This window comes from Moraxella sp. CTOTU47618, assembly GCF_032017425.1.
Lineage (GTDB): Bacteria > Pseudomonadota > Gammaproteobacteria > Pseudomonadales > Moraxellaceae > Faucicola > Faucicola tetraodonis.
Genome location: NZ_DALZPW010000001.1, coordinates 1 through 57,671, shown reverse-complemented (window position 1 = coordinate 57,671; position 57,671 = coordinate 1). Strand labels below are relative to the sequence as shown.

The 57,671-nt window shown below is 44.3% G+C and carries 50 protein-coding genes and 5 tRNA genes (1 of these 55 running past the window's edge); 28 read left to right on the top strand and 27 right to left on the bottom strand.

Translation table 11 applies throughout. The features are described 5' to 3' along the window. Positions 1-597: the final stretch of an OmpP1/FadL family transporter gene (locus tag RTS09_RS00275; protein ID WP_312533128.1), read on the top strand. 918 nt of this gene lie to the left of the window's left edge; the window shows 597 of its 1,515 coding nt (coding positions 919-1,515); its start codon lies off the left edge, out of view; its stop codon occupies positions 595-597. Positions 598-731: 134 nt separating this feature from the next. On the opposite strand, the gene RTS09_RS00270 is transcribed toward RTS09_RS00275, so the two are convergent. Together RTS09_RS00270 and RTS09_RS10560 are read right to left on the bottom strand one after the other, a co-directional pair. After that, entirely contained in the window at positions 732-1,871 is a 1,140-nt protein-coding gene (locus RTS09_RS00270) for a hypothetical protein (RefSeq protein WP_312533126.1), read from the bottom strand. 90 nt (positions 1,872-1,961) lie between these two features. Then, positions 1,962-2,174, bottom strand: a complete 213-nt coding sequence (locus RTS09_RS10560) for a DUF2256 domain-containing protein (protein ID WP_135889276.1) — start codon at positions 2,172-2,174, stop codon at positions 1,962-1,964. Positions 2,175-2,429: 255 nt separating this feature from the next. On the opposite strand from RTS09_RS10560, the gene RTS09_RS00260 reads away from it, so the two are divergent. Continuing rightward, a complete protein-coding gene (locus RTS09_RS00260; RefSeq protein WP_312533121.1) occupies positions 2,430-3,983 on the top strand; it encodes a cryptochrome/photolyase family protein in 1,554 nt (517 codons plus the stop codon). A gap of 197 nt (positions 3,984-4,180) precedes the next feature. Here RTS09_RS00260 and RTS09_RS00255 read toward each other — a convergent pair whose 3' ends face one another. Then, positions 4,181-6,670: a glucose/quinate/shikimate family membrane-bound PQQ-dependent dehydrogenase gene (locus RTS09_RS00255; protein WP_409418358.1), complete on the bottom strand. Its 2,490-nt coding sequence runs from the start codon at positions 6,668-6,670 to the stop codon at positions 4,181-4,183. 508 nt (positions 6,671-7,178) lie between these two features. On the opposite strand from RTS09_RS00255, the gene RTS09_RS00250 reads away from it, so the two are divergent. From RTS09_RS00250 to pncB, 4 genes are all read left to right on the top strand, one after another. Further along, entirely contained in the window at positions 7,179-8,156 is a 978-nt protein-coding gene (locus RTS09_RS00250) for a DUF1852 domain-containing protein (protein ID WP_312533118.1), read from the top strand. 62 nt (positions 8,157-8,218) lie between these two features. Then, positions 8,219-9,274, top strand: coding sequence for a methionine synthase (locus RTS09_RS00245; RefSeq protein WP_312533116.1), 1,056 nt, complete (start codon positions 8,219-8,221; stop codon positions 9,272-9,274). A gap of 20 nt (positions 9,275-9,294) precedes the next feature. Continuing rightward, entirely contained in the window at positions 9,295-9,801 is a 507-nt protein-coding gene (locus RTS09_RS00240) for a flavin reductase (protein WP_007116291.1), read from the top strand. 91 nt (positions 9,802-9,892) lie between these two features. Next, a complete protein-coding gene (pncB, locus tag RTS09_RS00235; RefSeq protein ID WP_312533114.1) occupies positions 9,893-11,086 on the top strand; it encodes a nicotinate phosphoribosyltransferase in 1,194 nt (397 codons plus the stop codon). A gap of 104 nt (positions 11,087-11,190) precedes the next feature. Here the strand turns inward: pncB and RTS09_RS00230 are convergent, their stop codons facing one another. Both RTS09_RS00230 and RTS09_RS00225 read right to left on the bottom strand, forming a co-directional pair. After that, complete coding sequence (locus RTS09_RS00230; RefSeq protein ID WP_312533111.1) at positions 11,191-12,645, bottom strand: NAD-dependent succinate-semialdehyde dehydrogenase; 1,455 nt, start codon at positions 12,643-12,645, stop codon at positions 11,191-11,193. 325 nt (positions 12,646-12,970) lie between these two features. Then, positions 12,971-13,915 carry an alpha/beta hydrolase gene (locus RTS09_RS00225; protein ID WP_312533106.1) on the bottom strand — a complete coding sequence of 315 codons (945 nt, stop codon included), beginning with the start codon at positions 13,913-13,915 and terminating at the stop codon, positions 12,971-12,973. 190 nt (positions 13,916-14,105) lie between these two features. Between RTS09_RS00225 and RTS09_RS00220 the strand changes: the two genes are divergently transcribed. Together RTS09_RS00220 and RTS09_RS00215 are read left to right on the top strand one after the other, a co-directional pair. Then, entirely contained in the window at positions 14,106-14,552 is a 447-nt protein-coding gene (locus RTS09_RS00220) for a BLUF domain-containing protein (protein WP_312533104.1), read from the top strand. Between the two features lie 159 nt (positions 14,553-14,711). After that, positions 14,712-15,287 (top strand): BLUF domain-containing protein, encoded by a 576-nt coding sequence (locus tag RTS09_RS00215; protein WP_312533101.1) that lies wholly within the window; start codon positions 14,712-14,714, stop codon positions 15,285-15,287. A 154-nt stretch (positions 15,288-15,441) separates the two neighbouring features. Here the strand turns inward: RTS09_RS00215 and RTS09_RS00210 are convergent, their stop codons facing one another. The 6 genes from RTS09_RS00210 to RTS09_RS00185 form a co-directional block, all read right to left on the bottom strand. Further along, complete coding sequence (locus RTS09_RS00210; RefSeq protein ID WP_159676097.1) at positions 15,442-16,014, bottom strand: BLUF domain-containing protein; 573 nt, start codon at positions 16,012-16,014, stop codon at positions 15,442-15,444. A 252-nt stretch (positions 16,015-16,266) separates the two neighbouring features. After that, positions 16,267-17,019, bottom strand: a complete 753-nt coding sequence (locus tag RTS09_RS00205; protein ID WP_312533098.1) for a hypothetical protein — start codon at positions 17,017-17,019, stop codon at positions 16,267-16,269. Between the two features lie 107 nt (positions 17,020-17,126). Further along, the gene (locus RTS09_RS00200; protein ID WP_409418363.1) at positions 17,127-18,413 is read right to left on the bottom strand and encodes an ammonium transporter; all 1,287 of its coding nucleotides are present in this window, start codon (positions 18,411-18,413) and stop codon (positions 17,127-17,129) included. A gap of 270 nt (positions 18,414-18,683) precedes the next feature. Next, positions 18,684-18,896, bottom strand: coding sequence for a cytochrome bd-I oxidase subunit CydX (gene cydX / locus RTS09_RS10530; protein WP_409418357.1), 213 nt, complete (start codon positions 18,894-18,896; stop codon positions 18,684-18,686). Between the two features lie 32 nt (positions 18,897-18,928). After that, positions 18,929-20,065 carry a cytochrome d ubiquinol oxidase subunit II gene (gene cydB / locus RTS09_RS00190; RefSeq protein ID WP_312533887.1) on the bottom strand — a complete coding sequence of 379 codons (1,137 nt, stop codon included), beginning with the start codon at positions 20,063-20,065 and terminating at the stop codon, positions 18,929-18,931. After that, positions 20,058-21,686 carry a cytochrome ubiquinol oxidase subunit I gene (locus tag RTS09_RS00185; protein ID WP_312533093.1) on the bottom strand — a complete coding sequence of 543 codons (1,629 nt, stop codon included), beginning with the start codon at positions 21,684-21,686 and terminating at the stop codon, positions 20,058-20,060. Before RTS09_RS00185 ends, cydB begins: the two co-directional genes overlap by 8 nt. Positions 21,687-22,142: 456 nt before the next feature. On the opposite strand from RTS09_RS00185, the gene cydD reads away from it, so the two are divergent. The 7 genes from cydD to RTS09_RS00150 all read left to right on the top strand — a co-directional run bounded on the left by cydD (position 22,143) and on the right by RTS09_RS00150 (position 32,170). Then, entirely contained in the window at positions 22,143-23,840 is a 1,698-nt protein-coding gene (gene cydD, locus RTS09_RS00180; RefSeq protein ID WP_312533091.1) for a thiol reductant ABC exporter subunit CydD, read from the top strand. 4 nt (positions 23,841-23,844) lie between these two features. After that, positions 23,845-25,632: an amino acid ABC transporter ATP-binding/permease protein gene (locus RTS09_RS00175; RefSeq protein ID WP_312533089.1), complete on the top strand. Its 1,788-nt coding sequence runs from the start codon at positions 23,845-23,847 to the stop codon at positions 25,630-25,632. A gap of 223 nt (positions 25,633-25,855) precedes the next feature. Then, entirely contained in the window at positions 25,856-26,782 is a 927-nt protein-coding gene (locus tag RTS09_RS00170) for a PepSY domain-containing protein (RefSeq protein WP_312533087.1), read from the top strand. Between the two features lie 111 nt (positions 26,783-26,893). Then, positions 26,894-27,562, top strand: coding sequence for a response regulator (locus RTS09_RS00165; RefSeq protein WP_312533084.1), 669 nt, complete (start codon positions 26,894-26,896; stop codon positions 27,560-27,562). Between the two features lie 68 nt (positions 27,563-27,630). Then, entirely contained in the window at positions 27,631-29,508 is a 1,878-nt protein-coding gene (locus RTS09_RS00160) for a sensor histidine kinase (RefSeq protein ID WP_312533081.1), read from the top strand. Between the two features lie 152 nt (positions 29,509-29,660). Further along, positions 29,661-31,442 carry a TrkH family potassium uptake protein gene (locus tag RTS09_RS00155; protein ID WP_312533079.1) on the top strand — a complete coding sequence of 594 codons (1,782 nt, stop codon included), beginning with the start codon at positions 29,661-29,663 and terminating at the stop codon, positions 31,440-31,442. 23 nt (positions 31,443-31,465) lie between these two features. Continuing rightward, positions 31,466-32,170, top strand: coding sequence for a potassium channel family protein (locus RTS09_RS00150; RefSeq protein WP_312533075.1), 705 nt, complete (start codon positions 31,466-31,468; stop codon positions 32,168-32,170). A gap of 377 nt (positions 32,171-32,547) precedes the next feature. Here RTS09_RS00150 and RTS09_RS00145 read toward each other — a convergent pair. The 4 genes from RTS09_RS00145 to RTS09_RS00130 all read right to left on the bottom strand — a co-directional run bounded on the left by RTS09_RS00145 (position 32,548) and on the right by RTS09_RS00130 (position 33,956). After that, positions 32,548-32,624, bottom strand: a tRNA-Asp gene (locus tag RTS09_RS00145). Between the two features lie 36 nt (positions 32,625-32,660). Then, positions 32,661-32,736: transfer RNA gene (locus RTS09_RS00140), tRNA-Val, on the bottom strand. An 87-nt stretch (positions 32,737-32,823) separates the two neighbouring features. Beyond that, positions 32,824-33,498, bottom strand: a complete 675-nt coding sequence (locus tag RTS09_RS00135; RefSeq protein ID WP_312533072.1) for a DUF2059 domain-containing protein — start codon at positions 33,496-33,498, stop codon at positions 32,824-32,826. Positions 33,499-33,506: 8 nt separating this feature from the next. Then, positions 33,507-33,956 (bottom strand): acyl-CoA thioesterase, encoded by a 450-nt coding sequence (locus tag RTS09_RS00130; RefSeq protein ID WP_050324512.1) that lies wholly within the window; start codon positions 33,954-33,956, stop codon positions 33,507-33,509. A gap of 394 nt (positions 33,957-34,350) precedes the next feature. Here RTS09_RS00130 and RTS09_RS00125 point away from each other — a divergent pair. The 4 genes from RTS09_RS00125 (at position 34,351) to RTS09_RS00110 (ending at position 35,891) form a co-directional block, all read left to right on the top strand. Then, positions 34,351-34,426, top strand: a tRNA-Asn gene (locus RTS09_RS00125). A 193-nt stretch (positions 34,427-34,619) separates the two neighbouring features. After that, positions 34,620-34,695: transfer RNA gene (locus tag RTS09_RS00120), tRNA-Asn, on the top strand. Positions 34,696-34,882: 187 nt separating this feature from the next. Then, positions 34,883-35,371 (top strand): hypothetical protein, encoded by a 489-nt coding sequence (locus RTS09_RS00115; protein WP_312533070.1) that lies wholly within the window; start codon positions 34,883-34,885, stop codon positions 35,369-35,371. Positions 35,372-35,585: 214 nt separating this feature from the next. Further along, positions 35,586-35,891, top strand: a complete 306-nt coding sequence (locus tag RTS09_RS00110; protein ID WP_312174964.1) for a CopG family transcriptional regulator — start codon at positions 35,586-35,588, stop codon at positions 35,889-35,891. A 106-nt stretch (positions 35,892-35,997) separates the two neighbouring features. On the opposite strand, the gene RTS09_RS00105 is transcribed toward RTS09_RS00110, so the two are convergent. After that, a complete protein-coding gene (locus RTS09_RS00105; RefSeq protein WP_312533884.1) occupies positions 35,998-37,323 on the bottom strand; it encodes a dicarboxylate/amino acid:cation symporter in 1,326 nt (441 codons plus the stop codon). Between the two features lie 502 nt (positions 37,324-37,825). On the opposite strand from RTS09_RS00105, the gene RTS09_RS00100 reads away from it, so the two are divergent. The 4 genes from RTS09_RS00100 to RTS09_RS00085 all read left to right on the top strand — a co-directional run bounded on the left by RTS09_RS00100 (position 37,826) and on the right by RTS09_RS00085 (position 40,575). Continuing rightward, positions 37,826-37,915 (top strand) — tRNA-Ser (locus tag RTS09_RS00100). Positions 37,916-37,977: 62 nt separating this feature from the next. Further along, a complete protein-coding gene (locus RTS09_RS00095) occupies positions 37,978-38,694 on the top strand; it encodes a 16S rRNA (uracil(1498)-N(3))-methyltransferase (RefSeq protein ID WP_312533068.1) in 717 nt (238 codons plus the stop codon). A 231-nt stretch (positions 38,695-38,925) separates the two neighbouring features. Further along, positions 38,926-39,708 carry an acetoacetate decarboxylase gene (locus RTS09_RS00090; protein WP_312533066.1) on the top strand — a complete coding sequence of 261 codons (783 nt, stop codon included), beginning with the start codon at positions 38,926-38,928 and terminating at the stop codon, positions 39,706-39,708. Positions 39,709-39,774: 66 nt separating this feature from the next. Beyond that, positions 39,775-40,575: a 3-hydroxybutyrate dehydrogenase gene (locus RTS09_RS00085; RefSeq protein WP_036589350.1), complete on the top strand. Its 801-nt coding sequence runs from the start codon at positions 39,775-39,777 to the stop codon at positions 40,573-40,575. A 143-nt stretch (positions 40,576-40,718) separates the two neighbouring features. Here RTS09_RS00085 and RTS09_RS00080 read toward each other — a convergent pair whose 3' ends face one another. From RTS09_RS00080 to dnaQ, 7 genes are all read right to left on the bottom strand, one after another. Beyond that, complete coding sequence (locus RTS09_RS00080; RefSeq protein ID WP_312533064.1) at positions 40,719-42,092, bottom strand: 3-deoxy-D-manno-octulosonic acid transferase; 1,374 nt, start codon at positions 42,090-42,092, stop codon at positions 40,719-40,721. 131 nt (positions 42,093-42,223) lie between these two features. After that, positions 42,224-42,757 (bottom strand): inorganic diphosphatase, encoded by a 534-nt coding sequence (locus RTS09_RS00075; RefSeq protein WP_065252420.1) that lies wholly within the window; start codon positions 42,755-42,757, stop codon positions 42,224-42,226. A 211-nt stretch (positions 42,758-42,968) separates the two neighbouring features. Continuing rightward, positions 42,969-43,613, bottom strand: coding sequence for an endonuclease III (gene nth, locus RTS09_RS00070; RefSeq protein ID WP_050324508.1), 645 nt, complete (start codon positions 43,611-43,613; stop codon positions 42,969-42,971). An 81-nt stretch (positions 43,614-43,694) separates the two neighbouring features. Next, complete coding sequence (locus RTS09_RS00065; protein WP_312533061.1) at positions 43,695-44,504, bottom strand: RnfABCDGE type electron transport complex subunit B; 810 nt, start codon at positions 44,502-44,504, stop codon at positions 43,695-43,697. A 126-nt stretch (positions 44,505-44,630) separates the two neighbouring features. Then, positions 44,631-45,440 carry an NAD(+) diphosphatase gene (nudC, locus tag RTS09_RS00060; protein WP_312533059.1) on the bottom strand — a complete coding sequence of 270 codons (810 nt, stop codon included), beginning with the start codon at positions 45,438-45,440 and terminating at the stop codon, positions 44,631-44,633. An 18-nt stretch (positions 45,441-45,458) separates the two neighbouring features. Then, on the bottom strand, positions 45,459-47,135 hold the full coding sequence (locus tag RTS09_RS00055) for a hypothetical protein (RefSeq protein ID WP_312533057.1): 1,677 nt from the start codon (positions 47,133-47,135) through the stop codon (positions 45,459-45,461). Between the two features lie 193 nt (positions 47,136-47,328). Further along, complete coding sequence (dnaQ, locus tag RTS09_RS00050) at positions 47,329-49,038, bottom strand: DNA polymerase III subunit epsilon (protein ID WP_312533054.1); 1,710 nt, start codon at positions 49,036-49,038, stop codon at positions 47,329-47,331. 137 nt (positions 49,039-49,175) lie between these two features. On the opposite strand from dnaQ, the gene RTS09_RS00045 reads away from it, so the two are divergent. The 3 genes from RTS09_RS00045 (at position 49,176) to RTS09_RS00035 (ending at position 51,505) form a co-directional block, all read left to right on the top strand. Further along, positions 49,176-49,721: a hypothetical protein gene (locus RTS09_RS00045; RefSeq protein ID WP_312533052.1), complete on the top strand. Its 546-nt coding sequence runs from the start codon at positions 49,176-49,178 to the stop codon at positions 49,719-49,721. A gap of 110 nt (positions 49,722-49,831) precedes the next feature. After that, on the top strand, positions 49,832-50,119 hold the full coding sequence (locus tag RTS09_RS00040; RefSeq protein ID WP_312533049.1) for a hypothetical protein: 288 nt from the start codon (positions 49,832-49,834) through the stop codon (positions 50,117-50,119). A 60-nt stretch (positions 50,120-50,179) separates the two neighbouring features. Continuing rightward, positions 50,180-51,505 carry an LD-carboxypeptidase gene (locus RTS09_RS00035; protein ID WP_312533047.1) on the top strand — a complete coding sequence of 442 codons (1,326 nt, stop codon included), beginning with the start codon at positions 50,180-50,182 and terminating at the stop codon, positions 51,503-51,505. Positions 51,506-51,599: 94 nt separating this feature from the next. Here RTS09_RS00035 and apbC read toward each other — a convergent pair whose 3' ends face one another. Further along, the gene (gene apbC / locus RTS09_RS00030; protein WP_312533045.1) at positions 51,600-52,826 is read right to left on the bottom strand and encodes an iron-sulfur cluster carrier protein ApbC; all 1,227 of its coding nucleotides are present in this window, start codon (positions 52,824-52,826) and stop codon (positions 51,600-51,602) included. Positions 52,827-53,038: 212 nt separating this feature from the next. Here apbC and metG point away from each other — a divergent pair, with 212 nt between their 5' ends. Then, complete coding sequence (gene metG / locus RTS09_RS00025) at positions 53,039-55,150, top strand: methionine--tRNA ligase (protein WP_312533042.1); 2,112 nt, start codon at positions 53,039-53,041, stop codon at positions 55,148-55,150. A gap of 158 nt (positions 55,151-55,308) precedes the next feature. Here the strand turns inward: metG and RTS09_RS00020 are convergent, their stop codons facing one another. Further along, complete coding sequence (locus RTS09_RS00020) at positions 55,309-55,470, bottom strand: hypothetical protein (RefSeq protein ID WP_007116336.1); 162 nt, start codon at positions 55,468-55,470, stop codon at positions 55,309-55,311. A gap of 454 nt (positions 55,471-55,924) precedes the next feature. On the opposite strand from RTS09_RS00020, the gene RTS09_RS00015 reads away from it, so the two are divergent. Continuing rightward, positions 55,925-56,986 (top strand): ABC transporter substrate-binding protein, encoded by a 1,062-nt coding sequence (locus RTS09_RS00015; protein WP_312533039.1) that lies wholly within the window; start codon positions 55,925-55,927, stop codon positions 56,984-56,986. Between the two features lie 73 nt (positions 56,987-57,059). On the opposite strand, the gene RTS09_RS00010 is transcribed toward RTS09_RS00015, so the two are convergent. Both RTS09_RS00010 and RTS09_RS00005 read right to left on the bottom strand, forming a co-directional pair. Further along, on the bottom strand, positions 57,060-57,191 hold the full coding sequence (locus RTS09_RS00010; RefSeq protein ID WP_309596737.1) for a hypothetical protein: 132 nt from the start codon (positions 57,189-57,191) through the stop codon (positions 57,060-57,062). 16 nt (positions 57,192-57,207) lie between these two features. Next, complete coding sequence (locus tag RTS09_RS00005; RefSeq protein ID WP_312533036.1) at positions 57,208-57,570, bottom strand: hypothetical protein; 363 nt, start codon at positions 57,568-57,570, stop codon at positions 57,208-57,210. Positions 57,571-57,671: the final 101 nt, after the last annotated feature.

The window sequence follows — 57,671 nt, the reverse complement described above, 5'->3', positions numbered from 1 at the left end:
ATTGCTTATTTAAAACCTGAAATTGCCCTCAAAGCCGCGTTAACTTATCGCTCTGAAATCGACCACGACGTCAATACGACGGAAAATCTTCCTGCACGCGGTGCAGCGGGTGTCGGCACCAATGAAATTACTGTCACCACGCCAAAATCTGTTAACTTAGATTTCCAAACAGGTATCAATCCAACCACCCTTTTAACCGCAAAAGCACGTTGGGTACCTTGGAGCGATTTTGCGATTAAACCAAAAATCTATGGTAGCGCAAGTGGTTTAAATTTAGTTTCTTATGACGATGACGCTTGGACTGCTGAAGTCGGTCTAGGTAAGAAACTATCGCCACAATTAGCTATTTCGGGCGCTGTGGGTTATGACTCAGGCGCAGGTAATCCCATCACTTCTCTAGGACCTGTAGAGGGTAACTGGAATGTGGGTTTGGGAGCAAAATACAATTTGACACCTGAATGGGCTATCTCAGGCGGCGTTAAATACTTGATGTTTGGTGATGCCAAAGCGAAAATACCTGATGGTAGTATTGTTGGCGATTTCCAAGACAATGATGGCTGGGTATACGGTGTACGTTTATCTTACCAAAAGAAATAAGCTAATTTTCAATAACATGAAAGCCAATCTGTTCATCAGGTTGGCTTTTTTTGTGTGTGTAGTTAATCAATGTTGATACAGTAAGCGCTTCATGATTATTACATAGGTGCCGCTTCAACAACATATCGTATGGTTTAATTTGCAAGATTGGTCAGTGCTATGGTGAGATTACCAATGCTTGGTACCGTGATGCCATTGGTTTTTCTTGGGTAAAGTTTAGCTTTTTGCACTTGTTGGCAAATAAATTTATCCACCGCTTGATCACCCGATGTTTGCGCAATCCTGCATCTTTCCACGCCACCTTGGGCATTGACATTGAGTTTTACTTGTAGGCTGGATAGCTGTTTTAGTGTCACAATACGGGATAAATTGGGTGGTAACTGCGTGTTGGGTCTTTTCTGCCAACTTGCATCCGCATTGCCAAAGGTGTTGGGTGTTGCTGGCTTTGGTGACGAATTAATAGCTGGGACATCGGGGATAGCTGAAATAACTGGGCTAACGGGCTGATTTGGCGTTTTTCGTATTTGAGGGCGCATCGAGTCTTCAGATGATTTAGCAGATGATTTAGCACGCTCATCGTGAGTTATAGGTTTTAAAGCATTATCGGCATTGGTATGGCTTTGGTTGATAGTAGCTGATTTAATAGTAGCTGAGTTGGGTTGAGTAAGAGATTGGCTAGTGTTTGAACTTATTTTGCGTTCTATTTGCGCCGCTTGCTGTTGCTCATAGTGGGCGTTATTTTTATGGGCGTTCAGTAATGGCTGGCTAGGAATATCTTGTGATTTTTTTTGGGGTTGAGTTTGGCTTCGACTTTGACTTTGACTTGCTGTAGATAACGCAGTTTTAGGTTGAATGGCTTTTTGTTGGTTAGTCGAATTATCTATCGTTGGTCTGAGTTCGATTGGCTTGTGGTTATTATCTTTTGCTGGGTGATTCACCAGTTTAGCGGGTGTAGGGTTTGGTGTTGGGAACGGTTTTTCCTTAACATCAGCCGCTTGTGTTTTATCGCTAGGATAAGGTTGTTTGGCAGGGTCTGTATGATGGATAACCACAGGCTGCGTTTGTGAATGGTAGGTCTGCGAAGGGTGTTGAGGCTTCAGCTGGATAAAGCTAATTTCGAGCGGCTGTGTGGTTTGCGGTTTGATCTTTAATGGAGTTTGGTACTGAAAAAATAGATATAGCAGCAGCCCATGCAACGCGGTAACGATGCCGACCACCACTACCCTAATATATAGTTTTGACGATTTGTTATCGGATGATAATGTAGATAGCATAACAGGGAAATCGCTTGATACACGCTTGAATGATGGCAGATGATATTGCCATCTTAATATAATTGTGCCATACATCAAATAGTTAGTTTGCTATTTGATTCTGGGTACACCTGGCGTTAATGAGTTTTTAGGGTTATTTTTTAATTTGCTACTACGGCTATTACCTTGACAGCGCTTTGAGCAATAAATGACATTCACCCAATCTTTTTCCCATTTTTTCCGCCAGGTAAATGGACGCTGACACACTGGGCAGATTTTGCTCGGTAAATCAGATTTTTTAACGGTTTTATTAGAATTTTTCATCGTACCTTTCTATAGATTTACTTAATCGCTGGCTATTTAAGGCGCGTACATCTATTAGCTATTATCCATTATCTAGTTTAGTTTAGTTTAGTTTAGTTTAGTTGACTTTTTATGTGGGTCATTGCACATTTTTGCAACGGGATAACTGGCTTTTACCGTTATGATGGCGCAACAAACCTGAAAAAATGTCTTGGGAAGCCAAGCCTTTGTTGACATAATAACCTAACGATAAACTGTTGTATTGGGGTAAAGATAATGAGCAGCACAATGAACTTGATGTGGTTTCGCCAAGATTTGCGCACCTTTGACAATACCGCTTTTGCGGCTTGCTGTGAGCATGCACGGCAAAACCATGCTGGTGTCATAGCCGTGGTTTATTTGACACCCAAGCAATGGCAATCACACCGCAAATCGCTGTGGCAAATTGACTTGATACTGCGGCAAATCCGCGCACTGGAGCAGAGTTTATCTCAGTTAAATATTGGTATCATCATCAGAGTGGTGGATGATTTTGCCTTGCAGGCGACGGATGTGCTTGAGCTTTGCCAGCAGCTTTCTATAAGCCATGTATTTGCCAATTTGGAGTACCCGGTTAATGAAGTTGCCCGCGATCAGTATATCGCCCAGCAGGCGCAGTCATTAGGCATAGTTACCCAATGGTTTGATGATAGTCAAGTGATTGCCCCTCAGCGTATCGTCACGGACAAAAGTATGCCGTACAAAGTCTTTACCCCTTTTTACAAGCGTTGGCTTGCGATGATTGAAACTGGCGGCTTAACCCTATCGCCCACCCCTGCTGCCATGGCCATAAATACCACACAACTTGCCAAAGACAGCCGCAATACCAATACCAACACTAATACCAATGACTATATAACGATTGATGCATTTTATCGCGCTTATCTTAACCCCACCGCTGCGCTTGATAAACAACTCAATCACGTGGTTAAGTTAGCACAATTGTTATACCCTGCCGGTGAAGTGGCAGCCCAATCACGACTGGATGATTTTTTAAAAAACCATATCGCTGATTACAATACCGCCAGAGACGTGCCCGCTTTGAATAATAATTTGGGTGCTACCAGTCGTTTATCGCCCTATTTAGCCATCGGTATGCTATCACCCAGATTATGCTATCTCAAAGCCAGACAAAGGCTGAACAGTCAGCAAGGACTAGGCAGCGAGAAAGACATTATGCGCTGGATTAGCGAACTGGCTTGGCGCGATTTTTATTATGACGTTATGGTTAACCGTCCAGATATCGTTAAAGGCAAGGCATTTTTGACCGCATTGGATGAATCTGTGGCTTGGCGTTATGACCTAGCTGACTTTGAAAGCTGGTATCAAGGTAAGACCGGTGTGCCGCTGGTAGATGCAGCGATGCGCTGTCTCAGCAGCACAGGTTTTATGCACAATCGACTGCGGATGGTGGTGGCGATGTATCTGAGCAAAAACCTATTAATTGATTGGCGTTGGGGTGAGGCGTATTTTATGCAGCATTTGGTAGATGGTGATTTTGCCAGTAATAATGGGGGATGGCAATGGTCAGCTTCCGTTGGTACCGATGCCCAGCCTTATTTTCGGGTGATGAATCCATTTAGTCAGGCGGCAACACATGACCCTGACGCCAGCTATATTCAACACTGGTTACCCGAGCTTGCAACAGTGCCAGCTAACATCATCAACGATGAGCAAAAACTGCAAACTTTCCTCAAACAAAATCCCCACATCGCCTATCCAAAGCTTGATACCCCAACAAAAGTCTCACGGGCGATGGCGATTGAGGCGTTTAAAAAACCAGTTGAGTGAACGATAGCATTAGTATTAATCAATTTATCACATCAAGGTGTTAAAAGCACACTATTTAAAAACTTGTTAAACGCTTGCTAAAAACCGTGTTGTGTAATTGCTGATATAAATTATGACTAAATACACTGCCCACTTACTCTAGGGTCATAAAAAAACCACGTTAAAGTGTTAACGTGGTTTTTTTAAAACATTTATGACTAATCGGGTAACGCATAGGCAACCATGTAGTCACCCATCTTGGTGCCAAACGAGCCATGCCCGCCTGCCATGATGACCACATACTGTTTGCCATTAATCTCATAAGTCATTGGCGTGGCTTGTCCACCAGCCGGCAAACGTGCTTCCCAGAGTTTATCGCCATTACTGACATTAAAGGCACGGATATAATTATCTTGGGTCGCCGCGACAAACATCACATTTCCCGCTGTGGAAATCGAACCACCCAGTCCGGGCACACCGATTTTTAATGGCGGTAACTGCATCAGTTTTGGCAAGCTATCACGGATAGTACCGATACGTTTTTTCCACACGATTTGATGGGTGGTCAAGTCCACCCCTGCCACATAGCCCCAGCCAGGTTGTTTACAAGGTAATCCGACAGGCGATAAGAAAGGTTTGATTTCCACACCATAAGGCGCACCATACATAGGCTGGATGCCTTGTTCAGTGCCTGCGCCTTTTTCTTTTTGTGGACGGTTAGGATCTTCTGGAATCAAAGTACTAACGAAAGGTAACGCTAAGGGGTTCATCACCGCGACTTGGCGATCGGGATTAACTGAAATACCGCCCCATTCAAATACCCCTAAATTGCCTGGGAAAACCAAGGTACCGTTTTCTGACGGTGGCGTATAGATACCCTCATAATTGAGTGATTTAAAATACGCACGGCAATATAATTGGTCAAACATGGTCGCGCCCCACATATCTTTATCCTGTAGCGGATTTGGTGGCGCAAGGTTTAACTCAGAAAATGGCTGAGTGGCAGCGTATTTTTCACCTTTGGTTTGGTTACCGCGTTTAACCGTTTGTGGCACGGCACGTTCTGTCACCGGTACCACAGGTTTACCCGTACGCCGGTCAAGGACAAACACATTGCCCGTTTTGGTGGTGACATAGACCACAGGCGTGGTTTTGCCCGTTTGGTCGGTCAATTCTGCAATGGTTGGCTGCGACGGTACATCCATATCCCACAAGTCGTGATGCGTGGTCTGGAAGCTCCAAAGCACTTTACCGGTAGTGCCATTGAGCGCAACAACCGAGTTAGCAAAACGCTCTTGTAGTCGGTCACGATTACCGCCCCAAATATCTGGCGTACCAACACCAACAGGCACATATACGACATCGGCTTGGCTATCATACGCAAGCGGTGCCCATGCATTTGGCGAGTTGTGTACAAATTTTTGCCCAGGTGCTGGGATGGCATTGGGGTCTTCTGCGCCTGTGTCAAACACCCACATTAATTTACCGGTATTAACATCATAGCCACGGATAACGCCCGAAGGCTCTTTAGTAGAGAGGTTGTCAGTCACAGACCCACCGATAACAATCGTCGTCCCTGTCACTACAGGTGGTGAGGTTGGGTTATAGCCACCGGGATAGGGGTATGGCATATCTTGTTGCAGATTGACTTCACCATTGGTACCAAAATCGCTACAACGTTGACCCGTATCGGCATTGACGGCGACTAAGCGACCATCATTGACCGGCAAAATAATTTTGCGCGGGCAAAGCGCCGATTGGGTTTGGCGCGCTTGTAAACTGGCAGCATTTTTACTGACATTGGCGTCATCGTGATACGATACCCCACGGCAGGTCAAATGTTGGAAGGTTTTATCTGATTTAAGTTTCGGATCAAACCGCCATTTTTGTTTACCTGTGGCAGGGTCAAGCGCAATCAAAAACTGATGCGCGGTACAAAAATATAAGGTATTGTTGACTTTAAGCGGGGTGACTTGGTTGGTGGTTTCCCCAGAATCATTGGCGGTTTTAAAGTCGCCAGTACGAAACGTCCACGCTTCTTTAAGATTTTTGACATTGCTATCATTGATTTGGGTCAAAGGCGAATAGCGTGTACCTTCAGGTGTCCGCCCATAATCGGTCCAATCGCCAGGAGCAATGCCTGCCAGTGGTTTTGGCGTAGGCTGCGCACGGGTGATGGTTCCGTTGATTTCTTGGGGGTCATGAAAAGCGGCATAACCCATCAACGCAAAAATTGATAGAATGACTAAGCCTAAGCCATGTCGAACCGGGGTTAGCCAAGTATGATCAAATAACGTTGCTTGAGGCGTTGATGATGGATCTGCAGGGTTAATTGGCTGATGAGATTTAACATAGCGGGTGATACGTGGCAACCATAGCCAAATCCCCATAAAAGTTAAAATATCCAGCCTAGGTGCGAGTGCCCAAAAATCGCTGCCCACTTCCCATAACGACCATACCGCTGTCACAACCAACAGGGCAGCAAACAGCCACAGCGCCAATGCAGCGCGTTTTTTAAGTAACACTGCCGTGGCTAATATCCAAATACCGGCTACCAAGTAGTACCACGAGCCGCCCAAACTAATGAGATAAATCCCGCCAAACAATAATACAAAACCTATAATGGCAAAAATCGCCATAGTGATATAGGGTGGTTTTACCGTATTGATTGCTGACGAGGGTATATTTTGATGATTGCTTATTGTCATATCACCCTCCTTATTTTCCCGTGATTATAGAGCGGGCTATTCAACCTTTAATGCTACAGACTTGTAGCGTAATGTTGGTAATTAGTAAGTTAACCTTTCTGATGGCGAATTACTTGTTTTATACCTACAAAATTTATTACTTTGTTGCATAAATTATTTTTTAACTATCAACTTTTATTGAATTTGTAAAACTTCTAATAAAATTAATCTTCGTCAACCTCAAAAAATACACAGCATCACTAGCTTCGCTGAATCTATGTTAGGGAATTTTGACATCGCTAATACCAAATCTCAGCGCTGCTAAAAAACGGTTAGACACTCTCTAGCCATTTTTTATTCAAGGAAAAACATAAAATGAATAAAATTCATCATTTTTAAATTTTAATTCGTTTTTATTCATCTTCATTTTAGCGTATAACTGTCTTTGTACTTTTAGCAGTGACGATTTTTATTGGTCGTAGGGTGCTAAAAGAAAATTTTTTGCGCGACTGTTACGGAGATTATAGACATGACTTTACCGATTAATTGTCATATCAAAACCATTGCATTTGATGAAAACTACCAACCTGCCAAAGATACTAGGCTGACTACCAACTTCGCCAATCTAGCACGGGGTGAACACCGCGAGCAAAACTTACGCAATACCCTGCAAATGATTAACCGTCGATTTAATGATTTGGCACATTGGGACAATGGGACTGGCGACCGCTATCAGGTCGAGCTTGAGATTGTATCTGCCAATCTTGAGATAGCGGGTACGAAAGACAGCTTCCCGGCTATTGAGATTTTAAAAACCGTTATCTTTGACACCCAGACCCAGCAGCGAATCGATGGCATTGTGGGTAACAGTTTTTCTTCCTATGTGCGCGATTATGACTTTAGTGTATGGCTGTTGGCGCATAACAAAAACCAGCCATCGTTTAGCGTGCCCGAGCGGTTTGGGGATTTGCATGGTAAGTTGTTTGAGTATGTGTTGAACTCGCCTGCCTATCGTGAGCAATTTAACAAACCCCCGGTGATTTGTCTGAGTGTATCGACCACTAAGACCTACACCCGAACCGCCAATTGTCATCCGATTTTGGGCACTGAATATGTACAAGACGCGTATTCGCTGACAGATGAGTACTTTAGCAAAATGGGGTTATCGGTGCGTTATTTTATGCCGCCAAAATCAGTGGCGCCTTTTGCGTTTTATTTTAAAGGTGATTTGCTCAATGACTACACCAACCTTGAGCTTATCAGCACAATTAGCACGATGGAAACGTTCCAAAAAATCTATCGTCCTGAGATTTATAACGCCAATACCGTGGCAGGTCAAAGTTATCAGCCCAGTTTAAATCATGAGGATTATTCACTGACCAAAATCGAGTATGACCGTGAAGAGCGCAGCCAGCTAGCGATTCAACAAGGTCAATACACAGAAACCCACTTTATCAAACCCTACCGAACCTTATTACAAAACTGGTTAAATTCCCAAGTCGCTTAATAAGTAGCTTAATAAGTCGCTTAAGCAGTTTTTGCTGACACCCAACAATTAAAGAGAAAACAATGACGACACTTTTTCCAACATCAACGGCAGGTAGCCTGCCTAAACCAAGCTGGCTTGCTGAACCTGAACAACTTTGGTCACCTTGGAAGCTAACAGACAGCGCGCTTGTCCAAGGCAAACAAGACGCGTTATTGGTATCATTGCAGCAGCAACTAGCGGCAGGCGTTGATATTGTGAGTGATGGCGAACAAACCCGCCAACATTTTGTCACCACCTTTATTGAGCATCTAGATGGGGTTGATTTTGCCAATCGCGCTACGGTAAAAATTCGCAATCGCTATGAAGCGAGTGTGCCGACTGTGGTGGGTACGGTGTCGCGCCCGCAATCGGTATTTGCTGAGGACGCCAAGTTTTTACGTCAGCACACAGACAAACCTATCAAATGGGCGCTACCTGGACCCATGACCATGATTGATACCTTAAGTGACCAATACTACGGCAGCCGCGAAAAGCTGGCTTGGGAATTTGCCACCCTACTCAACCAAGAAGCCAAAGAACTGGAGGCGGCAGGGGTTGATATTATTCAATTTGATGAGCCTGCCTTTAATGTATTTTTTGATGAAGTTAATGATTGGGGTATTGCGGCACTCGAACGTGCTATCGAAGGGTTGAAATGTGACACTGCCGTCCATATCTGTTATGGTTATGGTATCAAAGCCAATACCGATTGGAAACAAACCTTGGGCAGTGAATGGCGACAATATGAAGCCATCTTCCCCAAACTACAGCAATCGGCGATTGATATGGTGTCGCTAGAATGTCAAAATTCGCGCGTACCGATGGAACTTATTGAATTGATTCGTGGCAAAAAAGTGATGGTGGGCGCGATTGATGTGGCGACGCATCAGATAGAAACGCCTGAGGAAGTGGCAGCAACGCTGCATAAAGCCTTGCAGTTTGTGGATGCCAAAAATTTGTACCCTTGTACCAATTGCGGGATGGCACCGCTCCCCCGTCATGTGGCACAAGGCAAACTGTTTGCCTTAGCACAAGGCGCCAAGCTTGTCCGAAATGACTATTTAGCCACGCATCAATTGGACGACCTCATAATTTAAAAAGTACTTTGGAAAAAATAATGGTTGACGTTACTGATTTTAGAAATGCCATGTCGATGTTATCGGCTGCGGTCAATGTGGTCACTACTGATGGCCCTGCGGGTCGTCATGGCTTTACTGCATCGGCGGTGTGCAGTGTAACCGATACCCCACCGACCTTGCTCGTATGCATGAATACCGCCTCACGCTCGTATGAATATTTCGTGCAAAACAAGGTATTGGCGGTGAATGTGCTTGCCGATCATCATGCACCATTATCTGCGGTTTTTGCATCAAAACTCGAAGCGCAAGCGCGCTTTGAGCATGGCACATGGCATACCTTGATGACCCAATCACCGATTTTGGACAATGCCTTGGCGAGCTTTGATTGCCAAATCGAGCAAATCCAGGAAGTCGGCACACACGGGATTTTTATTTGTCGTATCGAAGCCATACAACAAGGCAAAGACCAGACAGGCTTGGTGTATTTTAATCGTGAATACCATGCCGTCAATAAAATTAAAGTCGAAACGCCCAACCAACCATAATGCCAAGCACCGAGTCAGATTTTGTACAATCCAAGCGAATTAATGCTAAAGTAGTCACTCTTATCAATAGTTACAGAATTTAGGATGGGTAATGGCGATTATTAAGTCTTTGTTGGACACGGATTTATACAAATTTACCATGCTACAAGTGGTACTACACAAGTTTCCACAGACGCATAGCGTATATGCGTTTCGCTGTCGCAACCTTGAAGACACCGCCTATCCTCTTTCAACGCTACTCGATGAAGTCAATAGCGAGCTCGATGCGCTTTGTGAACTACGTTTTACAGCCGATGAGCTGCAATACCTTCGTGGTCTGCGCTTTATCAAAAGTGATTTTGTTGATTATCTTGAATTATTTCAACTCAAACGTCGTTTTATCAAAGCGACCCTTGATGCTGAAGGTCGGTTAGACATTCGCATTGAAGGCCCGATGATTCAGGCAATGATGTTTGAAATCTTTGTGTTGGCGATTGTTAATGAACTGTATTTTAGTCACCTTGACCAGCAATCGGCTTGGCAAGTCGGTGAACAACGGCTAAACGATAAAATCATACTGTTACAAGACTATCGTCGCCAAATGGCGGCTTATGACGTTCCGTTTTTTCTATCAGATTTTGGTACGCGTCGACGTTATAGTGTTGCTTGGCAAGAACAGGTGATTGAGCGGTTGATGGCTGTGCCGGAAATATTTCGCGGTACGAGCAATGTGTATTTTGCCAAACAGTTCGGTATCACCCCAATTGGCACAATGGCGCATGAGTTTTTACAAGCCTTTCAGGCGCTCGATGTGCGCTTGCGTAATTTTCAAAAAGCAGCACTCGAAACTTGGGTTCAAGAATATCGAGGTGACTTAGGTATTGCATTGACAGACGTGGTCGGAATGGATGCCTTTTTACGCGATTTTGACTTGTATTTTGCTAAGCTATTTGATGGGCTGCGTCATGACAGTGGCGACCCGTATGCATGGGGCGAAAAAGCCTACGCGCACTACCAGCAACTTAAAATCAACCCAAAAACCAAAATGTTAAATTTTAGCGATGGGTTGACGTTGCAGAAGGCGTGGGCACTGTATTTGCATTTTAACGACCGTTTTCAACTTGGGTTTGGTATCGGGACTCACCTGACCAATGATATGGGGCAAACACCGCTCAACATCGTCCTTAAACTGGTTGAATGTAACGGGCAATCGGTGGCTAAAATATCCGACAGCCCGGGCAAAACCATGACCGACAACGATACCTTTTTGGCATACCTGCGCCAAGTATTTGATATCGCTGAGTAAAAATTCTAAAGCGCTCATTGCAAAAAACCAATAAACTAAATCTGCGCGTTCAATCTCACGCCCAATCATGGCAATGTATGCCATGAATTTGGACGATTGAACTATTATTGCACATCAATACACCAATATTTGGTAGTCACATAATCTTCAATCCCATATTTTGAGCCTTCACGACCGAAACCGGATTGCTTCACACCGCCGAATGGTGCAACTTCAGTTGATAACAGTCCTGTGTTTTGCGCAACCATACCATATTCGAGTCCTTCACACACTTTCCACGAACGCGCAACGCTTTGGGTATAAAAATACGCCGCTAGTCCATAAATCGTATTGTTGGCATGGGCAATCACTTCGTCATCGGTATCAAAAATAAATACCGGGGCGACGGGACCAAAAATCTCTTGGCTAGCGATGTCCATGTCATCGGTGATACCCGTGATAATGGTTGGCTCAAAACTTAAATCTGACGCGCTGTGTTTCTTTCCACCGGTGACCACGGTCGCGCCTTTGTTGACCGCATCTTCAAGTAACTGCTCGACTTTGTCCATTGCATCTTGGTTGATGAGCGGACCGATATTCACGCCCTCTGTCATACCGTTACCAACTTTTAAGGCTTCTACTTTTTGTTTGAAGATGGCTAAAAATTTGTCTTTAATACTTGATTGCACATACACGCGGTTTGCACAGACACAGGTTTGCCCCGCGTTACGGTATTTGGAAGCAATAAGACCGGTTGCTGCTTTCTCTAAGTCGGCATCATCAAAGACGATAAAGGGCGCATTGCCGCCAAGCTCCATCGAGAGTTTTTTGACCGTGGACGCGCATTGTGACATCAGCACGCGACCAACTTCGGTAGAGCCAGTGAATGACAATTTGTGGATACGTTCATCTTGGGTGAGCACTTCGCCAATGACGGATGACTTGCCGGTGACGATTTGTAGCAAGCCTGCAGGTAAGCCTGCACGTATGGCAAGTTCGCCCAGTGCTAATGCGGTCAAGGGTGTTTCAGTGGCAGGTTTGACAATTATGCTACAGCCAGCAGCTAATGCCGGTGCCACTTTACGTGTAATCATGGCGGCGGGGAAATTCCACGGGGTAATCGCCGCGCATACGCCAATCGGTTGTTTTAACACCACGTAGCGTAGGTCTTTGTTGGTGCTAGGGATGATGTCGCCATAGATGCGCTTGCCTTCTTCGGCAAACCAGCGAATAAAGCTATTGGCATAGCTGATTTCACCGCGCGATTCGGTCATTGGCTTGCCTTGCTCGGCTGTCATGATTATTGCCAAATCTTCTTTATTTTGGTCGATTAAATCCGCCCAGTTGTTTAAAATAGCTGCGCGCTCGTTGGCGGTTTTTTGTGCCCAGTCTATTTGCGCTTTGTGGGCGATGGCAACGGCGTCGATGACTTGGGATTTTTCTAGACTCGGTATAGTGGCAATCACTTGGTTGTCAAATGGATTGGTGACATCAATGGTGTCGCCTGTCGTGGCGTCTGTCCATTGGTTGCTAATAAGTGATTGGGTTTTGAGTAAGGTTGGGTCTTTGAGTGGTAGCATCAGGAATTCCTGTTCGTTATGTTGTTATGAGGATATTGAGAACTTTTTTATGATAAGCAGGTCAATGCCGTTTATTATAAGCTGATAGCAGCTACCTGCAATAGGGTCATTATGTTGCAGCAGCTGTCTATGAAGTAAAAATTTCAGCAAAGATTAGATAGCAAATGGCATAAATAATTGGATAAAAATGCAAACCAAGTCGGTTACCTCAACTCGGTTGTGATTTTCTCATCGCATTTGAGGCTACTGGCTTGGCAGTGGTATGCATGAGATTGCGTTAGTCGCTAAAATTTGCTAGCTTTAAATTTTTTCTTGGAAATCTTTCTCACTGCGCTGTTGGCAAATGCCGCTGCATAAAATCATTGACCTTGTTAAAGGTGGGATAAAAAGACTGTAACGGTCTTGCCAGTCCAACGACGACGCCTGCATGAGTGGCAGGGACTTGTACCCGTTCCACGTTGCCGCCTGCTTGGGTCAGCGCTTTTTGTAGGCTATCAGCATTTTGTGGGTAGACAAGCGTGTCTTTACTACCTGTGACCAACAAATGCGGGGGTACATCTTGGCGGATATGATACACAGGCATCACTTGCTGGCGGGTGCTATCAGCTGGAAAGGCAACTTTAGTAGTACCGGTACGAAAATCATAATCATACGGCCCTGCTAGCCCAATCACACCTAATATTGCCTTGTTGGGAATGCCGGTGGTTTTCCAAAAACGGTTATCATCCACCGCAGATACCACATTAAACGCCCCTGCCGAATGTCCCATGACAAACAGTTGATTAGGATTGCCGCCATATTGAGCGATATTGCGATACACCCACCCCATGGCGCTGGCTGTATCAAGCACATAATCTGGGAATACGTTTGCAGGGGCTAAGCGATAATCAACCACCACTATGGTGTAGCCTGACTTGGCAAACTGCTTACCGACAAAGCCATAGGTTTGACGTTTGCCATGTTGCCAGCTGCCCCCGTATACAAATATTAACACAGGGTGACGCTGACCGTCTGCAGGCGTATAAATATCGAGTTGTTGGCGAGTATCTGTGCCATAGGCAATGTTTTTGATGGTTTTAATACCATTTGACACAGTGCTAGTGCTATCAGCTTTTGCGGCGATTGGTGCGTTTTTTGTCGCCATGGCCTGACAGCCTGTCAAACTTAACCCCACAAGGGCTATAACCGCAGCAGCCCCAAGTTTGTATTTATTTGAGCGCAGGGTGGCGGATGGCGGGTGTTTTGTAGCGTGGGTCGATGAATTTGACATAGGTTTCTCTTTTTTAAAGGTTTCTCTTTTTTAAGGTTTTTGCTTTTTTAAATAAGTAAGTTTTTAAGTCAGGACGTTAAATTTGAAATGATTAAATATTTATGTAACAGAATGGCTTTTTGTTAAGTATAATCGCTTATAAGCGTTAATCAAATGCCTGCTGTAGTGAATTGGTAACAGCGGTAACCTTATGTTGGATATCGTTATGTGTGATGCTATTTATTATTTAACTTACACCAGTAAAATCACCTTACTGGGCGCGATTAATCCTTTTACTTTCAAAACTATCGAGCAGATTTCTAGGCAAAACAATCATACCCAACACATCACGGGATTTTTGCTATTCAAACATGGGCAATTTTTTCAATATTTGGAAGGGGATAAGGCATTGGTCACTCACCTGTACCAAGATTTACTTAAAGATTATCGCCATAAAAATTTAAAAATAATTACCGAGGGTCATCGGGAACAGCCGCGGTTCAAAAAATGGGATATGTACTGTATTGACATTGATAAGGATGTGAATAATTTATCCATTAGCCGACTATTTCAAGCGTTTAACCCCACCGATTGGCAGTCACCGGAGGTGAATGAGCTAATCACAGATATGCAAACACAGCATCATAAAAATAATTAAATTTTTACCCTAAAAAGATTTATAAACTTTAATTTATTTTTGTATGAATTAAGGGTTATACTTTAGTTTTAATAAAAGATGCTAAATTAATAATAACATTAAAAATTATTATGCTACACTCAAAGTAACATATAAAGAGTATGGCTGAGGAGTTCTACGATGATGTCTCCCCCTACTTATTACCTGACTTATACCAGTTCGCTTACTTGGTCAGCCGCTTTAAAGCCCAGCACATTTACCCAGATTTATCAAAGCGCCAGAGATAATAACCAAAAAACCGGCATCATGGGTTTTATCCTATTTAAAGATGGTCGCTTTCTGCATTTTATGGAAGGTAGTGAAATGTATATAGCGAATTTGTACCTCGCTATCACCCATGATAAACGCCACCATAAAATTCATCTTATCCATCAAGGTACCACCCCTGCTAAACGCTTTAAGCAATGCGATATGCTATGTGTGACACCGGGCATATCCCATACAACCCCAGTGATTAGCGAGCTGTTAGCAAAGTTTGAAACCTACCAATGGCAGACCGAACAGGTCGAGCAATTACTCAATGATATGGCCCTATTCTATGAGCGCGATGATGCTGATATTGCGCCCTACCAAGTCAAAGCGGAAAGCTACATCGGCGCCATCATCAAACACCATGTCAAAAAACACCTTTTTTTCATACTCACGATCATCACGGTGCCATGGTTGGTGATATTTATGTTGTTAATTGAGCTGTAAATTTTTGCCAATCTGATAGTAAAAAAGGCTAACCATCAGACGTTGCGCAAGGTAACGATGCGCTTTTTAAACTCAATTTTTTCGCCGTTTTTATTGGGTATTTGGTAATCGTCACTGTTGGTTTGTACCCTATCGCGGTAATCAATGGTTAATTTTAATGGTTGCTTTTTAAGAACAATAAACTGATGAGAAACATACCTAGTATCAGCAGTTGAATGATTAAATATTTTTTATTCTGCCCCATAAAGCGGCGATAAACCACCGAGAAAAAACTTCCTGTTTGAGGGGTCATGCCAAGCAAATGGTTTTTTGCCATTAGTGACATCACTTCATGTACATGAGCTTGGCTCCAATGATAAATATCAAAGTCGTACACCATATCTGGAAGATTAAGCAGTTCAAGGGTTTGGGTTTTTTCGTCCATGTTATAACAATTCATCAGCCATTGCTGATAATAGCGTTTTTCTAGCTGTCCCTGGTCTAACACCACTATCTCTTTATGTCGTCGGTCTTGCTTTATCGTGTTAAATAATTGGTCACAGAGCGCTTTTTGACCTTCAATATACTGCAAAAATTTACCATCCTTAAACAATAAAAACCCCGTAATATGATGGTGTTGATTGTTGGACTGGGCTTGCTCGCGAATATCAGTGAATAAATTATGGTCAAAAATTTGGGTCAAATTTATTTTACTGGCGTAGACATAATACTGAATTTGATGATTCATGACATTTTCCGAAAATTTGTGAGGGAAGCCAGTTGCAATAAATTTTCATCGGTTAAAAAAAACTTAATCTTATGACACCTAGAATTGGTCTCATAAAATTAAGCTACAATACAGTATCAAGCGCAGTGCTAAACTCTCTAAAATGGACCTGGAAATAAAATGAACTGGGAACTTGCCATTCAGCATCTTTAGGTCTGCATAAAAATTGTACTATGATACTGTCAATCCGTAGTATTTTATATCAATGGCATTCTACATAAATTTTTCAACCAAAGATACGTCAAACTTGGCTTTGGTAATCTTGTTTGCCTGCGCCAAGGCAATATCTGCATCAGTAGGTCCCGCCCATTGACACGCTTGCTGATAAAATAACGATAAGATAGTTCTAAATCCTGCTGTATCCGCATGGGTCAAGGACATTGTCAACGCACTTTGTTTATCGCCACCAAAAAACTGATCAAAAAAGTGAATCATGGTTAATGTTAAAGCCTGATTTGTTTCTGCCCTGCGAGCTAATAGCCCAAAACCACGGGATTTTGATGAATTATGATGCTGATGAATCATCTGCTTGACACTGTCTAAAATTTGGCTGCCCAATAATGGTGAAAATTGCGCCATAAAACTATCAATCAGTAACTCAAAGGCGGCTATTTGGCTAGATATTGGTTTAGATATTGGGTCAGGTTTTTGGTTAGAGATAGCTACTTGACTGGATGATGGGTGAGTTACTGGGCTATTTTGCCCCAAATCAGGGATATCATGGGTCATCGGTTGGGGGTTGACTGCACCCATTTGATAATCACTCAGCGCTTTCATTAGACTTCGACGGATATTTGAGCGATATTCTTTGGTTGCGTTGTCTCGCGTAATTTCATGGACAAAACGCTGGATTTGGTAAGGCGTAATATCGGCATAATCTTTATGAAAGATGTCCATGGCTTTACGGATATCAGCATCTTTTAAAAACGGTGTTAACGCAGATTTGATAGTAGCTTCTTTGTTCATGACGGTGCCAAATATTTAAAGTTAATAAAATTACAATTGACGCAAATGACTGTGGTGAGTCGGGTACCTGTGACGACAGAGCATACAGGCACCGCAAAAATTTAAAACTAGTGCCGCTCAGCTAGCGTTTGCTGACTAAATAAGCTATCTTGGAATTCAGGGTAAGCCCCTTCAGCATGTTCGGTAAAGTCAAGCCCGCGTTGCTCATGCTGTGCAAGTACGCGAAGACCGATGGTTTTTTCTATCACAAAATACACCACCATACCCAGTCCAAACGACCAGACAAACATTGCCCCGATGCCCATCAGCTGTACGATGATACGATGGGTGCTGAATAAATCACCTTCATAAAACAGCCCTGCAGCCAGCGTACCCCACACACCGCCGCCCACATGCACGGCAACGGCATACACCGCATCATCCATTTGAACATTATCCAACAACCGCTTCACCGCCAAATACGCCAAACATGCACCCACACCGGTAACAATCGCAAACACAGGCGACATGGTCGCACAGCCTGCGGTAATGGCGACCAACCCTGCAAGGCTGATATTGACCGTATCACTCAATAAAATCGCTTTACGCATCACCCCTGAAATCAGCAGATAAGCCGTCACCGCACTCACCCCTGCTAGGTGGGTATTTAGCATGATTTTGCCCAAATTGCCTGAGCTGGTCAGTGTAGAACCTGCATTAAATCCAAACCACGCTAACCATAGGATAAAGCCGCCCAATGTGACAAGCGTGAGATTATGACCGGCAATCAAACGCGGCGTGCCATCAGGGGCAAAGCGACCAATACGCGGTCCAAGGACGATAATACCCGCTAGCGCTAGCCACCCACCAACAGAGTGCACCACTGAAGAGCCGGCAAAATCAATAAATCCAAGCTCGGTGAGCCAGCCTTGACCGCCATAATAGCCGCCCCATGCCCAACTGGCTACGACTGGATAAATCAGTCCGCAAGTCATCAACGTACCAATCAGATACCCTGAAAATTTAATACGCTCCGCCATCGCACCACTGGCAATGGTGGCGGCGGTGGAAGCAAACATCATCTGAAAAAACAAATGTGCCCATTGCATATTGCTAAGCTGTTCTGGTAAAAACTCGCTTTGGCCCACGTAACCTGTGGGGTTGTTGCCTGCCATCAAACCGTAGCCCAAGATATAAAAAATTAACCCGCCAATCGCCATGTCGGTGTAGTTTTTCATCAACACATTCACGGTATTTTTACTACGCACTGAGCCTGCTTCAATGAGCGCAAAGCCCGCCTGCATAAAGAACACCAGCAAACCACCAATAACTACCCACATCACATTTTGGTAGTCATATAGCTGCTCATTGGTGGGCGTCGCAGCGTACACCGAGGAATGTTGATAAAAAACCATCACGGATAATAGCCATTTATAGGCTTTATTAAACCGTTTACTGGTATGCCGTTGAACCGTATTGTTTAATTTTCTCATGAAGCTTTTGCCCTTATGCTCTTATGCCCTCGATAAAAAACTATCGCTCAAGTATTAATCAGTTTTGCCAAGACAAGGAATGCAAATTGTGTACCAAATAAGAAAATGATTAAAAAATAGCGGGTTTTGACAACGCATAAAAAAGCGCTTTAAGCCGTGATGACTTAAAGCGCTAATGGTTGAGGTTGATGGCTATAAGGACTCGTTATCTGAAGTGTTACCTGTTTTATGGATATCTTCAGTGGGATTGCCTCCTGTCACCGTACCATCATTGGTGGGATTATCGTCCTGCGCTTTTGGATTAAAGGCTTTATTACGCGCATCGGCATTTTCAAGCCACAGCGCGTTTAAAATCGCCAATAATACCGCAAACCCCAATCCTAATATCCACGCAAAATACCACATTGTGTTCTCCTATTGAGTTGCCTTGATTTGGGTCAGTAAAGTGAATGCTCTTGCTCTCGAACATAAGCCTTGGTCACTTTACCGCGCATCACGCTATATGCCCAGCTGGTGTAGCCTACAATCATCGGTAATAACACCACCACGACAAACAACATAATCATCAAGGTGAGATGACTCGATACACTGTCCCAAACCGTCAAGCTTGAACGTGGGTCGCTAGAGGATGGCATGACAAACGGAAACAGCGCCACCCCTGCGGTCATAATCACACTAAGCACAGCAATACTGGAGGCGATAAATGCGGTTAAGGTTTTACGCGCTTTTAACAATATTGCCGTGACAATCGGCATGATGACACCAAGTGCAGGGAATGCCCATGCCAGCGGATATTGATGATAATTTGCCATCCATGCGCCCGCTTGACGCGTCACCTCTTTATTGAGCACATTTGGCAAGGCTTGGGGGTCAATGTGGCTGGTGATATGATAGCCGTCAATCGATTGTATCCATACCCCTGCTAGCACAAACAACACCGCCATCACCAGACTACTGATAGCAGCGTAGTTAAGGGTACGATGTTGTACCTCATCAAGGGTGCGATGCGCCAAATACGCCCCACCTTGCATAATCAACATAGACGCACTAATCAAGCCACACAGTAGGGCAAATGGATTAAGTAATGCCCAAAATGAGCCTGTGTAAGTCGATACCAAATGGTTGTTAAAACTAAAGGGCACGCCTAAAAACAAATTACCAAATGCCACGCCAAACACCACAGCCGGGATAAATGAACCGACAAACAACCCCCAGTCCCACGCTTTTCGCCAAGTTGGATTGTGTATCATACTGCGATATTTAAACCCCACAGGGCGGAAAAATAACGCCCACAATACTGCCATCAACGCCCAATAAAAACCGCTAAAGGCAGTGGCGTACACCATCGGCCATGCCGCAAAAATCGCGCCACCTGCCGTGATAAACCATACTTGGTTACCCTCCCAGTGCGGACCAATGGTATTGATAATCACCCGGCGCTCTTCATCATCTTTGCCGACAAAAGGCAGTAACGAACACACGCCCATATCATGCCCATCCATGATAGCAAACCCAATGAGCAGCGCACCGACCAATAACCACCAAATAATTTTGAGTGTTTCATAATCAAACAACATGATTCACCTCGGCTGTATCATGGGGCAAATTTAATGAAGGACTCACGTGAACCTTGTGAGTATCTTCGCCGTAGTATTTGCCCGTACCTAGACTCGCAGGTCCTTTACGGGCATATTTTATCATCAAGTACATTTCAATCATCAGCAGCACCGTATAAAAACCAACAAATCCCGCCAGCGAGGCATACACATTCGCCACGCTAATATTGGAGGTTGAAAAATACGTTGGTAACATGCCATAAATCGTCCAAGGTTGACGCCCATACTCGGCAACAAACCAACCAAATTCCGCAGCAAGCCAAGGCGCAGGCAGCATCAATAATGCCCAACGTAACAGCCAAGGTTTTTGGATAAAGTTACCTTTGACACTTGACCAAAGACTAATCGTAAACAATGCCAACAATAAAAAGCCCAAACCCACCATGGCACGAAATGACCAAAACATCGGGACAATAGGTGGAATGGTGGCATCGGTGGCCTGTTTAATCATTGCCGGCGTGGCTTGGCTAACATCTGGCGAATAGCGTTTGAGCAATAACCCAAAGCCCAAGTCTTTTTTTACCTTTTCAAATTCTGCCACTGTCACAGGATTTGGGGTTGAACCTGGGGGTGCACTGCGTAATTGATCCAGTAGCAACACCGCTTTTTGACCATTGATGATACGTTTTTCATTGATGATTTTGATGTCATGGATACCCAAAATCGGGGTATCTAGTGAGCGCGTCCCAATCAAGCCCATCACATACGGAATTTGCACTGCCCAGTTATTTTTTTGCTCGGCTTGGTTGATATCGGCAATCAAATTAAAACTGGCAGGCGCAGGCTCGGTTTCCCACATCGCCTCTATCGCTGCCATTTTGGTTTGCTGTGCCAAGCCGATGGAATAACCCGACTCATCACCCAGCACAATAGTGCTACAAATCGACGCAAAACCAAATGCCGCCGCGACTTGAAAGCTGCGTTTGGCAAATTCGACATCGCGTTTTTTGAGCAGATACCACGCTGAGATGGCAAGCACAAAGGTCGCCCCCACCGTATACCCGGCAGAGACGGTATGTACGAATTTGTTCTGCGCCTCAGGGTTAAATAATACTGCGGCAAAATCGGTCATTTCCATGCGCATAGTCTGGTAACTAAACTCTGCGCCAACCGGATTTTGCATCCACCCATTGGCAATCAAAATCCACAATGCGGATAGATTAGTACCCAGCGCCATCAACATAGTCACCAGCAAATGCTGTCCGCGCGACAGTCTATCCCAACCAAAGAAAAACAGTCCGACCATGGTCGATTCTAAAAAAAACGCCATCAAGCCTTCAATGGCAAGCGGCGCCCCAAAAATATCGCCCACATATTGCGAGTAATATGCCCAGTTGGTACCAAACTGGAATTCCATGGTGATACCGGTGGTGACACCCAAGGCAAAGTTGATGCCAAATAGTTTGCCCCAAAAACGCGTCATGTCCTTCCACACTTCTTTGCCTGTCATCACGTATATGGATTCCATGATGACCAGCAGCCACACCATGCCCAGTGTGAGTGGTACAAATAAAAAATGATATAACGCCGTGACTGCAAATTGCAGACGGGAGATATCGACGAGATGTTCTGTTATCATGTTGACTCCTTGGTTTGACAACCAATTCAGATGTCAATTACCCTCATGCGTGGTTTAAAAAAGGGTAATTTTTTATTTACAAACATTATATAAATCTATAAATTATTTGTCATGCGGCATAATGTCGCACCCGACTACAAAATACTATGATTAGTATTCCGTTGCTGCTACCATCTTCTCATACCATGTCAAAGATGGTGATAGTTGAATGAGTAATAGTTTATGGGTCTCTTGAGGGTAGTATTTTAAAGTGGGCTCGTTCATCGCTTTACTTATTTAATTGTCTTTTATATGGCTTTTTATATGCCTTTATCAAGGTATTATCAACCCTCATTGGTGGGCACGGTGTTTACACTTTTTTGTCTCATTGCCTTGATGAGCATGATTTGTCGTACCTAACCCGTGCTTGATACGCTATGATATGTCCATTGATTTTATCGTTACTGTTAACCAACCATGTCTGAAACTTCTGCTGTCAACCAAACCCTTCGTCACTATGCCGCTATGGCAAAGCGACCGATTTATATGGCATGGGGACTGTCAGTTGTGTCCACGCTGGTATTGATTGTGCAGTCTTGGCTGATTGCGGTCATCTTTGCAGATTGGTTAACACAAATTACCCATCACCGCCCTGCCACTGACGTATTTTTTGATTATCTGCCGTGGCTGATGGGATGTCTGTTGCTACGTCCTTTACTGCATTTTTGCAAAGACCAGCTGGCGTTAGACGCGGGACTACAAGTAGCCAGCATCCTACGAAAAACGCTAGTTGAAAAACTGGCACAAGTAGGTGCGGCGCGCGACCAGTATGGCAGTGATGGCGGGCTTGCCAGTATGGTGATTGAGCAATGTGACGCCTTAACGGGCTATGTCAGCCGTTTTTATCTGCAGCGACTGATTGTGGTGACCACGCCTATCATGCTATTAGTCGCCGCTGCGACCCAAAGCTGGATAGCGACGCTGATTTTACTACTAACTGCACCGCTAGTCCCTGTATTTATGGTATTAATTGGTCATGCCACCGCCCGTAAAAGTCGGCAACAATTTGCCGCGATGGCACAGCTAAGCGGGCGATTTTTGGATTGGTTACGTGGTACAGCGACACTGCAACGGCTGGATGCTGTTGGGCACGCCAGTCAAGATATCGATGCTTCAGCCGAAGCCTACCGTATGCGCACCATGTCGGTGCTCAAAATTGCGTTTTTAAACACCGCCGCGCTAGAACTGTTAGCCGCGCTGTCGATTGCGCTACTTGCCGTGTATTTGGGTTTTGGTTTAATCGGTATTTTACCTTGGCAAAAAAACACGGTACCTGTGCCTTACCAGTCGGCGCTATTTTTACTGCTGTTGGCACCTGAATTTTATGCCCCGCTACGTCAGTTGGGCGCGGATTATCATGTTAAAGCGCAAGCGGAAGGTGCGATTGCTGAATTATCACCGTTGTTAGCGTTTGCGTCAGCGGAAAAAACAAAAGCTAACCCCTTTATATTAACTGCGCCCCCTGCCATTGACGCAGATAATATTTGGGTCAATCATCAGCAGCGCACACGGCTCGCGCCGTTAAGTTTCGCTATTGCCGCAGGGGAAAGGTTAGCGATTGTCGGTCAAAGTGGCAGCGGCAAATCCACGCTATTGCAAATTTTTTTGGGTTTTTGTGCCTACCAAGGCGATATTTTTATTGACAACCAAAATTTTAACACCATCAATTCCACGCAATTTCGCCACCAAATCGCCTATTTGTCACAGCAAACCATGCTACTGCCGATGAGTATCGCCGATAATTTGCGCCTGCCAAACCCAACCGCCAGTAATGACAAACTATGGCAAATTCTTGCGCAAGTGGGCTTAAAACCTTTGATAAAGGCACTGCCAAATCAGCTAGATACTCAGTTGGGTGAACGTGGTAGCGGGTTGTCCGGTGGACAGCAGCGACGACTGGCAATAGCCCAGTTACTATTACAAGACGCGCAGCTTTGGCTACTCGATGAACCCACTGAGCATTTAGATAGTGATACCGCAGCCGAGATTAATGCGCTATTACAACAAGTGACTAGGGGTAAAACCGTGCTATGGGTGACGCACGATGCCACAAGCCTGCCTTGGCTGGATCGGCAAATAAGCCTTGATATTGCATCTACTTTGGCGAAGGTGTAACGGTATGACAGCCCCTAATAGTGAAAACAATAGTGAAAATAAACTTGCTAGTGAAAATAGGCTTATTAATCAAAATAGCCTTGTCAAAACTCACCGGCAAAAAAGAGCAAACAGTCATCAAACCTTCCGTTTATCCCAGCTGTTTAGCACGCAGCTAGATAAATGGCTCATTGCTGCCTTGTTAGGGATAATGACTGCGTTATCGGTGATTGGGCTATTGATGACGTCAGGGTGGTTTATTTCTGCGGCAGCAATGGCGGGGATGGTGGCGCTGGGCTCACACAGTTTTAATTATCTGGTACCGGCAGCGATTATCCGTGTGATGGCGATGGTACGTACCGCAGGACGCTATGGTGAAATGATGGTATCCCACCATGCGGTGTTTGGTTTGTTGCAGCGGCTGCGAGTGCGGTTTTTTAACCAGTTTGCACGGCTGCCACTGGCAAACTTATCAAGTACCCTACAATCTACCCATGCCATGCACCGTTTAACCCATGATATTGAGGTGCTCAATGAGTTGCCACTGCGCGTGGTATCACCTTGGCTAGTCGCGACAACTGCTAGTTTGCTAGTAGCCATTTTACTTTATCAATATGATGTTAACCCCATGCTGATTGCCATATTTTTAATCGCAGGTTTGATGCTACCTGCCTTGCTGACATGGCGCAGTATCAAGCACGCCCGCGCTCATCAGGCATTGGCAGAGTCTAGGCGTGTCAGTTTGCTCAATCCGCTATCGGCGCTTACCCATTTATTGATTTGGCAGCGCTGGCAATCCGAATTGACTGCTTTTAACAGCCTCGACACTCAACATACGCATCAGCAAAAGCGCATCCAGCGCGCCCAGTCATTGGTCATGCTGATCATGCAGTGGCTGATTGCAGCGGTTTTGGTCGGCTTGCTAGTGGGTTTTTATCACACGCCCCTTGTCATCAGTGTGCCGATGTTGCTTGCGTTATTCCTCGGTATCATGGGCATGACTGACTTGCTAGCGCCGTTAGTCACCCATTCGCTAGCCCTTGGCAATAGTTTGGCAGCAAAACACCAACTCAATGAATTACTCAATCCTTCGCTACAACCTAGCCATTATTTAAACCATGATTTAACCCCTTTACCCATTGATGTTGCGCGCCTAAATGCGCCACTCACACTCACCATCAATCAGCTAGCTGCCAAAATGCCGCAGGCGATTGTCGGTTTCAAAGCTATCAGCTTGACTGCCACCCAAGGCATCCCTGTATTGATTACTGGGCGCTCGGGCGCGGGCAAATCAACACTGTTACAAGTGCTAGCCCATGAACTAGCACCGCAACAAGGCAGCATCGAGCTCAATGGGATGGATTGGCTAGCCTTACAAAATACGCCCGCGCTCACAGGTTATCTGGGGCAGCAGATTGATATTTTTGACCAGACCTTGGCGACCAATTTAAGATTGGGCAACACCTATGCCAGTGATGAACAGCTTTGGCAAGTGCTGGGTAAGGTTGGACTCAAAGACTGGGCGCGCAGTCAGCCGCTACAATTACAGACCCCGCTAGGGGAATACGGGCAAGCCATTTCCGGTGGTCAAGCCAGACGTATTGCCTTGGCACGGCTATTACTTAGCCCAAAAAAAATCTTGCTGCTTGATGAACCGTTTGCGGGACTTGATAAAAAAAGCCGTGAAGCACTGTGGCAAATGCTGGTAAAACATCAGCAGCAAGGCATTTTAATCATTGTCACCCACCATCTTTGGCAAACTGACCATCCAATTAATATCGTGCAATTACCTGAGCCTGATGTTTTAATTTAACCTGTCTAGGGAAAAATTAATTTGACAGGCAAAAAAATTGATAAAAACATTTTTGAACATTGCTGCAGGCGCTTATCTAAAGCAAATTTTTTTAATCCGATTGCTATAACCTACCTAGCTCGATTCTGCGTTATCGCTAAGTTTCTGCTGTCTTAATTTTTGTATGATAGTACTATCCAATCAAGGGTTATCAACAACTATATTAACAACCGCAGGAAAACCTATGAACTTAGCAAAATTTAACCCCTCATTTTTAGCCACTGGGCTTAGTGTAGCTCTGCTTAGTGTCGTTACAGGTGCGACACTCACCGCCTGTGCGAGCACCTCAGCAGCACCACAAGCGCAAAAAATGCAAAAGCGCCATCCAGCCAATGCCAAGAACTTTGAGCAACACTTACAAGCTATGCAAGCCAACGCGCAAGCAGCCGCCAATGCCAGCATCAGTGCCTCTCAAGCAGTCGCCTTGGTACAAAAACAAGCCGCGAACACACGCATTGTTGGTGTACAATATCATGACAATAGCAACCGACCCAACCCAAATCCTGCCCGTAGCGGCAACAACGCCGATGACAACATTGTCGGCTACCGGGTCATGACCCTTAGTGCGAATGGTCAACCACAACTCTATATCGTCAATGCGTCTAATGGTCAAGTGACCCAAGCAACTATGCCATCATGGCCATCACGGCCATCACGCCCAGCGCGTCCGCCACAACCCAATAACACCAATAACATTGGCAACCCCAATAACCCTAATAGCCCCAATAACATGGGCAACCCCAACAACAATCAACCGCCTGCGCCGCCTGCCACCAATATCAGCCTAGAGCGCGCCATGCAATTGGCAGCAAGCCAAGTGGGTGGTGAAGCCATTGGCGCCCATTTAGGTGGGGATAAAGGGGGTAAAATGGGTGGTCATGGTCCTCGTGACGGTCAACGCCGCCCTAACAGAGACCCACAAATGGGCAATACAGGCATGCCGCCTGCACCAAACCCTGCCCAAAATCAACCACCAAGAACCCCAAGCTATCAAATTGAGGTGGTAAAAGGTCAAGAAATCTACCATGTCAAAGTTGATGCCCAAACAGGTGCTGTGAGCGATGTCAAATCACTTAACGACCTCAACCGTCGTGCGCCTACTCAGCCATAATTGAGCGACAAATGGCAACCTTGCTTATGAGCAACACCGTCATTCTTAGAATGGCGGTTTTTTGTGTTATAGTCTATTTGTTTAACAGTATTCGTGTATAAAGGTAACCCAATGAGAGTATTACTCGTCGAAGATGACGTCTTCATTGCCGACAGTCTGATTGATAGTCTAGAAGAAGAAGCCTATGCAGTAGACTGGGCAAAAGATGGGCGAGAAGCGATTTTGACCCTCAAAGTCGAAGCGTATGACATGATTTTGCTGGATTTGGGCTTGCCAGAAATTGACGGCATGAGCGTGTTAGAGACGCTTCGCAGTGCCAAAATCGACACGCCTGTACTGGTGCTGACCGCCCGAGACCAAATCAAAGACCGCGTGAAAGGACTGGATGCTGGGGCAGACGACTATATGACTAAGCCGTTTGCGATGAGTGAATTACTCGCTCGTATGCGTGTGTTGGTGCGCCGCTCGCAGGGCAATAGCCAAAACACCCTACAAGTCGGCGACTTAACCCTTGATATCAATGCCAAACGCCTCAAACGTGACGGCATAGAAATCGATATTACCGCCAAAGAATACATGCTGCTCACCACTTTTATGACCGCACCCGATAAAGTGTTTTCAAAAAGTGAATTGGAAAATTCTATCTACAATTGGGAAGCTGGGATAGAGAGCAATGCCATTGAATTTTTAATCTATGGACTGCGCAAAAAAATTGGTCAAAAACGGATTAAAAATATCCGTGGTTTAGGCTGGTATATCAGCGCCGAATCCCAAGACTGACAAAAAGCGATAGAAAAAAGGCTCAAAAATATCCAGACAATGACCGCCAAATAGCCGCGAAAATGACCATGACTAACCCTACAAAAACCGCCCTACCCTTGCAAAAATCGTTGCAAAAATCACTACAAAAACAATTGTTGGTTTGGATACTTGGCACGTTACTATCGATTGGCATTTTGGTACAGATTGCGGTATTTTGCTATACCTATCAAGAGTTTAACACCTCACAAGAAACCAATCTTAGCTATCTTGCTGAGCTGGTTAGCTCGCGCTCAACGGTGCGACCACCCCCGCATGAACTAAATCCCAATAGGCGACTATCAAACCCAAACAATGGTCTTGCAGCGCATGGCTTACCACCGCCTAGACCGCCCATACCAGCTATGATAGCTTCTGCCCCTAGCAGTAGCACGCCGACCACTGTTTTCTCGCCCAATGATGAAAGCAGCGTACTACAGTATCAAGGCGTTAAAGACGGTGTGCAAGTGGATATCTTCCCTGCCCGTTTTGGCAAAATTGACACCAATTTTATTGAGCCAATGGCTCACCCGCAATTGATTAATACCCCTATCGGTTTTAGTGAATTAACCCTTGATGGTGAAATCTGGAAAGTCTTTCGTAAAGACACCCCAAGGCGGGTGATTTTTGTGCGTCAACCTGTCGAATGGCAGAAAAAAATTGCGTTAAAATCGGCTTGGCAATCCATTATTCCAATTTTACTAACCACTCTGTTGCTGCTTGCACTATTGCCTTGGGTATTAAAGCGCGTATTGCGTCCGATTCAGATATTAGCTCGGCAAATGGCAAAACGTCACGGTCAAGATCTCAGCTTGATCGAGCTACCCACTGACAGCCAACATCGCTCAATTCTGCCCAGCGAGCTCATGCCTTTGGTCATTGAAATCAATGCATTGTTACAACGGGTTGACACGCATATCCAAAACCAAAATCGCTTTATCGCGGATGCAGCACATGAGCTACGCTCGCCACTGACCGCCATCTCACTGCAAGTACAACAACTGCAAAAATACAGTCAAGATGCGGCGATGTATAGCGATCCTGCAAGGCAAGCCAAATTCAAACAAAACATTCATAAACTCGCTGTCAGAGTGAAGCACAATCAACATTTGGTGGAACAGCTACTCACCCTTGCCCGTATGGACGCCCAGCAATCACAGCTGACCGAGCGCACCAACACGCCCACCGATTTAATCGCCGTGCTACGAGAAGCCATCAAACTGCTATTGCCGATTGCCGATAGTAAAGACCAAACCCTGTCGGTTGATAACCATCTCAACGCGCTGGGTACGTCAGCGACGCAGGTCAGTCTAGATGAAACTGCCTTGTTTATCCTGCTCAAAAACCTACTGCAAAATGCCATTTTATACACCCAAGCCACAGGCAATATCGCTGTTGTCATTGACCAAATGACTATCGAAGATTTAACGCAGACGTCAAGCAGCACCGATTCCACTTATGCCACCCAAGACACCTATGCCACCCATGCCAACTTCGCTAACCCATTGACCCCGACCCCTGTGTTGGTGAACAACGCTAGCAACAAACCCAATCACCGCGCAAAACGACTCATCGTCCAAGTTGCCGATACGGGCATTGGCATTGATGCAGCCCATTATCAAGACGTCTTTCAACCCTTTTACCGCGTCAATCAAAATGCGTCGAGCGCATCCCTAGCACACGGACAAGGACAAACAAGTAGCACACAAACCCATAGCGATACTGCCAAAAAATCTTTTCCCACCAAAGACACAAGCGCCCATTCAGGTTTGACGGTGATTGGCGGTACCGGCTTGGGTTTATCAATTGTTTATCAAATCTGCCAACAAGCCAATATCGATATTTATCTGAGTCCTACGCAAGTGGTTGAGAATGACGCCCAAACCACTACCACCACCCAAGGCTTAACGGTAACCTTGGTGTTTTAGCCTGCCTCAAAAATAACGTAATTTTGTCAAATCATCGCTACTTTTTTAAATGATTGTTCAATCTAGTTTTCTCAAACGTATAATTGCGGTATAAAGTACAACAACTATGCTTGGGTAAAACGGAAGTCAACTTTACGATGTTTGATTTTATATTGAAAAAAAATAAAAAAAATGCGCTGGACTCAATGCATGACAAGCCATCGGGTGTGTTTAATAAACTGGTATTTTATAGCGGTTTATTCGCTGTATTGCTTGCGATTATTGAGACAGGGTTTGTTTTTAAAGTTTGGTTGCATGGCGTGGCTTCGACGTTTTATTTGATAGTGCTTGGGCTTAATTTTATTGAATTATTGAGTCAATATGTGCAAAAAGGTATACGCTCAAAGCTTGTGCTAACGTTTGATTTGTCCATTGCTTTATTAGTTATTGCGCTATTGGTGACACATTTTTTTGCCGATAACAGCTCTTTTTTATACAAATTCTTGTTTGAAAAATCGCTGATAAAAATTGCGTTGTTGGTTTCTTTTATTCGTCAGTTATTGGTGATGGAATTTAGCTTTAAGATAGTCGTTGCGCACCCTGCCCAGTTGTTTATTTTAAGTTTTTTATTGCTTATTTTGCTCGGCACGTTTTTGCTGATGATGCCAAATGCCACGTATGGTCATATTGCGTTTGTCGATGCTTTATTTACTGCCACGAGTGCGGTGTGTATTACAGGTCTGGCGGTAAAAGATACAGGCGCTTTTTTTACGCCATTGGGTCAAATCATTATCATGTGTTTGTTTCAATTGGGCGGCTTAGGGATTTTAACTTTTGCTACCTATTTTAGCTATTTTTTTCGAGGGCGTATCAGTTATCAGACACAGCTACAGATTGGGCATGTGACCTCAGCCAATCGTATGAGTGATGTGCTAAAGACGCTCAAAGTAATTTTTGCGGTCACCTTTGCGGTGGAGTCCGTGGCAGCCATAGCGATTTATCTCAGTATGCTTGATGTCCCTATGAGTATCCATCGTCGCATCTTTTTTTCGGTGTTTCATGCTATCTCTGCATTTTGTAATGCAGGTTTTTCAACGATGAGTGATAGCTTATATGAGTTACAACTGCGCTTTAATTATCCGTTACAAATGGTTGTGGCGGTGACGTTTTTGTTTGGGGGGTTGGGGTTTGCGATAGTTGCCAATGTCGTGGAATATTTGCGCCATCAAGTGATGCGATTATTGTTTCCTAACCGCTCACGATATGGTGCCAAGCCGTGGCTACTGAGTATCAATAGTCGCATTAGTCTAGTGACGACCCTGTCCTTGCTAGTGCTTGCCTTTGTCAGTGTGCTTGTATTTGAGTGGCAAGGTACTTTAACTGAGCATACCAGTGTCATTGGCAAACTTGTGACAGGTTTTTTTGTGGCAGCTTCACCGCGCTCATCAGGAATTAACGTGGTAGACATGGCACAGCTAGCGCCACCGACCGTGATGCTTACCATTGCATTGATGTGGGTCGGGGCATCCCCAAACTCTACAGGCGGTGGTATCAAAACCACGACCTTTGCGGTCGCTGTGCTCAATATTGTGTCACTGGCACGCGGCTATTCTCGTATCGAAGTATTTCGTCGTGAAATTGCGGATATCTCAGTGAAGCGGGCATTTGCGATTATATGTTTATCAGTAATTATCATTGCGTTTGGTTGTACGTTAATACGCTGGGCAGAGCCCAATATGAGTATGACAGAAGTGTTATTTGAAAGTGTTTCTGCTTACACCACCACAGGGTTAAGCTTAGGTATCACCCCGCATTTAAGTGCGTTTAGCAAATCTGTCCTGATTGGGCTGATGTTTTGTGGACGGGTTGGGGCGTTGACCATCTTAATTGCGTTATTAAATCGCCCAAGGCATCAAAGCTATCGCTATCCTAGCGAAGAGATTATTATCACCTAAAGATAAATTGATAAGGTATAGATATGAAATACATCATCGTCGGTCTAGGCAATTTTGGCTCATCACTCGCCACCAAACTCACCAGTCAAGGACATGAGGTCATTGGTATTGATATCGATATGGATAAAGTTGAGCGCTACAAAGAATCCATTTCACACACGATTTGTATCGATTCTACCAGTGAAAACGCCGTCTCGGGGTTACCCATTGCCCAAACAGATGTGGTGCTCATTACCATTGGCGAAGACCAAGGGCAAAACGTGATGGTCACTGCCCTATTCAAAAATCTTAATGCCAAATACATCATTAGCCGAGCGATTAACCCACTGCATGAAAAAGTGCTACAAGCATTGGGGGTTGATGATATCATCCAGCCCGAAAACGAGGCAGCAACGCACTGGGCAAAAAAACTGTCGCTAAATGGCTTAATTGATTCGTTTGAGCTCGATAACGATTATAGTATCGTTCAAATACAGACACCGCCTACATTTTACGGTAAAACAGTTCACGCACTTGATTTAATCAATCAATTTAATGTGATGCTGTTAACCACCATTTCATTTCACCAAAACCAATTTGGATTTGGTCGAAATCAAACTAAATCCAAAATTGATGGCATTGTGCATCCAGATTTTGTCATTGAGCCTGATACGGTTTTAGTATTATTTGGGGAAACCCATGACTTAAGACGGCTGTTCAAGCATATGCACGCCTCCCAGAATTCATAACAATAGCCCATCAAAGCATTTAGTCGTTGTGGCTAATTTTTTGATTTTCGCTAGGTTTCTTGTGTTTTAACAACGGCTTGCAAGGTCGAAAGCCGTCAGCCAAAATTTTTGGTCACAAAATGGTCACGTTTTGGTCACAAGCATTTGGTCACGTTAGTTTTACTTAAATATTAAAAATAGATCTCTTTTCAACTTAACAATCAAAATCAATTTTCAAAATAATATGAAGAGAAAAATGTATAAAATAATATATTTTTTTAAAATCAATAACTTGGTATAAAATTTAAGCCAAAAAAAACCTCAAATCAGGGGAGATTTGAGGCATAAAACTTAAAAAATTTTGTTTTTTAACACTTATCTTTTTATCAAAGAAAAAGTGGCGCAGCGGACGGGACTCGAACCCGCGACCCCCGGCGTGACAGGCCGGTATTCTAACCAACTGAACTACCACTGCACGGTAGCTGATGACGATGACCCAAACTTGTCAAATTGGTGGGTCGTGACGGATTCGAACCGCCGACATTCTGCGTGTAAGGCAGACGCTCTACCAACTGAGCTAACGACCCTGACAGGCAATCTATTAGCCAATCAAGTTGCTTCAATATCATCGAAGTGACGCGTATTATATAGACTTGTCATGGATTGTCAACTAGTTATTTAAAGATTTTTTCGATATCTTTTTGCAAGCTTGGCATCGCTTTTTCTAATTGGGTTGTGTCACCTATCAAGGTCGGCATCATCACCTGCACAAACTCACTGGAAACTTGCGATTGTTTACTCAAAATGCGTTGTCCCATTGGGGTCTCATAAAATTGGTTGAGGGCATCGACTTCAGCTTGGGTATAGGTTTTTTTGGCAATCGCTTGATAAGCTTGTTGCAGTTGCTGTTTAGAAATAGGTTGGTCTAATTGTTGTCCCAAGACGGTGCTATATTTAACAAAGATATTTTTAAGCTGTTTCTGCGCATGACGGCTAAAAATACCCGCGTTTTCATCCGTAGGCAATTCTTGGGGTAGCCCTTTCATCATACTGGCCGCTTGCTGGCGTTGGGCAATCATTTCATCAATCATTTTATCGATATGTAGCACCTTGACAAGCTTGTCAAGCGATGCATCCGTGGGCTGGGTTTGCAATTCATTGATAGTCGTAACTGGTGTTTGAGCACTAACTGGATTGTTTTGAATGATTAATTCGGCGTAAGCAGGATGAACCAACGTCGTAATACCAGTCGATGTCAACAAGGCTAGCAAGGCTAATTTTTTAGCATTTAATGAGCCTGATAGAATTAACGGTGTGTTGGTTTTTTTAGCGGGATATTGATGACGCATTCTTTTGCCTATTTGATATCACATTGGGGAATGTTGTTACTTTGAAAACGTAATGCTTTACGCATCTGCGCGGCTTTTTGGCGGCATTCTTGTGGGCTATCTTTGATTTCAAGGGGTGGCACACGGGTGGGCTTGCCATATTTATCCACCGCTACCATGGTAAAGTAACAACTGTTGGTATGGCGTATCGTACGGTTTTGGATATTTTCAGCCTGCACTCGAATACCCACTTCCATCGAAGTTTTGCCCACATAATTGACGCTTGCCAAAAAGGTGACTAACTCCCCTACATGAATCGGCTCACGAAAAATCACTTGATCCACCGATAGCGTCACCACGTAGCTACCGCTATAGCGACTGGCACAGGCATAGGCCACTTGGTCAAGCATCTTTAATAAATCACCGCCATGCACATTGCCGGTGAAATTTGCCAAATCAGGCGTCATCAGCACAGACATGGTAAGTTCGTTTTGTAAAGGGGCAACTTGCAAATTTTGCTGTAATTCAACCGAATTGGCCACAATGAAGATCCTTCTTAATTCATATAACAACTATCATAAAAAATTATTAACCTCGGCATCTCAGATGTGAACTAACATAGCTGTAAATCAATGCTGTGAGCCAACTTGACCCATATGGCGATGCCTTAATCGCTAAAGTAGCAAATTCGTCTTATCACCACAATAGCCAATCAGTAACTGACTGATTACTAGCTACAATCTGGTCAAAAATAAAAATTTCCAAAGAATTTTTTGATATAGGGCTTGACAGTCACGGTTAATTTGCTACAATACGCACCACTTAAACGCTGCGATGATTTTTGCAAGTTTAACAAAAAATTCTACCGCTTATTCTCCAATAGCTCAGTCGGTAGAGCAATGGACTGTTAATCCATGTGTCCCTGGTTCGAGCCCAGGTTGGAGAGCCATATTAAGAAGACCTTTAACAAGCGTTGTTAAAGGTCTTTTTCTATGTGGTATTTTTTATCTATCGTTATTGCTATGAGTCATTTTGATTGCTATGGGTCATTTTGCATCATGAATTTTATTGATATTTTTTGCTAAAAAATGCTTGACTCATTGTTCAAATCTCAGTAATATACGCACCACTTGATTATCTGTTCTCCAATAGCTCAGTCGGTAGAGCAATGGACTGTTAATCCATGTGTCCCTGGTTCGAGCCCAGGTTGGAGAGCCAATCAAGCCAAATTCTGTTGTATATTTTGAACCCGTTCCCTTGTGAATGGGTTTTTTTATGAGCAAAGTTTTTTATGAGCAAAGTTTAGCAATTTGCTGTTTAATACGCTTTTGTTTGATACCCTATTATCTCACTTGCTAAAGTACTACTAGTACTACTATAAGATACTATTGATAAGGTACTAGTTATGACGCTGTCGTTTTCCCCTACCCAATCACAATTTTTGACCCTACAACAAGCGATTAATAAAGACCGCATCACCCAGCTAGTGAGCGATCATCAGCAAGGTAAACTGTCACCAGAAGATAAATCTTACTATGAAAACTTAATCACCCAATTTATCGAGCTAATCAAGCTGCCTGATAGCGCGCATTTAGCCATGCAGCTTTTACCAGCATTCAAAATCACCGTGCCAGCCTTGCTTGATGGCATGGCTTATCGCGCAGTGTCCGATAAAAGCCCGAAAGCGTGTGTGTTTGCGGCATATATGATTGACCAATCGCTGTTGCAGCGCGATATGACGCCCCTGTTTAATGTGATTATTGAACTCGGTACGCCTGAGCTGTGGGTTGAATTGGTAAAAAAAGTGAATAATGCCCCTGCCGATCGCATCGTTGAGAAGGTTTATCAATGTGATAAATCGGTACAGGCCTATTGGGAACAACAAATTTTGTAAAGAAATTTCGCCTGATTGTCGCGTGCAGCGTTAAGCTAATGCAACATTTGGCTAAGATTTTTGTAGGAATTTTACGTTTGCCTTGCTTGTTTCTCGCCAATGAAATAATTACACTAGGTTAAAGATATCTAATTGTGCTAAATTTTCCGTCTAATTGATAAACTGGTTACATCTAGCTTGATTGCTAAAAATTGATCACACGCGAGGCATGCAAATGATTACTAAAATCAAAAAAAATCAACAAGTCATGGTTCCTATTCATATCAAAATCACTGAAGAAATGCGGGATTTGTTAACCCAAGTCGCCAAAAATCATGGTTTTCCACGTATTCAAGGCTTGATTCGCTTATATATTCGCCGGGGACTCGATGCCGAGAATGTCGGCTACTCACTCGCCAAAGACAGCCGTTTTATCGAAAAGCTTAAGCGTCAAGGGGTATCCGACGAGGTAATTTTTGAAGCGATTGAAGAGACAGCCAATGAGCCTGAAGCCAAAGCAACTGATACGGCAAAACCTTAAGCATTTTTAGCCCTATAAAAAAACCCAAAACTTAAATGTTTTGGGTTTTTTACGATTAATCAACGCTTTTATACGCTTATTTTTTCTAGGCTTATTCTTTATACAATTATACAGTGGGATGATGCTCAATAGGCGGTAATGGCTGACCATTGAGCGCGGCGTCCAAGCGCTGTTTGTCTAGCGCATTTTCCCAACGTGACACGACAATCGTCGCACAGGCATTACCGGTTAAGTTGGTCAATGCACGGCACTCTGACATAAAGCGGTCTATGCCTAAGATAAGCGCCATCCCTTCGATTGGCACAGTTGGCACCACCGCCAAAGTGGCTGCCAAGGTGATAAAACCAGCGCCCGTGATACCTGCTGCGCCTTTTGAGCTTAACATCGCAACCAATAATAACGTAATCTCTTGGGTCAAGGTCAAATCAATATTACAGGCTTGCGCGATGAATAACGCTGCCATGGTCATATAGATGTTGGTACCATCTAGGTTAAATGAATACCCTGTTGGAATCACCAAACCGACCACTGATTTTTCGCAGCCTGCGCGTTCAAGTTTTTGCATCAAGGTTGGTAGTGCTGCTTCTGATGAACTGGTGCCTAACACCAATAGCAATTCATCTTTGATGTATTTAATCATCTTGATGATTGAAAAGCCGTTATAACGTGCCACAGCACCGAGCACCACCAGCACAAATAGCAATGAAGTGATATAAAAACAGGCTATCAAAAAGGCTAAGTTACCCAGTGAGTGCACCCCATACTTACCAATAGTAAATGCCATCGCCCCAAACGCACCAATCGGCGCAGCTTTCATCAAGATTTCAACCGCTTTAAACACAGGCGCAGATAACTCTTGAAAGAAGTTTAACACGGGACGAGCACGATCACCCACGGATGCTAACGAAACACCAAACAGCACTGAAACAAATAACACTTGCAGGATATTGCCTTCTGTCAGTGGACTTACCATGGTTTCCGGAATGATATTCATCAAAAAACCGGTAATGGTACTATCGTGCGCTTTGCTAACATACTCAGACACTTTAGCCGCATCTTTCCCTGTTGCCAGTGTGGCTGGATCAATATTGAGACCCGCGCCCGGTTGCAACACATTGGCAACCACAAGACCGATGATCAATGCCAAGGTTGAAAAGGTAATGAAATACAGCATCGCTTTACCAGCAACACGACCGACTCGCTTCATATTGCTCATACCAGCAATACCCGTCACCACTGTCAAGAAAATAACGGGAGCGATAATCATTTTAACCAATTTAATAAATGCGTCACCCAGTGGTTTCATTGCCTCGCCCATTTCTGGGGCAAAGACGCCAAGCAAGATACCCAGTACAATGGCGATAATCACTTGTACATACAGAATTTGGTACCATTTACGGGGTTTGGGGGGGTTCCACGAGTGTCGTGGTATCGATAGGTATCATGACAGATACACTCCTTTATCTGACGAACCCTAAAACTGGGATAAGGTTACATTTGCGATAAAAATTGTGGAACAAATTTAGCCAAATAGTCGCACAACCTTTAGAATTTTATCAACAATCATTAGAAAATCTAATGGATTGCAGTGCTGCGTATATTAACAATGTGATAACGTATCAGCAAGGTAGTTTTCAACATTATTGTTAAGCTGCAATAGGTCATATGGAGGCACTAAAACTATCCGTTGTATTAATATGTTTAGACGGAGGATTAGTGGGTTTTTGAACGTTTTTCGCTTCAATATTTTGCTTAACATCAGCGCAAGGTATGAAGTCCAAGTATTAAGTCTAGGTATTAAGCAAGGGTGTTCAGCATAGTTATCTAACTTTCTATTTAGCTTTCTTTTGCTTTCTTTCGCTAATATTTTTTGCATTAACGTAAAAAAATGCTTGCATTGTTATTTCACTTGTATATAATAGCCACCACAATTTGGAAGCTTGGCAGAGCGGTTGAATGCACCGGTCTTGAAAACCGGCAAGGGTGCGAGCCCTTCGAGAGTTCGAATCTCTCAGCTTCCGCCATATTAAAAAAACCCCTGACTTGATTAAGTTTTGGGGTTTTTTATTGCCTAAGATTTATCCCTATGAATATCATTCTTCTACCGCAAAATACCTCATCGACCGCTTTTATTGATGATAAAACGAGTGTTATGCACTTAAAACAGGTGCTGAAAGTGACATCGGGCGATACGGTGAAAGTCGGTATCAAAAATGGTCATTTAGGCACAGCCGTTGTCAGTAATATCCACGATTCAAGTATCGAATTATCGCAAATCCACTGTACGACCCCCCCACCTGCCAAACTTCCGCTGACTGTTATTTTGGCAATTCCCCGCCCCAAGGTATTGCGCCGTCTATTTTTGGACATGACGGCGATGGGCGCCCAGCATATTATCTTGGTCAATAGTTACCGTAGTGAAAAGAGCTACTGGCAAACCCCTTTTTTAACTCAGCTCGATAACTATATCCATGAAGGCCTACAACAAGCCTGCGATACCGTAAGCCCGACCGTGAGCCTCAAAAAACGCTTAAAACCCTTTATCGAAGATGAACTACCTGCTTTAATCGCAGGTAAACAGGCGATTTTGGCACATCCTTATGCCAATGAGCAGTTTACCCAAGTGTGGGACAATGCCCTGCCACATGTGTTGGTGATTGGGGCTGAAGGGGGCTGGATCGATTATGAAGTCGAATTATTCAAAACTGCTGGCTGCCAAGTGGCGCATATTGGCAATCGCATCTTACGCACTGAGAATGCCGTAAGTGTACTCTGCGGTCATGCACTGTTAACTAGCCAATAAAATAGCCCATAAGAACAGCCCTACCTTGCCGTCAGCTAACCTGCTGTCGCCAAAATTAAGCGGATGCAGGTGTGAAAAAATCATTACAACATCATAACAATTTTGTCTTGGAATTGATTTTGCATAAGGGTGTATGATATTTCCTGCTTCATGTCATAACGATAAAATTAAATAATATTTCATAACTAAACAACATGACTAGATAATATAACGAGATAAAAAGGAAAGCTCATGAAAGCGAGTGAGATCTTAGATAACGCGACGTTTATGCCTTTTACTGCCCCACCTTGTTCGAATGGTCCTTACGAATTTTTTGACCGCGAATACTTTATTATCACCTACCGCACAGATCCCGAAAAACTGCGTGCTATCGTACCTGAGCCACTCCAAATCACTGATGACGCACTGGTGAGTTACGAGTTTATCCGCATGCCCAACAGCACAGGTTTTGGTAACTATACCGAATCGGGACAAGTGATTGAAGTGATTGATGCCGAAGGCCGTCATGCCAATTATACCCATTGTATGTTTTTAGATGACTTTGGACCTACCGCGGGCGGGCGTGAGCTGTGGGGTTTTCCAAAAAAAATGGCGTCGCCTGTATTAACCGTTGACAACACCGACACCCTACTTGGCACCCTCGACTATGGCAGTGTGCGCGTAGCCACAGGCACTATGGCATATAAATATGATGAGCTGGACAAAGCCACTGTCAAAGCCAATATGGAAAAAACGCCCAATTATTTGTTAAAACTCATTCCCCATGTCGATGGCACGCCGCGTATTTGCGAGTTGGTGCGTTATTATCTGACCGATGTAGAAGTTAAAGCAGCCTATACAGGGCCTGCTACCTTACAGTTATTTGACCATGTGATGGCACCCGTGTCAAAATTACCTGTGCTAGAAATCGTCAAAACCTCTCATATTATCGCTAATCTCACCCTGGCGTTGGGAGAAGTAGCGGTAGATTACATTGCCGATGCGCAAGCCCGTCCCGATAGTAACTTTCAATAATTAATTTTCAATAATTAAAACCGTCATAATAAAACCACTTTGTCATAAAAACTTAAGGAGAAAAATATGGCTACTCAACTCACTACTGATTTAACAGGTAAAGTCGCACTCGTCACTGGCTCTGCAAGTGGTATCGGTCGCGATATCGCAGAAACCTATGCCAAAGCAGGCGCTGCGGTAGGTATTGCAGATATCAACCCAGATGCGGCGCAAGCAACCGTGGATGCAATCAAAGCCGCAGGCGGCAAAGCAGTTGCCATTGCAATGGATGTGACCAATGAAGATGCGGTAAATGCTGGCGTGGATAAACTGGTACAAGAATTTGGGGATATTGATATTTTGGTGTCCAATGCCGGTATCCAAATCATCAACCCCATCGACCAATTTAGCTACGCAGATTGGAAAAAAATGATTGCCATTCATCTAGACGGTGCTTTTTTGACTACCAAAGCGGCACTTAAATACATGTATCAAAATGACAAAGTAGGTACCGTCATTTATATGGGCTCAGTACACTCGCATGAAGCATCAGCCCTAAAAGCGCCGTACGTCTCTGCCAAACACGCGCTATTAGGTCTAGCCCGCGTATTGGCTAAAGAAGGTGCAGCTCACAACGTGCGCTCATATGTGGTATGCCCAGGCTTTGTCAAAACCCCACTGGTTGAAAAACAAATCCCAGAACAAGCCAAAGAAAAAGGCATTTCTGAAGAAGAAGTGGTGAAAAATGTAATGCTGGGTCAAACCGTTGACGGTGAATTTACCACAACCGATGATATCGCTCAATTAACCTTATTCTTAACCGCTTTCCCAACCAATGCAATGACCGGTCAATCATTTATCGCAAGTCATGGTTGGTTTATGAAATAGCTGAATGCTGTCCTATAAAACCAAAGTACAAGAAAATCTGAAGTACAAAAATAAATTACAAAACTGACTGATAAAAAAGGACTAGCTTGGCTAGTCCTTTTTATTTTTGCATTTGTAATCTATATAAATGGTTAATTCATGAGTTACAAATCGTCAATGAGCTTTCGACCATCACTCACCACAGGTTCATGGTCAATTTTTTGAATCTCTGATTTTATAAGCTGTTCCTTATTATCAGCGATACATTGCATGATCATGGCAAGTTGTTGCTTGGTCGCATCTTGATATTTTTCTGCTAAGATTTGCCCGACGTGACCGGCAGTTTGGGCGGCTTTTGGGTTGGCAAGCCAGTGAGCCAGTTGCTGCGTTAATTCATCACTACCATTGACTTGCACCAATGCACCGGCTTGTTTTAACTGATCCACAATCAGTTGGCAAGATTGGGTATATTGCCCCATAATAATTGGCTTGCCGACAATGGCTGCTTCAATCGGATTATGCCCCCCGATATTGACCAAAGACCCACCGACAATGGCAATGTCTGAGAGTGCATACCACACGCCAAGCTCACCCATACTATCTGCCAAATAAACGCTCTCGTTTTTGGCAGGTTCGCCATCTTGACTACGCCGAATCATCGGCAAATTTTTGGAATCAATCAATTTGGCGACATCATCAAACCGCTCGGGGTGACGTGGTACGATAATGAGTAGCGGATGACTGTTGGCATACTGGGCTTTCACGGTTAAAAAGCTGTCTAAAATTGCCAATTCTTCGCCTTCATGGGTGCTGGCTGCCAAAATCACGGCGCGATCTGACAAGTTCCAACTTTCTCGTAACTTTTCGGCACGGCTTAGCATCAACGGGTTGGTTTTACTAGACCATTTAAGCGAGCTGGCAATGCGGATTTTGTCACTGGTAGCGCCCAATTGGCGAAAGCGTTTGGCAGAATCGCTATCTTGGGCGATGATAAGGCTTAAATTCTCCATCATACTTTGGCTAAGCTTGGCAGCTTTTTGATATCCATGAAAAGATTTTTCTGACAAGCGGCCATTGACCAAAATCGTGGCAATTTGACGATTATTGAGTTCAGCAAGCGTGGTGCCCCACAATTCAGTCTCGATAAATAACGCGGCGACGGGTTGGACATGGGTCAAAAATTTATCAATCACCGCTTTACTATCCACCGGTACAAAACTATGGTACACCTTACTTGCTGCTATCTCAGGCGCAAACAGCTGCTCGACGCGGTTATAGCCTGTATGGGTGGTATTGGTCACCCACAGCGCATAGCCTTGCGCCAGCAAATCTCTTAAAATCGGTTCGGCGGTATTGGTTTCACCGAGGGACACCGCATGACACCAAATTATCGGCTGGCGGGTATGAATCTCAGGAAACACTTTACCGAAGCGTTGCTGCTTTTCATTAGGCAAGGTGGTTTTGCTCGCAAGTTTTAGTTGGTATAGTGGCTTTAACAGCGACATGGCGAGACGATAGTATAACGGTGTGGCTTGCATAACGACTCTTGAAACAACTTAATAAAAAATGGCGTTATTGTAAAAAACGAGGGCTTAAATAGCAATAAAAAAACCCTACTTTGTGGGTAGGGTTTTTGAACTTAAGCGTTAGCTAAATTCAACACCAGCCATTAGGCTTGTTCTGTCCAGCGTTTTTGTGATTCTTTAATCACCGCTTTGGCTTCTTCAATGTCGCCCCAGCTTTCAACTTTGGTTGTGCCCGCTTTTTTCAAATCTTTATAGTGATTGAAATGGAACTCGATTTGTTTAATCAGCTGCTGTGGTAAATCTGCAAGGGTGTTGATAGCGTTACCGTTGTTGCGGTCATCAGCAGGTACCACCACCACTTTGTCATCCACTTCACCATCATCGACGAATTTCATCACGCCAATGACTTTGGCTTCCATAAAGATGCCTGTTGGTAGCGGAGTGTCAGTGATGATCAGTGCGTCTAATTCATCGCCATCTTCATCAAGGGTTTGTGGGATAAAACCATAGTTGGTAGGTTTGGCAAATAATTGTGGCTCTACGCGGTCAAGTTGCATCACGCCAAGTTTACGGTTCCATTCGATTTTGTTGTTTGAACCCGCTGGAATTTCGATAACCACGTTAATCACGCCGCCATCAACATCGCCCGCATCAAGAATTTGGTTAAAATCTGCCATGAGTTTTTCCTTTTTGTTAGTAAAGTTGTTTACAAAACTGCTTGTAAAAAAGTAGCCTAAAAGTGGGTTGATTATAGCAAAGTCTGTTGGCTTTCTCTATTTATTCCCATCGCAACTTCTATGAAATTATGAATATGCATAGGCAAGTTTGGAATTAAAAAATTGGTCGTTTAATATTCTGGTTTTATTTCCTGGTTTTATTTAAAACAACTTATTTTTCAATAAACTTGGCTTTGTCTTTAAACATGCATTCGTCATACACCGGGCATTTGCCACATTCGGGACTTCTAGCTTTACAAGTATAACGCCCATGCAAAATCAAATAATGGTGCGCGTCTAATATATAATCCTGTGGTATGCGTGCGATGAGTTTATCTTCCACTTCTCGCACATTTTTACCCGTTGCCAAGCCTGTGCGATTGCCGACACGAAAAATATGGGTATCCACTGCCATAGTGGGCTGCCCAAAGGCGGTGTTGAGCACCACATTGGCGGTTTTTCGCCCTACCCCTGCTAGGCTTTCAAGCTCGTGGCGGGTTTGCGGCACTTCGCTAGCAAATTTATCCACCAAGTCTTGACAGCATTTCATCACATTTTTGGCTTTGCTATTATATAGCCCAATGGTTTTGATATAACTTTTTAGCCCAGCTTCACCCAAATCCAAAATTGCTTGCGGGGTATTGGCAACGGCATATAGTTTGCGGGTAGCCAGATTGACACTGACATCGGTGGCTTGTGCCGACAGTATGACCGCGATCAACAATTCAAAGTTGCTCTGATATTCCAGTTCCGTCTCTGGTTTTTCAATGGCTGCGGCTAGTTTTTGGAAAAACGGCAACACGTTTTTATTGGGCATGCGCCGTGAGGGCGGCGTCTCTGCGGTTTTGGGCACTTGGATTTTTGGTTTGATGTTGGCAACCATCATGCACTCTTTAGGTTATGGCAGTGTCGCAAGTTGCTGCTGCAAGGCTTGCACCAAGGCTTGTTTATTGTCATCAGCGCGTACGGCAAGTTGTTTTTCTAATTTTTTGATTTGGGTGCGTAGTTTTGCCGCTTCAATGGCGTTTTTAGCCGCTGCTGCATCGATATCGACTTTGATATCATTGAGTTTGGCTTGTACCATACTGACCACAGGTTTGGCATTGGTATTGTCATTGACTTGGCGTTCGATACGATCAAGGTGCGCGTAGTAGCGCGCGCGTAATCCGTCTTGTTCGGTTTGCCTTGTCGCGTCATCCATCAACCGTGGGAAGGGCACCAGCTCGATGCAGTCCACTGGACAGGGTGGCAAACACAGCTCACAACCTGTGCATAGGTCGGTAAAAATGGTATGCATACGCTTGCCTGAGCCAATAATGGCATCGACAGGACACGCAGGAATACATTTGGTACAGCCAATGCAATCTTCTTCTCGAATGATGGCTCGCATTTCCATCGGACGATTGGTAGCGGGATCAGTTTGCCACTTTGAGGCTTCAGCTGTTAGTGGTATACGCGCAAGCAACTTGCCGATTTGGTCGGTGACTGATTGTCCACCGGGCACGCATTGGTTATGCGACTCGCCCAGTGTAACAATGGCGGTGGCATACGGCAGACAGCCTTCAGGATGACCGCATAGCCCGCATTGGGTTTGCGGCAGGACTTGGTCGATTTGTTGTATTAATCGTTGATGCTCGATACTTAGGCTATTTAGGTTTAAATTATTAAATAGATTGGGTACCTTAAAAACAGGTTGGCTATCAGACATGGCTCAATTTTTATTCACTATAATCATCAATGTGTATTTTAGCATAGCTCATGCCTATTTCGCCTATAACCTATTAATACAAATCATCAAGACAAATAATGAAGACAAATCATTTAATCAATCCGTTTAAGATTGGTAATGCTGTTTGACCCATTCGATCAGTTGGTAAGCAATCGTGCCTTTTGGCGGGATGATAGGGCCGTTTTCATTTAAGCTATCTACATCAAAAAATTGTGCATCCATCAGCTCATTGTTATCTATGGTGATATCGCCACTTTGGTACTCTGCAATAAAGCCTACCATTAAATTGCTGGGAAAAGGCCACGGTTGGCTGCCAAAATAGCGCAAATTGCTGACAGATAACCCCACCTCTTCCATCACTTCACGATGCACGCATTGCTCTAAGCTCTCACCCACTTCCACAAAACCTGCCAGCACGGTATACATTTTGCTATCGGTCGCCCGTAGATGATGCGCCAACAAAATCTGTGGTTTATCCGCGCTGGTTTTGATGATGGCGGTGATGATACAAGGCTGTACTCGGGGATACTGGTGATAATGGCAGTTGGGGCAAACGGTCGCATTTTCAATGGGGTGTAACTCCGTGGGCGTACCGCAGCGGCTACAAAATTGATGGTCTTGACGCCAGCGTAACAACTGCATGGCTTTGGCTAATTGGCTGGTTTGTAGCGCATCAAGGCTGCCAATCAGATGTCGAAAGCGCAGAAACTCAATCTGCCCTGTAATTTCTTCTGGCAATTGTGACAAGTCGATATCTTGATGGGCAATGGCATAAATACTGTTGCCTGCCTCATCTGTGTCCACTTTAACGGCCTGAGCGGGCACGTCCTCACAACGATAAAAAAAAGGAAGTCCGCCTATACAGGCGAACTTATCGTTATCACAAATAAGCAAATCATGGTGTAATGCGGTCATATTGGTTACCAAATTACCCTAGGCCACAAGCATGTGTTGTAAGCTGCGATAGCCTACATACATTGCATGATTGCCTGCGGGTTTGTTCGTTTCAAGACTTTCTAGATAATAATCTGCTGACATCACAATATCGGCAATTTTAGCAAGCGCATGCTCTGATAACTCGCGACCCTGTTGCTCGATTAAGTTTTGTAGCACTGTGGCACCGCGTTTGAGCAGTTGGCTTTGTCGAGGTAAGTTTAAAAATAAGCAAGCACCCGAGATAGTGCGCATGATATCAGGCACAGGCTTGATATGTAAAATATCTTTGTCGGTGTCATTTAGATAATCATTGAGCGCAGTTTCAATGGTGGCAATCCCGGTACGGCTTTCTTGAACGAGCGTGTTGTGAGCCGTTTCGATTTGATGTAGCGAAATCGTTTGGTTGTACACGGGCAATGTTACCGCACCTGGGGTATGTGATTTTGCCAGGTTAATCGCCGCATTTTCTGCCATGATTAAAGTGCCAAGCAATTCATCAAAATCATCAGGCGTTGGCTGCGTCCAAGTTTTTACTTTGCCAATTTGTTGAGTCAGCGCTGCACTAACCTCATTTAAATTTAAGGTTTTAAATACGCTACTTAAATCATGCAAATGCTGCGACATGGTATCAATCTCATCTGTACTTGAATTGAGATTGACTTGGCGGGCATAACTGTCACTGGCAGATTTTATCAAATCAATTTCTTGCTGGATGAGCTGGTTAAGCGTACTGGTCACGTCACGGTCTGGTCCAAATAAGAAGCGGCGCATGGTTTTTAACTGGGTTTCATCTAAAGTATTGGCCGAGAATTTGTGCTGAACTTGCAAGGCAAGCTGGCTATCTCTTGAACTGGCAAATTGCACCAAATCAGCAAAACGAGAATCATTGACAGGTAGATAATCATTAAATTGTTGTTCAACAAAAATAAGCGCCCGCTTTTGCAGGTTACTAAGCGGTAACACCCCTGCCAAATCTGATACAGCCGCATCAGCGGCATGCCAAAACAAACTGTCGGTACGTTTTGAAACCATTTCACACGCCGCTTGCATGGCTTTGAGTTTTTCTAGCTCTTTTGGCGATAATTGATTGCTCTGTGCAGTGAGTGCTACGCTCAGACCTGCGCGATAAGCTTCCACCAGTTTTTTTGGGTTAATGCCGAGTGATTTTAACGGTTGGTAATTTTGTTCTGGATTGGCAATGACGATACTGCTGTTTTTGTTGGCAGTTAAGTCTGATAGCTGCAGCACTGGCTGATTCAAATCGCTGTGAAGTTGATTGATAATCGGCAACAACAACGAAGGTTCAATGGTCTCTTTAAGTAATACAAACTCGATATAACGCGCCAACGTCATGATACCTTCTGACACATCCATCATCATGTCATTATTGGGTCGGTCGCGCTCGTCATAGAGTTTTTGCAGTCCTGCCGATAGACTATTGGCAAGTTCATAGCCTTCCTCTAATTGAATCAACCGCAATACTTTTGCCAGTTGCGCCAAGGTATCCACGGAATCAAGCAGCAACGGCGCTTGACTACTGTCGTCATTAAACTCACTTAAATGCATTTCGGCATCGTGTAGCGTCACGGCAATTTCAGGTCTTAATAAATGCAATGAAGGCAAATCAAAATTGGTGGCTGTTAGTTTTTGTGAGTTAGAACTTGGCAGACTCATGTTTTTTTATCCAAAATGCTTTTAGGGTGATAAAGGTAAAATGACAGCTACATTTATTGCTGATTATTGTAAGACGTCCCTATACCAGTGTCTATGTCAAAGTGTTAATACCCGCACAATAATTACACTTTATCATGAAATTTTGCCCATCAAAGAAATGACGTGACAAAATTTAATGAGGCATTTTTTATTGTTAAACACTCGCCCAGTTTTCAGCCAGCTGAGGGTTGTTATCTTTTAAGGCGTTAAGCCACTCTAGATGCGCCTGCTCAGCCTCGCTACTTGCCAAAAAGCGCTTGATAGTCGTGCTAAAACGCTGATGCTCAGTCGCCCCGCCGACACCGCCACCGACATCATCATCGATGGCTAACGCAACCTGTCCGCCAGTCATCGCCAGATACACTTCCGCTAAAATCTCGGCATCGAGTAACGCCCCGTGAAAGGTACGGTCTTGTTTACCGACATTGAGACGTTTCACCAGCGCGTCCAAGGTATTGCGCTGCCCTGCGAACATGCGTTTGGCGATGGCAAGGCTGTCTGTCACAGTGACGATTTGGTTGATATCGGGCAAGCCAAGTCGCGCAAACTCAGCTTGCAAAAAGCTCATGTCAAACCCCGCGTTATGCGCGATGAGTTCTGCGCCTTGCAAAAAGTCATAAATCGCTTCACCGACTTGCTCAAACACGGGCATATCATTTAAAAACACATTGTGAATGCCATGAACGCGAATGACTTCCTCACCCATCTCAATTTTTGGGTTGATATACACGTGCAGTTTTTCACCGGTAAAACGTCGATTAATCATCTCAACGATACCGACCTCAATGATACGGTCACCATTTTGCGCTTCAAACCCTGTGGTCTCAGTATCGAGAACCAGCTGGCGATTGGCAGTCCCTTTGTGTTTGGCGATGGGTAATAAAGGTATAAAAGTCGGGTTGGGCTGGCTGGTAATACCGTTAAATACGGGACGCTGAGCAATCAAGCTATCATCTTGCGCGACAAATTGCCCTTGTGGATTGGTGAACACCGCAAAATGTGGGTTAGCACTTGTTGGTAAGTCAGTTGCCTGCCCCCCTAACGATGACTGAGTTGATACATCGACACTTTGAGTATGGCTAGCTTGAGTATGGCGGGTTTGAGCCTTGCTTGTTTGGATAGTGCTTGTTTGAATAGTGCTTGGGGCTGGCTCACCGTCGAGTGCCTGCAAAAAGATATCCCCCATTATCTCACTGTCGGCAAACTCCATATCTTGCGCGTCATCAAAAGACGCATCGCTAAAATCACGGGTTAACGCTGAGTGATTGAGGACTGGGTTGTTATCGGTTGACATTGGATTCATGGGCAGGTCTTTTTTTTTATCATCAAAATCAGGGTTTTTATCACTAAAATTCGATTTAACATCTAAATCAGTGATAGGATTGGGTGGATTTTTAATCACTTTGTTAAAACTTTTGGGCAGTTGATCAATGCCTTGGTTTGCAAGCTTATCGGCATATTCATTGCCATCATGACCGGCGTGTCCTTTGACCCATTGCCAGTCAATTTGTCGCTGCTCGCACAGCTTATCAAGTCGCTGCCATAATTCCACATTTTTGACATTTTTCCAATGTTTCTTTTTCCACCCCGCCAGCCATTCGCTGATGCCTTTGATGACATAGCTAGAGTCTGACCAGATTTGAATCGGTAACGCTTTTGGGCTGTTTTCCAGTGCGGCAATCGCACCCATTAGCTCCATACGGTTGTTGGTGGTATGTGCTTCACCCCCGCAAATATCAATTTGCTCACCGGTCGGTAAAATCACCACAGCACCAAAGCCCCCTTTACCAGGATTGCCACGGCAGGCGCCATCAGTGTAAGCAAGGGTTCGACCCACAAGGGGCGTTAAGGCATGATTTGACATAGATAACAACCCATATAAAACAGCAAAACAATCAAAAAAAATAGCCCTCAGTATAAGAAAAAAAAGCATAAAAAGCCATGCCAAAACGTCTATAATAACCGCTTATAGTTGCTATCTGTTGGTTGTAAAGGACGTCTATGCAAAACAAATCTCGTGCGCTCGTGTCACCCGTGTTGACCAAGGTGGGTATGGCTATGGTCTGTGCGCTAAGCCTAAATTTGACGGCTTGTAACAAGCCCCAATCCCCTGCAACAACTAGCAGCGATGGCGCAAAACCGTCGCCAGCGTTATCACAACCTGCCGCTAGCGATGATGTGTTTGTGGGCTGTTACACAGTCAGCCATACGGAACCTGCCCAAATCAAAATTATCAAAAATGGTGACAACTATGCTATGCAAATGCGCGAATTTAACGACCCCAGCAAAAACTGGGACAAACCTGAAGCCATGCAAGTCATCGCAACTGACAGCCCAGATATACAAAAATACTTTGACATCAAAGCCGATGAACATCAATACTTAGAAAAAGTCATCGCCCGTCCCGATCGCGTGTTCGTGCTCGCCAAAATCACCGATAGTTTTGCAAGCCTAAACCCGCAATTTGACAGTCCCTATCTGGGTTATATCTACAAAGGTAGCAATACGGTCTATAAAGTGGCATGCGAGCAAACCACCAAACTGTAATCACCTGAGTTGCTGCTTGACTTGATGAGCTTGGTTTGCTGCTTGATTTGATGCTTGAGTTAATACGTCTCATCCAAATTTTAACCCAAACGATTAATAGAGAATAAGCGATGAATTTTTTTGCATGGTTAGTGCTGGGCTTGGTGGCATACACTAGTGGCTTTAGTATCCGTCATTTCCACTACAAAGACGCCGCCATCCCAACTGATAAAAAATGGCAATACTCGGCGATTTTTTTTGTAATCGCGCTCGTGGTCTTTGCGCTATTGAATTTATATGTTATGCATAAAGCTGCGCTTGATATGATGTTTGTGTTGGTATCGAGTTTGGTGGCGACAGGGGTTTTTTATTATGGTATTTCGGCAGATACCAACAACAAGATGAATATACCTGATTAAACATACCCGATTAGTTGAACCATGATTTTTGTAAGTCGATGAATTTGTTTGGATAATAAAATGTCTCAAAAAATGGCGAATACTCACGCCCGCATGACTACCACCCACTTGGCTGGCTTAACACGGCGCCGACTGCTAAAGACAGGCATAGCGCTATCGGCAGCGACAGTAACGGGTGCAAAAGCAGATTTGACCATTGGCGGGCAAGTGATTAGCCAACCTTCACAGCGGTATGGGTCAACCAATGATGCTAATAACATGGCTTTTGGCGAGCCCAGCGCTATGCCCAATGGCAATACGCCCATGGAAACAGTGCCCATCAATCCCCAATGGCCCCAATGGGACTTTGCGACCATCAAAGCCAATTGTGAAGCCCTCAAAGGTCGCGGTGTCCACCTCCATCTGGTAGCGCCATCGGGATTTGGCAGTGATGAACAGCGTAACTTACTGGCGATTCACCGACTCACCCAAGCCGGATTTTATATCGACAATCCAGAAGTGATTAGCCGACGTTATTTGCGCTTTGCAGGTTCAGACAGTGAGCGATTGGGCGATATTACCGCGTTACTCAATCAACCTTTACACCAATTGCCTAAGATATTACTCGGCGTGCGCGGCGGCTATGGCGCGATGCGTTTGCTCAACAAACTAAGTGATCAGCAGTGGCGAACGCTGACGCAAAAACTCAAAGATCGCAGTACACTATTGATGGGATTTAGTGATTTTACTGCCTTGCAGCTTGCCATGTACGCCAAAGGTCATCTCCCCTATGTGGCAGGGGCAATGCTAAGTAGTGACTTTGGCAAAACAGAGGTGAATACTGATACCATCCAAAGTTTTATCAACCTTTGTACCCAAAACCAGCTGCGTATCCAAGTGCCAGAAACTCAGCTTTATCGTGACACTGCGCGTCCCTTGGCTAAGCCGATAAAAGGCATCTTATGGGGCGGTAATCTTAGCGTGTTATCTGCAATGGTGGGCACGCCGTATATGCCAACTGTCGACAATGGGATTTTATTTTTGGAAGATACCGGTGAGCAGCCTTACCGTATCGAGCGTATGCTACAAACCTTGGTGTTATCAGGTATTGTGGCAAAACAGCAAGCGATTGTGCTGGGCAAATTTAATTTTAGCGGCATCAGTGATGCTTACAATGGCGATTACACCTTTGATACCGTCATCCGTACCATCCAACAAACGACAGGGCGACCCATCTACACAGATTTCCCCTTTGGGCATGTAGCAAGACGCATTAATTTTCCGTTAGGCGTTCCTGTCACATTTGACGATGTGGGTAGTGGCTATCAAGCGACATTCAACCAGTTTTATCATCTTAAAACCGATGCAAACTTTGGCAATTTGGATTTACGCCAATTGTTGGTCTAGGGTATAGCGGTGTCTTATGTATGTTAGTTAAAACCTGTTTGTATGCTACCCAAACAGGTTTATTTAACACATATTCTTTGACTGTCCAATCGCGCTAGAAAATCCGATTGTTATCATGCGTTTTGGCAAATTTGGCGATATTGGCTTCGATATTTTTAGCGATATTGAGATAATAGTCGGCAAATTCATCGCCTGCGCCTTGATTGGCAATGACGGACGGCTCGCCCTTATCGGCTTGCTCGCGGATGCCTTTTGCCAGTGGTAATTGCCCCAGTAGTGGCACTTGATACTGTGCTGCCATTTTATCACCGCCGCCTTCGCCAAAAATCGCTTCGGTATGACCACAGCTACTACAAGTATGCAGCGCCATATTCTCTACCACGCCCAGCACAGGGATATGGGTTTTGCGGAACATCTCAATGCCTTTTTGCGCATCCAGTAAGGCAATATGTTGGGGGGTGGTCACAATCACCGCACCGGTCACAGGAATACGTTGGGCGAGCGTCAACTGAATATCCCCCGTCCCAGGTGGCATATCAATCACCAAATAATCCAGATTTGGCCAGTTGGTTTGATTGTAAAGCTGCATCAGTGCGCCTGTGGCTTTGGCACCGCGCCAAGCAATCGGGGTAGTGTCATCGCTCAACAAGCTACCGATAGATAGCATCGGCATACCTTGCGCTGCAATCGGTACAAATTGCTCATGCTCCAGCTGCGGCTGCTGACCTGCCACGCCAAGCATACTTGGAATACTGGGGCCATAGATATCTGCATCCAACACGCCCACGCGTTTGCCCAGTTTTTGCAGCGCCAAGGCGATATTCACCGTCGTCGTCGATTTGCCAACGCCGCCTTTGCCCGAAGCTACCACAATAATATGCTCGATACGTGGATGCGGTGTTAATTCTGCTTGGGTAGTGGCTTTTTTGGCAATCGCAGGTTCAGGGGTTTCTGTGACTAATTTGTCACTTTGTGGCGCGGCCTGAGTGACAGGTGGCATGGCATTGGTAGTTTTGGGTAGGGTTGAGCCACTGCCTTTGGTCGTAGGTTTTGGCGCAGTAGCGCTGTCAAACAAGGTAATATTCATATTTACTTCACTGACCCCATGGATATGCAGCTTTTGGCTCAAATCATGATGGATTTTTTCAGGATTGCAATCATCGGGCAAGCGCAAATCCAATGTCAGACTATTACCTTGCTGTTTAATCCCTTTGACATACTGGCGAATTGGCTGGTTATTGACATGATATTCATCAAATAACTGATTAAGCGTGGACTCATCCACTGTCGCCACGGTTTTTGGTTTAATAAAGTTGAACATGATAGTTGCTTACCCCAATGTTGTTATTTTAACGACTTTAACCACTGTTAAGTGGGGTTTATTGCCAATTTTCACAGTGATAGATTGAACATATCTGTGTGAAAAGTAATTTTTCTTGTTTGATTGATGCCCATTGGTTGGGAAATGATGCGATTTAAGCTATCATACAGCAATAATGACATTTTTTTAAACAAATCAATAACAGGTGTATTGTGAGAAAAATTTTAGTTACTAGCGCCCTACCCTATGCCAATGGTCCGATTCATTTGGGGCATTTGGTTGAGTACATCCAGACCGATATTTGGGTACGCGCCATGAAATCATTGGGTCATCAAGTGACGTATGTGTGTGCCGATGATGCCCATGGCACAGCGATTATGCTCAAAGCAGAAGCCAACGGCGTCACCCCTGAAGAGCAAATTGCCGATGTCAAAGCCTCCCATGAAAAAGATTTTGCGGGCTTTTTGGTTGATTTTGACAACTATTACTCAACCCATAGTCCCGAAAATGAGCATTACTCACAGCTGATTTATAATCGCTTGTATGAAAACGGTCATATCTCGCACAAAGCAGTTGAACAGCTGTATGACCCAGAAAAAGGCTTGTTTTTGGCAGACCGTTTTGTCAAAGGCGAATGCCCAAAATGCGGCGCAAAAGACCAATACGGCGACAACTGCGAAGTCTGCGGCACGACCTACAATGCCACCGAACTCAAAAATCCCTACTCAACGCTTTCAGGTGCAACGCCTGTTTTGAAATCATCCATCCATTACTTCTTTAACCTGCCAAACTTTAGCGAATTTTTGCAAAATTGGACGCGTAAAGAAGGTCGCCTGCAAACCTCTATCGCCAACAAATTACAAGAATGGTTTGATGCAGGGCTTGCCAGCTGGGATATCAGCCGCGATGCGCCGTATTTTGGTTTTAAAATCCCAAACACCCCAGCCAGTGAACCAGACAAGTATTTTTATGTGTGGCTCGATGCGCCCGTCGGTTATATGGCAAGTTTCAAAAACTTGTGTGACCAACAAGGTGCGCATTTAGGCTTAAATTTTGATGAGTATTGGTCAAAAGAAAATCATAACAACACCGAAGTTTATCACTTTATCGGTAAAGATATTGTGTATTTCCACGCCCTGTTTTGGCCAGCCATGCTTGAAGGCGCAGGATTTAGAACCCCCACTGCCATCAACGCGCATGGCTTCTTGACCGTCAATGGCGAGAAAATGAGTAAATCTCGCGGCACCTTTATCAAAGCCGATACTTACTTACAAAACCTTGACCCTGAATACTTGCGTTACTACTTTGCTAGCAAATTATCTGCCAGTGTCGAAGATATCAATCTTGACCTCGAAGACTTTATGCAAAAAGTCAATTCAGACTTGGTGGGTAAAGTCGTCAATATCGCTAGCCGCTGTGCAGGATTTATCCATAAAAATCATGGCAGTAAACTGGCACTGACAATCAGCGAGCCTGCTTTGGTACAACAAATCATTGATGCGGGCGAAGACATCGCTGCTGCTTATGAAGCGCGCGAATTTAGCAAAGCCATGCGTCTGATTATGGCGTGTGCAGACAAAGCCAATGAGTACATCGACGACAAAAAACCGTGGGCTCTTAACAAAGTCGAAGGCCAACAAGCCGAAGTACAAGCGGTGTGTACCGTCGCGCTTAATATCTTCCGTCAATTGGTGGTTTATCTTGCCCCTGTATTGCCATTGATGTGTGAAAAAGCACGAATTTTTCTCAATGTTGACAGCCTAGATTTTGATAGCCGTCATGCGTTATTGGTCGGGCATACCATCAACGCCTTTACCCCATTGATGCAGCGTGTTGACAAAGATAAAGTTGCTGCGATGGTGGACGCTTCAAAAGAAGATTTAAACAAACAGCCTGCTATCGCCAATCAACCAGCAACTGGGCAAGCGGGCACTAGCAAAGCCAAAGCCGCCGCTAGCGAACAATCCACTGATGCTACCGCATTGATTGGTATCGATGACTTCGCCAAAGTCACGATGACCGTAGCAAAAGTACTAGCCTGCAACAACGTGGAAGGTGCAGATAAATTGCTGCAATTTACCCTAGATGTGGGTGAGACAGATGCGCAGGGCAATGTAAAAACGCGCAATGTGTTTAGCGGTATCGCCAAATTCTATAACCCTGAACAATTGGTGGGCAAAACCGTGGTCTGCGTCACCAACCTTGCGCCACGAAAAATGAAGTTTGGTATTTCTGAAGGTATGATTTTATCGGCTGAAAAAGCCGGTCAATTGACCGTGGTTACGCTAGATGACCATATCCCTGCGGGTGCGACCCTTGCTTAATGGGCTTAACTGGCTTAACTGTGATTGATTGCGATAAGCTGAAACATTTTGACACATTCTTAATCATTTTTTTGATCACAACAAAAAACCGCTGATAATTACCAGCGGTTTTTTTATTAAGCTATCCTAAATATCAAAAAATCGATAATGTAGCCCGATTAACGGTCGCTTTTGCTAACGCTAATGCGAACAGGTATAGATTTTCGATTGGCTCTAACCGGATTAGCTGACTTATTGTATTGGCAATAATGGGGTGCTTCAGCCGAAGGTAGAATAGCACCAACTACTAATACGCCTGCCATCAAGTTTGATGAGTTCATATAGCCTCCTTGTTGAGTTAGTGTACGATGATTCCATCTGTGAATCATTTACCTTTACTAAGCACAGACATGTTTAACTTAATCAACGCTGCAACGAATCGTTTAAAAAAGATAAATAATGCTGCGAGTAGAAGTTGTATTCTAAAAGATATCAAAAGATTTTCATACCATTTTATTATGACAATTTCATGAAATATCCAATTATTTTGATTCTTTATGTTTCAATTAAGGTCTTTTTGTTTCCATTAAGCGCTTTATGTAATTAAACCTACTCAGACAGCAATATTTACAACACTTTTTTAATAGACCAATATTCATAAAAACCGCTAAGCAATAAAAAAACTTATGTATGATATGTATAGAGGATAGCAAACTTTCATTTATGTTATAGCAAACTAGTACGTTGAAATGATATACTCTGCTCACAAAACAATTTTGATGATTGGGGAATACTATGTTGTCAACCACACGCGGTCAATTATCCGCTATCTGCGCCCTTCTTGGTTTATCTTTAGCCGCCTGCTCACCTCAGAAACCAGACGCGCAAACCTCTACGGATACGGCTAGCAAATCCTCAGCCACTGCCAGCCAAAAACCCAATAAAACCATTGCCATTTCTGCGATTGTGGCGCACCCATCGCTCGACGCCATTCGCCAAGGTATCCTTGATGAATTGGCTGCTGAAGGGTATATCAAAGGGCAAAATCTGACCGTAAATTTTCAGTCAGCACAAGGCAATACAGCAACGGCAGGACAAATATCCAAACAATTTGTCGCCGACAAACCTGATGCTATCGTGGCAATCTCCACCCCTACCGCTCAGTCGTTGGCTGCCGCTACCAAAGAGATACCGATTGTTTATACAGCAGTGTCAGATCCTGTCGCTGCCAAGCTCATTACTCAACAAAACACCCCGACTCAGCCCAACGTCACAGGTTTATCCAGCCAATTACCGCTAGCACCGCAGCTTGACTTTATACAAAAAATCATGCCGTCAGCCAAATCCATTGGCTATGTGTTTAGCGCAGGTGAAATGAATTCGGTAGCGCTGCGCGATAAACTCAACATTGCGCTACCAAAGCGTGGCATGAACTTAGTGGATATCTCAGCCAACCGTCCGACTGATATTGCCATGGCAACTAACAGTCTTAGCGGCAAAGCCCAGCTGATTTATACCTCAATGGACAATAATGTGGCATCGGCATTTGAATCAATGGTGCAATCAGCCAATGCACTAAAACTTCCCATCATCGCCTCCGATGAGTTTAGCGTCCGCCGCGGTGCTACGGCAGCACTCGGTGTCAATGATTATGACTTTGGGCGTACCACAGGCAAAATGGTAGGCAAAATTTTGGATGGTACACCTGTCACTCAAGTTAAACCCGAAGTGATGAACCAATTAACTTTATACGTGAGCCCAAAACACGCCCAAGCCCAAGGCTTAACACTAAATCCTGAATTGTTAAAAGGTGCGATTAACGTTGATACTACACCCGAGCGAAAAATTGACAAATAATTGCTATGGGTAAATAAAAAAACCCGCCTAAATAGACGGGTTTTTCAAACTGGGCAGTGAAATGATGCGTTATTTAAAGCACATTTAAAATAACACGTGTCGCTTCAATGACATCAAGTACGCGGTTGTCAACACGTAGGCGAACTTCACCTGGGCGCGGGCGACTGATAACTTTTGCCTGGCGATAAGCATTGTTATTTAACACATAGACATTTCGGTCATTATATCGCTTGACTGTGTAGTAACGATTGTCTAGTTTTTTTTGCCCAGCCTGGTGGTACCGCTTTACCACGTGCAACATTTTTTTGTAGACCTGGGGGCAATTGGCGATACTGATCGTGGGTTAGGTAGCGACCCGTACGACTATCATAGTATTTATTGTCGCCTCTGTCGCGGTCTCTATCATGGTTCGTGTTGTAGCGTTGGTTTTCTTTGCGGTCATCTTTATAGTGTTTTTGTTGCTGTTTCCAGTTTTTTTCTTGTTTATATTGAGCTTTACCATGACCAGGGTCTGCCAAAACAACGGGTGAAGCCACGAACGAGCCCGCTAAAAGTAAGCTAGTTAATAATGTCGATTTTTTCATTGTCATACACCTTTATCTGTACCTTGTATAAGTAATTTTGTATGAAGCTATAGTTAAAGAAATATAGAAGTGCTACAATAACAAAATGGCATACTCAACCG

Excerpts from the sequence above, each read along its gene's own strand:
- RTS09_RS00270 (WP_312533126.1), bottom strand. The coding sequence starts at position 1,871 with ATGCTATCTACATTATCATCCGATAACAAATCGTCAAAACTATATATT.
- RTS09_RS10560 (WP_135889276.1), bottom strand. The coding sequence starts at position 2,174 with ATGAAAAATTCTAATAAAACCGTTAAAAAATCTGATTTACCGAGCAAA.
- RTS09_RS00260 (WP_312533121.1), top strand. The coding sequence starts at position 2,430 with ATGAGCAGCACAATGAACTTGATGTGGTTTCGCCAAGATTTGCGCACC.
- RTS09_RS00255 (WP_409418358.1), bottom strand. The coding sequence starts at position 6,670 with ATGACAATAAGCAATCATCAAAATATACCCTCGTCAGCAATCAATACG.
- RTS09_RS00250 (WP_312533118.1), top strand. The coding sequence starts at position 7,179 with ATGACTTTACCGATTAATTGTCATATCAAAACCATTGCATTTGATGAA.
- RTS09_RS00245 (WP_312533116.1), top strand. The coding sequence starts at position 8,219 with ATGACGACACTTTTTCCAACATCAACGGCAGGTAGCCTGCCTAAACCA.
- RTS09_RS00240 (WP_007116291.1), top strand. The coding sequence starts at position 9,295 with ATGGTTGACGTTACTGATTTTAGAAATGCCATGTCGATGTTATCGGCT.
- pncB (WP_312533114.1), top strand. The coding sequence starts at position 9,893 with ATGGCGATTATTAAGTCTTTGTTGGACACGGATTTATACAAATTTACC.
- RTS09_RS00230 (WP_312533111.1), bottom strand. The coding sequence starts at position 12,645 with ATGCTACCACTCAAAGACCCAACCTTACTCAAAACCCAATCACTTATT.
- RTS09_RS00225 (WP_312533106.1), bottom strand. The coding sequence starts at position 13,915 with ATGTCAAATTCATCGACCCACGCTACAAAACACCCGCCATCCGCCACC.
- RTS09_RS00220 (WP_312533104.1), top strand. The coding sequence starts at position 14,106 with ATGTTGGATATCGTTATGTGTGATGCTATTTATTATTTAACTTACACC.
- RTS09_RS00215 (WP_312533101.1), top strand. The coding sequence starts at position 14,712 with ATGATGTCTCCCCCTACTTATTACCTGACTTATACCAGTTCGCTTACT.
- RTS09_RS00210 (WP_159676097.1), bottom strand. The coding sequence starts at position 16,014 with ATGAATCATCAAATTCAGTATTATGTCTACGCCAGTAAAATAAATTTG.
- RTS09_RS00205 (WP_312533098.1), bottom strand. The coding sequence starts at position 17,019 with ATGAACAAAGAAGCTACTATCAAATCTGCGTTAACACCGTTTTTAAAA.
- RTS09_RS00200 (WP_409418363.1), bottom strand. The coding sequence starts at position 18,413 with ATGGTTTTTTATCAACATTCCTCGGTGTACGCTGCGACGCCCACCAAT.
- cydX (WP_409418357.1), bottom strand. The coding sequence starts at position 18,896 with ATGTGGTATTTTGCGTGGATATTAGGATTGGGGTTTGCGGTATTATTG.
- RTS09_RS00185 (WP_312533093.1), bottom strand. The coding sequence starts at position 21,686 with ATGATAACAGAACATCTCGTCGATATCTCCCGTCTGCAATTTGCAGTC.
- cydD (WP_312533091.1), top strand. The coding sequence starts at position 22,143 with ATGTCTGAAACTTCTGCTGTCAACCAAACCCTTCGTCACTATGCCGCT.
- RTS09_RS00175 (WP_312533089.1), top strand. The coding sequence starts at position 23,845 with ATGACAGCCCCTAATAGTGAAAACAATAGTGAAAATAAACTTGCTAGT.
- RTS09_RS00170 (WP_312533087.1), top strand. The coding sequence starts at position 25,856 with ATGAACTTAGCAAAATTTAACCCCTCATTTTTAGCCACTGGGCTTAGT.
- RTS09_RS00165 (WP_312533084.1), top strand. The coding sequence starts at position 26,894 with ATGAGAGTATTACTCGTCGAAGATGACGTCTTCATTGCCGACAGTCTG.
- RTS09_RS00160 (WP_312533081.1), top strand. The coding sequence starts at position 27,631 with ATGACTAACCCTACAAAAACCGCCCTACCCTTGCAAAAATCGTTGCAA.
- RTS09_RS00150 (WP_312533075.1), top strand. The coding sequence starts at position 31,466 with ATGAAATACATCATCGTCGGTCTAGGCAATTTTGGCTCATCACTCGCC.
- RTS09_RS00135 (WP_312533072.1), bottom strand. The coding sequence starts at position 33,498 with ATGCGTCATCAATATCCCGCTAAAAAAACCAACACACCGTTAATTCTA.
- RTS09_RS00130 (WP_050324512.1), bottom strand. The coding sequence starts at position 33,956 with ATGTCTGTGCTGATGACGCCTGATTTGGCAAATTTCACCGGCAATGTG.
- RTS09_RS00115 (WP_312533070.1), top strand. The coding sequence starts at position 34,883 with ATGACGCTGTCGTTTTCCCCTACCCAATCACAATTTTTGACCCTACAA.
- RTS09_RS00110 (WP_312174964.1), top strand. The coding sequence starts at position 35,586 with ATGATTACTAAAATCAAAAAAAATCAACAAGTCATGGTTCCTATTCAT.
- RTS09_RS00095 (WP_312533068.1), top strand. The coding sequence starts at position 37,978 with ATGAATATCATTCTTCTACCGCAAAATACCTCATCGACCGCTTTTATT.
- RTS09_RS00090 (WP_312533066.1), top strand. The coding sequence starts at position 38,926 with ATGAAAGCGAGTGAGATCTTAGATAACGCGACGTTTATGCCTTTTACT.
- RTS09_RS00085 (WP_036589350.1), top strand. The coding sequence starts at position 39,775 with ATGGCTACTCAACTCACTACTGATTTAACAGGTAAAGTCGCACTCGTC.
- RTS09_RS00080 (WP_312533064.1), bottom strand. The coding sequence starts at position 42,092 with ATGCAAGCCACACCGTTATACTATCGTCTCGCCATGTCGCTGTTAAAG.
- RTS09_RS00075 (WP_065252420.1), bottom strand. The coding sequence starts at position 42,757 with ATGGCAGATTTTAACCAAATTCTTGATGCGGGCGATGTTGATGGCGGC.
- nth (WP_050324508.1), bottom strand. The coding sequence starts at position 43,613 with ATGCCCAATAAAAACGTGTTGCCGTTTTTCCAAAAACTAGCCGCAGCC.
- RTS09_RS00065 (WP_312533061.1), bottom strand. The coding sequence starts at position 44,504 with ATGTCTGATAGCCAACCTGTTTTTAAGGTACCCAATCTATTTAATAAT.
- nudC (WP_312533059.1), bottom strand. The coding sequence starts at position 45,440 with ATGACCGCATTACACCATGATTTGCTTATTTGTGATAACGATAAGTTC.
- RTS09_RS00055 (WP_312533057.1), bottom strand. The coding sequence starts at position 47,135 with ATGAGTCTGCCAAGTTCTAACTCACAAAAACTAACAGCCACCAATTTT.
- dnaQ (WP_312533054.1), bottom strand. The coding sequence starts at position 49,038 with ATGTCAAATCATGCCTTAACGCCCCTTGTGGGTCGAACCCTTGCTTAC.
- RTS09_RS00045 (WP_312533052.1), top strand. The coding sequence starts at position 49,176 with ATGCAAAACAAATCTCGTGCGCTCGTGTCACCCGTGTTGACCAAGGTG.
- RTS09_RS00040 (WP_312533049.1), top strand. The coding sequence starts at position 49,832 with ATGAATTTTTTTGCATGGTTAGTGCTGGGCTTGGTGGCATACACTAGT.
- RTS09_RS00035 (WP_312533047.1), top strand. The coding sequence starts at position 50,180 with ATGTCTCAAAAAATGGCGAATACTCACGCCCGCATGACTACCACCCAC.
- apbC (WP_312533045.1), bottom strand. The coding sequence starts at position 52,826 with ATGTTCAACTTTATTAAACCAAAAACCGTGGCGACAGTGGATGAGTCC.
- RTS09_RS00020 (WP_007116336.1), bottom strand. The coding sequence starts at position 55,470 with ATGAACTCATCAAACTTGATGGCAGGCGTATTAGTAGTTGGTGCTATT.
- RTS09_RS00015 (WP_312533039.1), top strand. The coding sequence starts at position 55,925 with ATGTTGTCAACCACACGCGGTCAATTATCCGCTATCTGCGCCCTTCTT.
- RTS09_RS00005 (WP_312533036.1), bottom strand. The coding sequence starts at position 57,570 with ATGAAAAAATCGACATTATTAACTAGCTTACTTTTAGCGGGCTCGTTC.